Source organism: Marisediminitalea oceani (genome assembly GCF_003731635.1).
GTDB lineage: Bacteria > Pseudomonadota > Gammaproteobacteria > Enterobacterales > Alteromonadaceae > Alteromonas > Alteromonas oceani.
In genome coordinates this window covers 57,219-114,889 of the sequence record NZ_RCUA01000015.1, presented here as the reverse complement: position 1 = coordinate 114,889, position 57,671 = coordinate 57,219, and the positions used below count along the sequence as shown (strand labels likewise).

General features: G+C 50.0%; 56 protein-coding genes and 2 pseudogenes (2 of these 58 cut by a window edge). 38 read left to right on the top strand and 20 right to left on the bottom strand.

Annotation, left to right across the window (positions count from 1 at the left end):
- The 13 genes and pseudogenes from D9T21_RS05595 to D9T21_RS05535 all read right to left on the bottom strand — a co-directional run.
- Positions 1-550: the 5' portion of a LytR/AlgR family response regulator transcription factor gene (locus tag D9T21_RS05595; RefSeq protein ID WP_123324099.1), read on the bottom strand. Its footprint begins 167 nt before the window's first position; only the first 550 of its 717 coding nucleotides appear in the window; the start codon lies at positions 548-550; its stop codon lies off the left edge, out of view.
- Positions 541-1,572 carry a sensor histidine kinase gene (locus D9T21_RS05590; RefSeq protein WP_105933120.1) on the bottom strand — a complete coding sequence of 344 codons (1,032 nt, stop codon included), beginning with the start codon at positions 1,570-1,572 and terminating at the stop codon, positions 541-543. Before D9T21_RS05590 ends, D9T21_RS05595 begins: the two co-directional genes overlap by 10 nt.
- Position 1,573: 1 nt before the next feature.
- On the bottom strand, positions 1,574-2,941 hold the full coding sequence (locus tag D9T21_RS05585) for an alpha/beta hydrolase family protein (RefSeq protein WP_123324098.1): 1,368 nt from the start codon (positions 2,939-2,941) through the stop codon (positions 1,574-1,576).
- A 158-nt stretch (positions 2,942-3,099) separates the two neighbouring features.
- Positions 3,100-4,014 carry a sugar kinase gene (locus tag D9T21_RS05580; RefSeq protein WP_123324097.1) on the bottom strand — a complete coding sequence of 305 codons (915 nt, stop codon included), beginning with the start codon at positions 4,012-4,014 and terminating at the stop codon, positions 3,100-3,102.
- Complete coding sequence (eda, locus tag D9T21_RS05575; RefSeq protein WP_123324096.1) at positions 4,011-4,649, bottom strand: bifunctional 4-hydroxy-2-oxoglutarate aldolase/2-dehydro-3-deoxy-phosphogluconate aldolase; 639 nt, start codon at positions 4,647-4,649, stop codon at positions 4,011-4,013. The genes D9T21_RS05580 and eda overlap by 4 nt, the downstream gene beginning before the upstream one ends.
- Positions 4,649-6,112, bottom strand: coding sequence for a mannitol dehydrogenase family protein (locus D9T21_RS05570; RefSeq protein WP_123324095.1), 1,464 nt, complete (start codon positions 6,110-6,112; stop codon positions 4,649-4,651). Before D9T21_RS05570 ends, eda begins: the two co-directional genes overlap by 1 nt.
- Positions 6,113-6,114: 2 nt before the next feature.
- Positions 6,115-7,536 carry a glucuronate isomerase gene (uxaC, locus tag D9T21_RS05565; RefSeq protein WP_123324094.1) on the bottom strand — a complete coding sequence of 474 codons (1,422 nt, stop codon included), beginning with the start codon at positions 7,534-7,536 and terminating at the stop codon, positions 6,115-6,117.
- Positions 7,537-7,549: 13 nt separating this feature from the next.
- On the bottom strand, positions 7,550-9,037 hold the full coding sequence (locus D9T21_RS05560) for a UxaA family hydrolase (protein WP_123324093.1): 1,488 nt from the start codon (positions 9,035-9,037) through the stop codon (positions 7,550-7,552).
- Positions 9,038-9,145: 108 nt separating this feature from the next.
- Complete coding sequence (locus D9T21_RS05555; protein ID WP_105933113.1) at positions 9,146-10,171, bottom strand: LacI family DNA-binding transcriptional regulator; 1,026 nt, start codon at positions 10,169-10,171, stop codon at positions 9,146-9,148.
- Between the two features lie 120 nt (positions 10,172-10,291).
- A pseudogene (locus tag D9T21_RS05550) lies at positions 10,292-11,453 on the bottom strand (TRAP transporter large permease).
- A complete protein-coding gene (locus tag D9T21_RS05545; RefSeq protein ID WP_123324092.1) occupies positions 11,453-11,941 on the bottom strand; it encodes a TRAP transporter small permease in 489 nt (162 codons plus the stop codon). Before D9T21_RS05545 ends, D9T21_RS05550 begins: the two are co-directional and overlap by 1 nt.
- Position 11,942: 1 nt before the next feature.
- Positions 11,943-12,613: pseudogene (locus D9T21_RS05540) on the bottom strand (TRAP transporter substrate-binding protein); the annotation flags it as partial.
- A gap of 71 nt (positions 12,614-12,684) precedes the next feature.
- On the bottom strand, positions 12,685-13,167 hold the full coding sequence (locus tag D9T21_RS05535) for an FxsA family protein (RefSeq protein ID WP_105933111.1): 483 nt from the start codon (positions 13,165-13,167) through the stop codon (positions 12,685-12,687).
- A gap of 186 nt (positions 13,168-13,353) precedes the next feature.
- On the opposite strand from D9T21_RS05535, the gene cutA reads away from it, so the two are divergent.
- From cutA to D9T21_RS05455, 16 genes are all read left to right on the top strand, one after another.
- Positions 13,354-13,695 (top strand): divalent-cation tolerance protein CutA, encoded by a 342-nt coding sequence (gene cutA, locus D9T21_RS05530; RefSeq protein ID WP_105933110.1) that lies wholly within the window; start codon positions 13,354-13,356, stop codon positions 13,693-13,695.
- A 4-nt stretch (positions 13,696-13,699) separates the two neighbouring features.
- Positions 13,700-15,538, top strand: a complete 1,839-nt coding sequence (locus D9T21_RS05525; protein ID WP_123324090.1) for a protein-disulfide reductase DsbD — start codon at positions 13,700-13,702, stop codon at positions 15,536-15,538.
- Positions 15,539-15,731: 193 nt separating this feature from the next.
- Positions 15,732-16,886: a methyl-accepting chemotaxis protein gene (locus D9T21_RS05520; protein ID WP_123324089.1), complete on the top strand. Its 1,155-nt coding sequence runs from the start codon at positions 15,732-15,734 to the stop codon at positions 16,884-16,886.
- Positions 16,887-16,896: 10 nt separating this feature from the next.
- On the top strand, positions 16,897-17,181 hold the full coding sequence (locus tag D9T21_RS05515; protein ID WP_123324088.1) for an STAS domain-containing protein: 285 nt from the start codon (positions 16,897-16,899) through the stop codon (positions 17,179-17,181).
- A gap of 8 nt (positions 17,182-17,189) precedes the next feature.
- The gene (locus D9T21_RS05510; protein WP_123324087.1) at positions 17,190-18,869 is read left to right on the top strand and encodes an ATP-binding SpoIIE family protein phosphatase; all 1,680 of its coding nucleotides are present in this window, start codon (positions 17,190-17,192) and stop codon (positions 18,867-18,869) included.
- 7 nt (positions 18,870-18,876) lie between these two features.
- The gene (locus D9T21_RS05505; protein WP_105933105.1) at positions 18,877-19,242 is read left to right on the top strand and encodes a response regulator; all 366 of its coding nucleotides are present in this window, start codon (positions 18,877-18,879) and stop codon (positions 19,240-19,242) included.
- Positions 19,243-19,248: 6 nt separating this feature from the next.
- A complete protein-coding gene (locus D9T21_RS05500) occupies positions 19,249-21,261 on the top strand; it encodes a chemotaxis protein CheA (protein ID WP_123324086.1) in 2,013 nt (670 codons plus the stop codon).
- Positions 21,261-21,779, top strand: a complete 519-nt coding sequence (locus D9T21_RS05495) for a chemotaxis protein CheW (RefSeq protein WP_105933103.1) — start codon at positions 21,261-21,263, stop codon at positions 21,777-21,779. Before D9T21_RS05500 ends, D9T21_RS05495 begins: the two co-directional genes overlap by 1 nt.
- On the top strand, positions 21,776-23,944 hold the full coding sequence (locus tag D9T21_RS05490; protein WP_123324085.1) for a methyl-accepting chemotaxis protein: 2,169 nt from the start codon (positions 21,776-21,778) through the stop codon (positions 23,942-23,944). The genes D9T21_RS05495 and D9T21_RS05490 overlap by 4 nt, the downstream gene beginning before the upstream one ends.
- Positions 23,945-23,957: 13 nt before the next feature.
- Positions 23,958-24,773: a CheR family methyltransferase gene (locus tag D9T21_RS05485; RefSeq protein ID WP_123324084.1), complete on the top strand. Its 816-nt coding sequence runs from the start codon at positions 23,958-23,960 to the stop codon at positions 24,771-24,773.
- Entirely contained in the window at positions 24,770-25,378 is a 609-nt protein-coding gene (gene cheD / locus D9T21_RS05480; RefSeq protein WP_123324083.1) for a chemoreceptor glutamine deamidase CheD, read from the top strand. The genes D9T21_RS05485 and cheD overlap by 4 nt, the downstream gene beginning before the upstream one ends.
- Positions 25,379-25,387: 9 nt before the next feature.
- Positions 25,388-26,434, top strand: coding sequence for a protein-glutamate methylesterase/protein-glutamine glutaminase (locus tag D9T21_RS05475; RefSeq protein ID WP_123324082.1), 1,047 nt, complete (start codon positions 25,388-25,390; stop codon positions 26,432-26,434).
- A gap of 232 nt (positions 26,435-26,666) precedes the next feature.
- Complete coding sequence (aroQ, locus tag D9T21_RS05470) at positions 26,667-27,101, top strand: type II 3-dehydroquinate dehydratase (RefSeq protein WP_123324081.1); 435 nt, start codon at positions 26,667-26,669, stop codon at positions 27,099-27,101.
- 25 nt (positions 27,102-27,126) lie between these two features.
- Positions 27,127-27,579, top strand: a complete 453-nt coding sequence (gene accB, locus D9T21_RS05465) for an acetyl-CoA carboxylase biotin carboxyl carrier protein (protein ID WP_123324080.1) — start codon at positions 27,127-27,129, stop codon at positions 27,577-27,579.
- An 11-nt stretch (positions 27,580-27,590) separates the two neighbouring features.
- Positions 27,591-28,931, top strand: a complete 1,341-nt coding sequence (gene accC, locus D9T21_RS05460) for an acetyl-CoA carboxylase biotin carboxylase subunit (protein WP_123324079.1) — start codon at positions 27,591-27,593, stop codon at positions 28,929-28,931.
- 352 nt (positions 28,932-29,283) lie between these two features.
- Complete coding sequence (locus tag D9T21_RS05455; RefSeq protein WP_123324078.1) at positions 29,284-30,252, top strand: hypothetical protein; 969 nt, start codon at positions 29,284-29,286, stop codon at positions 30,250-30,252.
- 4 nt (positions 30,253-30,256) lie between these two features.
- Here the strand turns inward: D9T21_RS05455 and D9T21_RS05450 are convergent, their stop codons facing one another.
- Positions 30,257-30,820 (bottom strand): antibiotic biosynthesis monooxygenase, encoded by a 564-nt coding sequence (locus D9T21_RS05450; protein WP_123324077.1) that lies wholly within the window; start codon positions 30,818-30,820, stop codon positions 30,257-30,259.
- Between the two features lie 191 nt (positions 30,821-31,011).
- Complete coding sequence (locus D9T21_RS05445; RefSeq protein ID WP_123324076.1) at positions 31,012-32,727, bottom strand: sigma-54-dependent Fis family transcriptional regulator; 1,716 nt, start codon at positions 32,725-32,727, stop codon at positions 31,012-31,014.
- Positions 32,728-33,110: 383 nt separating this feature from the next.
- On the opposite strand from D9T21_RS05445, the gene D9T21_RS05440 reads away from it, so the two are divergent.
- From D9T21_RS05440 to D9T21_RS05400, 9 genes are read left to right on the top strand one after another with little or no spacing between them, the layout of a single operon-like run.
- A complete protein-coding gene (locus tag D9T21_RS05440) occupies positions 33,111-33,461 on the top strand; it encodes a 2Fe-2S iron-sulfur cluster-binding protein (RefSeq protein WP_123324075.1) in 351 nt (116 codons plus the stop codon).
- On the top strand, positions 33,458-34,381 hold the full coding sequence (locus D9T21_RS05435) for a catechol 2,3-dioxygenase (RefSeq protein WP_123324074.1): 924 nt from the start codon (positions 33,458-33,460) through the stop codon (positions 34,379-34,381). The genes D9T21_RS05440 and D9T21_RS05435 overlap by 4 nt, the downstream gene beginning before the upstream one ends.
- Positions 34,382-34,402: 21 nt before the next feature.
- Positions 34,403-35,863 carry a 2-hydroxymuconic semialdehyde dehydrogenase gene (locus D9T21_RS05430; RefSeq protein WP_123324073.1) on the top strand — a complete coding sequence of 487 codons (1,461 nt, stop codon included), beginning with the start codon at positions 34,403-34,405 and terminating at the stop codon, positions 35,861-35,863.
- Positions 35,864-35,871: 8 nt separating this feature from the next.
- Positions 35,872-36,735, top strand: coding sequence for an alpha/beta fold hydrolase (locus D9T21_RS05425; protein WP_123324072.1), 864 nt, complete (start codon positions 35,872-35,874; stop codon positions 36,733-36,735).
- A 3-nt stretch (positions 36,736-36,738) separates the two neighbouring features.
- Positions 36,739-37,524 carry a 2-oxopent-4-enoate hydratase gene (gene dmpE / locus D9T21_RS05420; protein WP_123324071.1) on the top strand — a complete coding sequence of 262 codons (786 nt, stop codon included), beginning with the start codon at positions 36,739-36,741 and terminating at the stop codon, positions 37,522-37,524.
- 14 nt (positions 37,525-37,538) lie between these two features.
- Positions 37,539-38,483, top strand: coding sequence for an acetaldehyde dehydrogenase (acetylating) (locus tag D9T21_RS05415; protein WP_123324070.1), 945 nt, complete (start codon positions 37,539-37,541; stop codon positions 38,481-38,483).
- Position 38,484: 1 nt separating this feature from the next.
- Positions 38,485-39,522, top strand: a complete 1,038-nt coding sequence (gene dmpG / locus D9T21_RS05410; RefSeq protein WP_123324069.1) for a 4-hydroxy-2-oxovalerate aldolase — start codon at positions 38,485-38,487, stop codon at positions 39,520-39,522.
- Positions 39,519-40,316 (top strand): 2-oxo-3-hexenedioate decarboxylase, encoded by a 798-nt coding sequence (gene dmpH / locus D9T21_RS05405; protein ID WP_241155633.1) that lies wholly within the window; start codon positions 39,519-39,521, stop codon positions 40,314-40,316. The genes dmpG and dmpH overlap by 4 nt, the downstream gene beginning before the upstream one ends.
- 9 nt (positions 40,317-40,325) lie before the next feature.
- Entirely contained in the window at positions 40,326-40,514 is a 189-nt protein-coding gene (locus D9T21_RS05400) for a 4-oxalocrotonate tautomerase (RefSeq protein ID WP_123324068.1), read from the top strand.
- Between the two features lie 65 nt (positions 40,515-40,579).
- On the opposite strand, the gene D9T21_RS05395 is transcribed toward D9T21_RS05400, so the two are convergent.
- The 3 genes from D9T21_RS05395 to D9T21_RS05385 form a co-directional block, all read right to left on the bottom strand.
- Positions 40,580-40,903, bottom strand: a complete 324-nt coding sequence (locus D9T21_RS05395; protein ID WP_123324067.1) for a DUF3718 domain-containing protein — start codon at positions 40,901-40,903, stop codon at positions 40,580-40,582.
- Positions 40,904-41,278: 375 nt separating this feature from the next.
- Complete coding sequence (locus D9T21_RS05390) at positions 41,279-43,414, bottom strand: exonuclease domain-containing protein (protein WP_123324066.1); 2,136 nt, start codon at positions 43,412-43,414, stop codon at positions 41,279-41,281.
- Between the two features lie 58 nt (positions 43,415-43,472).
- Positions 43,473-43,694, bottom strand: coding sequence for a hypothetical protein (locus tag D9T21_RS05385; protein WP_241155632.1), 222 nt, complete (start codon positions 43,692-43,694; stop codon positions 43,473-43,475).
- A gap of 166 nt (positions 43,695-43,860) precedes the next feature.
- On the opposite strand from D9T21_RS05385, the gene D9T21_RS05380 reads away from it, so the two are divergent.
- The 3 genes from D9T21_RS05380 to D9T21_RS05370 all read left to right on the top strand — a co-directional run bounded on the left by D9T21_RS05380 (position 43,861) and on the right by D9T21_RS05370 (position 45,156).
- Positions 43,861-44,052, top strand: a complete 192-nt coding sequence (locus tag D9T21_RS05380; protein ID WP_123324064.1) for a zinc ribbon domain-containing protein — start codon at positions 43,861-43,863, stop codon at positions 44,050-44,052.
- A 2-nt stretch (positions 44,053-44,054) separates the two neighbouring features.
- Positions 44,055-44,708, top strand: a complete 654-nt coding sequence (locus D9T21_RS05375; RefSeq protein WP_123324063.1) for a flavin reductase family protein — start codon at positions 44,055-44,057, stop codon at positions 44,706-44,708.
- Between the two features lie 154 nt (positions 44,709-44,862).
- Positions 44,863-45,156 carry a high-potential iron-sulfur protein gene (locus D9T21_RS05370; protein WP_105933079.1) on the top strand — a complete coding sequence of 98 codons (294 nt, stop codon included), beginning with the start codon at positions 44,863-44,865 and terminating at the stop codon, positions 45,154-45,156.
- 57 nt (positions 45,157-45,213) lie between these two features.
- On the opposite strand, the gene D9T21_RS05365 is transcribed toward D9T21_RS05370, so the two are convergent.
- The gene (locus tag D9T21_RS05365; protein WP_123324062.1) at positions 45,214-46,836 is read right to left on the bottom strand and encodes an amidase; all 1,623 of its coding nucleotides are present in this window, start codon (positions 46,834-46,836) and stop codon (positions 45,214-45,216) included.
- Between the two features lie 162 nt (positions 46,837-46,998).
- On the opposite strand from D9T21_RS05365, the gene prmA reads away from it, so the two are divergent.
- The 6 genes from prmA (at position 46,999) to purD (ending at position 53,435) form a co-directional block, all read left to right on the top strand.
- A complete protein-coding gene (gene prmA, locus D9T21_RS05360) occupies positions 46,999-47,880 on the top strand; it encodes a 50S ribosomal protein L11 methyltransferase (protein ID WP_123324138.1) in 882 nt (293 codons plus the stop codon).
- Between the two features lie 194 nt (positions 47,881-48,074).
- Complete coding sequence (gene dusB / locus D9T21_RS05355) at positions 48,075-49,076, top strand: tRNA dihydrouridine synthase DusB (RefSeq protein ID WP_123324061.1); 1,002 nt, start codon at positions 48,075-48,077, stop codon at positions 49,074-49,076.
- 30 nt (positions 49,077-49,106) lie between these two features.
- Entirely contained in the window at positions 49,107-49,400 is a 294-nt protein-coding gene (gene fis / locus D9T21_RS05350) for a DNA-binding transcriptional regulator Fis (protein WP_070175272.1), read from the top strand.
- A gap of 150 nt (positions 49,401-49,550) precedes the next feature.
- A complete protein-coding gene (gene purH / locus D9T21_RS05345) occupies positions 49,551-51,149 on the top strand; it encodes a bifunctional phosphoribosylaminoimidazolecarboxamide formyltransferase/IMP cyclohydrolase (protein WP_123324060.1) in 1,599 nt (532 codons plus the stop codon).
- 156 nt (positions 51,150-51,305) lie between these two features.
- The gene (locus D9T21_RS05340; protein ID WP_123324059.1) at positions 51,306-52,118 is read left to right on the top strand and encodes a class I SAM-dependent methyltransferase; all 813 of its coding nucleotides are present in this window, start codon (positions 51,306-51,308) and stop codon (positions 52,116-52,118) included.
- Positions 52,119-52,136: 18 nt separating this feature from the next.
- Positions 52,137-53,435, top strand: coding sequence for a phosphoribosylamine--glycine ligase (gene purD / locus D9T21_RS05335; protein ID WP_123324058.1), 1,299 nt, complete (start codon positions 52,137-52,139; stop codon positions 53,433-53,435).
- Positions 53,436-53,493: 58 nt separating this feature from the next.
- Here the strand turns inward: purD and D9T21_RS05330 are convergent, their stop codons facing one another.
- Complete coding sequence (locus D9T21_RS05330; RefSeq protein WP_123324057.1) at positions 53,494-53,745, bottom strand: superinfection immunity protein; 252 nt, start codon at positions 53,743-53,745, stop codon at positions 53,494-53,496.
- 173 nt (positions 53,746-53,918) lie between these two features.
- On the opposite strand from D9T21_RS05330, the gene D9T21_RS05325 reads away from it, so the two are divergent.
- From D9T21_RS05325 to ompR, 4 genes are all read left to right on the top strand, one after another.
- Positions 53,919-54,932, top strand: a complete 1,014-nt coding sequence (locus tag D9T21_RS05325) for an ion transporter (RefSeq protein WP_123324056.1) — start codon at positions 53,919-53,921, stop codon at positions 54,930-54,932.
- Positions 54,933-55,040: 108 nt separating this feature from the next.
- Positions 55,041-55,937: a phosphoribulokinase gene (locus D9T21_RS05320; protein WP_105933070.1), complete on the top strand. Its 897-nt coding sequence runs from the start codon at positions 55,041-55,043 to the stop codon at positions 55,935-55,937.
- 330 nt (positions 55,938-56,267) lie between these two features.
- On the top strand, positions 56,268-57,524 hold the full coding sequence (nhaD, locus tag D9T21_RS05315; protein ID WP_123324055.1) for a sodium:proton antiporter NhaD: 1,257 nt from the start codon (positions 56,268-56,270) through the stop codon (positions 57,522-57,524).
- A gap of 117 nt (positions 57,525-57,641) precedes the next feature.
- Positions 57,642-57,671, top strand: the beginning of a protein-coding gene (ompR, locus tag D9T21_RS05310) for an osmolarity response regulator transcription factor OmpR (RefSeq protein WP_123324054.1). The gene runs 696 nt beyond the window's last position; 30 of the gene's 726 nt are visible here — the first part of the coding sequence; the start codon lies at positions 57,642-57,644; its stop codon lies beyond the right edge, outside the window.

The following is a 57,671-nucleotide window of genomic DNA, read 5'->3' as shown; positions in this document are numbered from 1 at the left end:
CAGGCAAACGCGCCTCAATATGCGAAATGGCCTTATTCAACATCGGCTTATGCTGATCAAAATAAACCCTTGTGTAATTCCCAAGCGACTCAAACAGCTGTACCTGCTTAAGCCTGATCAGCCAGCATTGCTCGCCCTCTTTTAAAAACAACTGGCTGTCGCCATGCAGTCTGGACTCGGTGGTTACAGCCTCTTGCGCGGCAAGTTGCGCCTCAGCTTTGGCCAGGGCTTTGGTTAATCGCGGTAAGGTAATGGGTTTAAGCAAATAATCCAGCGCATCCACTTCAAAAGAGCGCACAGCAAATTCGTCAAAGGCAGTGGTAAACACCACTTTTGGCAATACCTCAAGTTGCTCTAGTAAGTCGAAGCCGGTGCCTCCGGGTAAGTCGATGTCCAGCAGAATCAGGTCGGGCTGCACTTCGTCGATAAGAGCAGTGGCACTTTCCACTGTATCGGCCTGCCCCACCAGAGTGACATTTGGCAGTTGCGACAACTGCTCACACAACTCCAGTCTCGCCAGTCGGCTGTCTTCCACTATGACTACCCGCATGGTTTGTCCTTATACGGTATTTGTACCCGTGCCACGACCTTGTCTTGCTGTTGGCTCAGCGTAAACGCCTGCTGCTCTGTATAAAGTATTGCCAGCCGCTGACGAATATTCTCAACGCCTATACCGCCCTGGCCGGCATTCAGTGAACCAGGGTTGGCCACTTCAATCAGCAGGCAATGCTCGGCAAGGCCGATAGACACGCTAACCACACCGCCCTCTACCTGCCTGGCGATACCATGCTTGATAGCGTTCTCCACCAGCAATTGCAGCATTAATCGCGGTACGGGGCAATCCTGGCTAACTTTATCGTCCACCGTCACCTGGTAGGCCAGACGGGATTCATACTGCATCTTCATCAGGCTCACGTAAGTCTCAACAATAGCCAGTTCGGCAGACAACGATGAGGTTTCCCCGGCATCACTTTGCAGATTATACCTTAGCATATCAGCCAGATTGGCCAGCATCTCTCTGGCCTTAGCCGCATCTTCTAATATCAGTGCACGAATATTATTAATGCAGTTAAACATAAAGTGCGGATTCAACTGACTCAGCAAGGCGTTTAACTGCGCCTGTTGCAGGTTTTGCTGGAGGTCTTCCTGAGTCGTCTCAAGCTCATCTACTTTACGTTGCCGGGTAATAAAAAAGTACAGGCCACTCCAGATAAGCAGAACGGCCCAAACCACCAGCAAATTGTTAATAAACAGCAAATCCAATGCGCCACTGGCCTGTTGGATAATCGGGTTTTTGATGACCACCAGGGTGCCGAGCATCAGACTCGTTGCGCCGCCGGCAGCAAGCAGGGATGCTGTTATGACGCCGGCAACGACTTTTAACAAGGGTAAGCGCTGCCAGCGGCGATACCAGATGCGCAAACAATGTGAAGCCGCCATAGCAAAGCCATAGAGGATAAAGACAGCGATAAATAACGGATAGCTGACTATGCCTGCAGCCACTTTTAACATTGAGTCAATGGCGTAGAATAGTCCCCAACCGGTAACCTGGAGCAGCCAGTATTGCTTCACACTATTCTCCCACCCGGCTGCTGATCCAGTCACTGATAATCAATAGCGCCTGTGGCGCAAACGTCTGATTAATCCTGCCATATTCGTCCGGCAGGCCGGATTCAGCCTGCTGAAAAAGGTGATTAAGATCCGGCAGTATTTTCAGCGTTACATCCTCGTTTTCCGAGCTTGCAAAAATGGCCTCCATACCTCCGATATTCGTGGCTGCAGCCACCTGCAAATCCTTCTCGCCATTTAATGCCAGTACCGGCATAGTCAGCTTTGGCAATACCTCTTCAGGCTGATAGGTTAAAAAACTTCGCCCCCACTCGTTAGCCACCACTTTAAGATACTGTTGGGCTGTGGCTTTGTCATAACCTTTGCTCAGTAAATCCTGCTCTATGGCCTGAGGGCTTTCCCCGGCAATCACCTGCTCAGCAAACACGCGCATCGCCTGATAAATAGCCTCGCCATTGGGCAATCCGTAGGCCACCGCCATATCCCGTTGTTGTTCTGCCCATAGTGTTGTGCCATCCACACCTAATCCTGCCAGCAACACAACAAATGCAACGTCTGGCTGACGGGCTGCAAACAGTGGTGCCGTGACACCGCCCTCACTGTGTCCGATTAGACCAATCTTTTGCTGGTTTATTTCATCCCGGGTGTTTAAGTACTCGAAAGCGGATGCCACGTCGGTGCTGAAATCATCAATGGTTGCTCCGGCAAAGGTACCGCCACTTTTAGCAGTACCGCGATCATCAAACCGTAATACCGCGATGCCGGCTTTAGTCAGATGGTCGGCAATCACCAGAAAAGGCTTATGACCCATCAGGGTCTCATCACGATCCTGCGGGCCCGAGCCGGACACCAGTATGGCAGCCGGGAAAGGGCCTTTGCCGTCAGGCAGAGTAAGCGTTGCGGCAAACTCAAAAGCCCCGGTAGTATGTGGGTAACTGACTTCTTCAACGGTATAGGGAAAAGGCGCTTCAGGGTGCTGAGGTCGTGCCGCGGCTTGTTTGGCTTTCTCTTTTCCTTCCTCGCTCTGGCGGGCCAGGGTCAGCGCAAAAGACTTGCCACTTTGAGTGAATGTCCCTGCCAGCTTGCCGTCTTCCAGCGCCGCCTCATAAGAAGCACCGATGGCAGCAAACTTCAACGTTACCTGCGTATCTGTCATTTTCTCGGCACTGCCCGGGATGCCGAATGCCCCCTGGTTCGGGCTATCCAGACTAACCTGCCAGTCGGGCTCACTGCCCGCAATATGCAGTACCAAAGGCAATGATACACCAGGCTGAATATTGAGTTCGCCGTGCCAATCACCCGCGGTTTCCATGGCCGCGCTGCTAGTTGCCAGGACTAATCCGGCAACCAAACCTGTTATCCATTTAAGCATGAAATGTCTCCTTAACGGTTGTGCTATGGAACACAGAATGCCTGATTAAATCAAGTCTGGTGGAATAAATGACTAACGGTGATAACGACGGGTAAATGGTAAATGGAGGGGGATGAGCGGTTAGCCAGCAGGGCAAAGTTACCCTGCTGAGATATTCCTTAAAGGGGTGTTACGGCCTTTCTTAACGTGTCGGCCGGAATAATAGCGCCGGGGTGCTGAATAACCGTACCGGCCACCATGGCACCAAAACTGGCGGATTCAGTCACATTTTTACCGGACAAACGCGCTGCCAGGTAGCCGCCGTTAAACGCATCGCCAGCGGCGGTGGTATCCACCACATTAGTTACCGTTTGCACCGGAACGATAAACTGACCTTGGTGATTGACAATATGCACGCCTACCGCGCCGTTTTTCATTACCACTTCGCCAATGCCAAACGGGGCAAGGTGCGCGAGCACATCATCAGCATTGGTATGCCCATATAACGCCAGGTGATCATCGCCACCAGGGAACGCGATGTCAGCAACCTGATAACTTTTATCCATCCACTCCTGAGCTTCCTGCTGATCACGCCACAGGTGCGAACGGTAGTTAGGATCAAAGACAATTCGGCATCCGCTGCTGTGTAAGGTATTGATCAGGTCAAACAGCTTCTCGCGCTGCTCAACGTCTAAAATAGCCACCGAAATACCCGAGAAATAAAACATCTCGATATTGTCCGGGGCCTGAGTCATCACATTGAGGGTTTGTGTGGCTGCCGAGCCATCCCGCCAGTAGGCAAAGGTACGCTCACCATACTTGTCGGTTCGTACCATATACAAACCCAGGTTACGCTTGCTACAGCGATATACATGGTCGGTATTTATTTGCTCATCACCCATGGCAAACAGCAGCTCATTACTTAAAAAGTCTTCGCCAATAGCGGTCAGGTAACTTACCGACAGACCCGGCGCATTGCGCTTTAAGTACACTGCGGTGTTGTAGGTGTCACCCGCAAAACTCTTCTTTAGTTCGGTGGCGCTGGTTGACACCAGTTCCACCATACATTCCCCAAAAATGACGACTCTTTTCACGCGGCATCCTTAGTAAATTGTTGTTGCGCCAGCGCACAGGCAGCGGTTACGCCCTGCCAGTCGCCGCTTGCTACACAGCTCTTTGGAATCATCCAGGAGCCGCCCACGGCGAACACGTTAGGCAGGCTGCTGTACTCATGCAAATTAGAATTGGAAATACCACCGGTTGGGCAGAGTGATACTTCCGGAAAAATAGCGCTGAAATTTTTCAGCATAGCGGCACCACCGCTTAAACTGGCCGGAAAGAATTTCACTTCCGACAAGCCGGCCTCAACGGCCAGTAATATGTCTGAGGGAGAAGCAGTACCAGGCAGATAGGGAATAGTGATATCGCTCAGCGCCGACAGCAGTTTTTCACTGATAGTCGGGGTAATTATAAACTGACTTCCGGCGTCTACCGCTTCCTGCACATGCTCCTGATTTAACACTGTGCCCATGCCCACCAATAGCTCCGGAAAAGCTTCGCGAATGGCGGTTACCGCAGCCGCAGCTACTGGTGTACGGCGCACAACTTCAATACTACGTAAACCACTGGCATGCACGGCGCCGGCAATATTAACGGCCTGCTCTACACTTTGTGGTTGCAGAATCGGTAGTAATGGCGTGCCTTCTATCAGGCTTTTAAAGTCGCTCATTACAGTGCTCCTAACACGTCAGCAGCATTGCTGCCGTTGATGGACGAAAGCACCTTAACGTATTCCAGCACGGTGTCTTTAAACCATGTGTTAGCCGTCAGTTCGGCAAACACCTGAGGCAGATTCAGCACAGCTGCACCGAGCGCTGCCAGGTCACCCTGGTGCTGGTTGGCTAAACCAATTAAGGTTTCTGCCAGCGGATCCACCAGCTCTTCCTGGTCGCTAGCACGTTTAGCAATAAATAGAATCCATGCTGCAATCGGTACGCACAGCAGTTTTGCCTGCTGACCAAGTTTTAAGTTGTCGCGCACGGTATTAAGCACGCGGAAAGGCAGCTTCTGCGAGCCATCCCAGGCGATTTGTGCCAACAAGTGGCGAATGTGGCGGTTCTTGTAGCGATTTAAAATATCTTCCGCGTAGGCCGGTAAATCCATTACGCCTTCGGCGTTAATCGACGGAATAATTTCATCACTCAGTAAGCGACGAATAAACGCTTCCAGGGCGGTATCGCTAATCGCTTCGTAAACGGTTTCTTTACCGAGCAGGATCCCGGTGTAAGCAAGCGTTGAGTGAGTACCATTTAAAATACGCAGTTTGGCATTTTCAAAGGCGGCGACATCATCGGTAAAGGTAACGCCAACCTTCTCCCAGGCCGGGCGCGGCCCGCTGAATTTATCCTCAACCACCCACTGGGTAAAGCCTTCGCGCTGAATAGGCCAGGCATCTTCAACACCCAGCTTATCGGCCGCCAGGCTAATCAGTGCTTCATCGGTGGCCGGCGTAATGCTATCAACCATGGTGCAGGGAAAGGCAATGTTCTTCTCAATCCACTGCGCCAGTTCCGGCTGGATTTTTTCGGCAAACTGCAATACGGCTTTGGCCAGTTTTTTGCCGTTATCAGCCAGGTTGTCGCAGCTGATGACAGTAATGTCGGCCTGTTGCTGTTCAAAGCGGTGCTTGAGCGCACTCACGATAAGCCCTACCGCCGATACCGGCTCATCAGGATTAGATAAATCGTGCATGATGTCGGCATGGGACGTATCGAGCTCACCATTACTGGCCAGGCAATACCCCTTCTCCGTAATCGTTAACGAGATAATGTGGGTATTGGCGTCGGTCAGCGCAGCCATAATGGCTTCACGGTCTTCATTTAATACCAGTACGCTGTCGAAAGCGCCGATTACCTGCACATAGGGCTCGTTGTCCAGTACTACCAGTGAATACAGATTGTCCTGACCGGCCAGCTTTTGTTTCAGTGTAGCGCTGCGCATCGACACACCGGTAATAAGCCAGTTACCGCCATAGGCCATCGCCATATCGGTATACACGGCCTGATGGGCACGGTGAAATGCGCCCGGCCCGATGTGCACAATACCGCGGCTGCGTTCAACGCGATCGTAGTCAGGTTTTTTAACCTCGGCTGGCAACGTTGCCAGCGTAGTATTATTTAACGACGCCGTCATGATTATGCCTGCCCCAGTTTGTAAGCTTTCTTCGCCAGATCGTAAGACAGCTGTTTAATCAGGCTGCCAGCTTCTTCTTCACTGATTCGATGTTCCACCACCATATTGGCCAGGAACCGGCAATCAATTCGGCGGGCTACGTCGTGGCGAGCCGGAATCGACAGGAAGGCGCGGGTGTCATCGTTAAAGCCAACGGTATTAAATAAACCGGCAGTTTCGGTTACCTGATGGCGATAACGCAGCATGCCTTCCGGGCTATCGTGGAACCACCAGGCCGGGCCCAGTTTGAGGCACGGATAATGACCAGCCAGCGGCGCCAGCTCACGGGAATAGACGGTTTCATCAAGCGTAAACAAAATGATGTTCAGGCGCGGATCGTTGCCATATTTATCCAGTAGCGGTTTTAAGGCGTTGACGTATTCGGTTTGCAGCGGAATGTCTGCGCCTTTGTCGCGGCCGAATTTGGTAAACACATCGTTATTGTGATTACGGAATGCGCCCGGATGGATTTGCATAACCATTCCATCTTCAATACTCATACCCGCTAATTCGGTAAGCATTTGAGCGCGGAATAACTCCTGATCAGCTTCGCTGGCTTTGCCGCTCAGGCATTTGCTGAATAAAGCCTGACAATCAGCCTTCGACAGATCTGCGGTACGGGCAGTTGGGTGGCCGTGATCGGTGGCTGTGGCACCGTGCTCGCGGAATACCGCGCGGCGCTGACGAATAGCGGCCAGGTAACCTTCCCAGTCGGTGGTATTCTCGCCGGTAATTTCACCGAGCAGTTCGATATTTTGAGCAAAGTTTTCAAGGGAAGCATCTACCACATCATCCGGGCGGAAAGATGTGATAACACGCTTATCCCAACCGGTGCCTTTTAATGCCCGGTGGTGCTCAAGGTTATCCAGCGCGCCTTCGGTGGTAGCAATCAGTTCTATATTAAAGCGGTCCATCAGAGCCCGTGGCTTGTAAACGTCTTTGCCCAGCTCTGCGGTAATAAAATGGTAATACTCCATGGCGTTTTCGCTGCACAGCATGTCGGTTAAACCAAATACGTTCTTAAATACCGTATCCAGCCACATTCTGGATGGCGTGCCGGCAAACAGATAATAATGGTCAGCAAAAATCTGCCAGATTTTCTGTGGGTCACCCTCGGTTGGACCACCATCCCAGCGACGAATGCCCAGATTTTCCAGCGAAACGCCCTGACTGTAGAGCATTCTGAACACATAATGATCGGGTAAAATAAACAGCTCGGTGGCATTGCCAAAATTTTCATCATAAGCAAACCAGCGCGGATCGGTGTGGCCGTGGGGGCTGATAATAGGCAAGTCTTTGACTGTTTGATACAGCGAGCGAGCGACAGAGCGTGTTGCTTCGTCGGCCGGAAACAGTCTGTCTTCGTGTAATAGTATTGGTTTCATATCAGTCTCTTTGTTACAGGGTTACGCCACGTTTCCAGATCGCTATCTCGTGACTGCCATTTTTCTCGTTGCAGGTTTTCTCGCCCGAAGCAATATTCAGGCATTGCTGATACAGCTGAGCAGCACAGTCATCAATACTGGTGCCCTGCAATATCTGGCCTGCATTAAAATCTATCCAGTGTGGCTTCTTATGAGCTATTTCACTGTTAGATGAGATTTTCACTGTGGGTACAGGAAAGCCGAGCGGGGTACCCCGGCCGGTGGTGAATGAAATAATGTGCGCGCCGCTGGCGGCAAGTGCGGTGGAACTTACCGCATCATTGCCCGGTGCCTGGAGTAGATTGAGGCCTTTCTTGAACAAAGGTTCGCCGTACTGCAATACGCCGTTAACCGGTGCCTGACCGCCTTTTTGCACCGCGCCCAGCGACTTCTCTTCCAGCGTGGTAAGCCCGCCGGCCTTATTACCCGGCGACGGATTTTCATAAATAGGCTGGTTGTTATCAATAAAGTACTGTTTAAATTCGTTTACCAGTTCAACAATTTCACAAAATACAGCCTGACTGGTCGCCCGGTTCATGAGTAACTGCTCGGCACCGAACATTTCCGGGGTTTCCGTTTGCAGCACACTGCCGTTCTGTTTAACCAGTAAATCGGTCATGCGACCCACCAGCGGGTTGGCGGTAATGCCACTAAACGCATCACTCCCGCCACACTTCACTCCCAGTACCAACTCGCTGCCATCAATAGGTTCCCGGGTACACTTGCCAACATCTGCCAGCATTTCATGAATAAGGCGGATGCCTTCCTCAATTTCGTCTCCCACCTGCTGGGAATTAAAATAGCGGATTTGCGAGGCCGGGCGGTCGACTTTTTCCAGCAAATTAGACAGCTGATTGTTTTCACAACCGAGCCCGACAATTAGCACCGCGCCCGCATTGGGGTGCGACGCCAATGAGGCAAGTATGGTTTGGGTATCATGCAGATCATCGCCCAGCTGGGAGCAGCCAAACGGATGGGTGAATGAACGAAAACCATCGCATTCACCAAAGAAACGGCGATCGCACTCTGCGGCGATGCGCTCAGCAGTGCGGTTTACACAGCCTACGGTATTGATGATCCAGACTTCGTTGCGGATCCCAACCTTACCATTTGCCCGGCGATAGCCCATAAAGCTGGCCTGAGATGGCTTGGTAACCGGTTGGCGCACAGCAACCGGTTCATACTGATAATTTTCCTGACCACTTAATGCCGTTTTTAAATTATGGCTGTGAACATGATCACCACGTTTGATATCAGCCTGCGCAATGCCGATGGCAAAACCATATTTCACCACTTTTTCGCCGGCGGCAATGTCACTCAGGGCAACTTTATGGCCCGCAGGAGTATCGCTGGCAAGAGTCACCGATAAAGCGTCTACGATCGTGCCGGCAGACAGCGCCATGGTCGACACAGCTACGTTATCGTTTGGATGCACTTGTATAAGCTTGGTTTGATCGGCCATAAAATCTCTAAACGTTTATTCCAGTTGTTGATTAAATTACCACACTTTTAACATTAATGCCACCGGTGGCAAATTACGTTAAAGCAGATTTTCTTTATTTTTTATCTGCTATGGTTTGGTTGCTTTGCGTGTTGACTCACGAATAATAAGGTGTGGCTTAATAGTGTATTCTTCCACACCTTCAGCCGGCTTATTCTCTATCAGCGCGACAATCTTTTTCGCGGCAATACCTGCCATGGCAACCACCGGACGCTGCACTGTAGTGAGTGATGGGATCACCCGCGACGCCAGTAAGTTATCATCAAAGCCGGCAACCGATAACTCGCCGGGGACATCGATACCCAGTTCATGCGCCACTTTGAGTACACCAGCGGCCATTTCATCGTTATTGGCCACAATCACCTGCGGCCGCGGCGTTTGGATCAGTAATGCCCGGGCACACTCAATACCGCTCTCATAACTGTTTTTGCCTTCAATAATCCGTTCTGCAGGAATGTTTAAGCCCAGTTCCTGAAGTGTGTTAGTAATCCCTTCCAGACGCTCTACGGTAGAATAGTAATGGTTTGGACCACTAATAATCGCGATGTCCTTGTGCCCTAACGACACCAGGTAGCGCGCCATATCACTCAACGCCGCACGGTCGTCTGACACCACAATATTGGCTTTATCGTCGATATCCACCGACGTCAGCCTGACATAGTTAATGCCATGATTTTCCAGCGCTGTGGCCAGTTCGTTTGATTCCGACACCGGCGGCAGCACTATCACGCCGTCAATGTTTGAGCGTCGGACGAAGCCAACACAATTACTGATAAAATCATCACTGCGATAATTACAGGGATGAACAACCAGCTCGTAGCCTTTTTTCGAACAAACATCGAGTACACCACGTTGTACCTGGTCGATATAGAGTGCATCCGGGTTATCGTAAATCAAACCAATCAGATAAGAACGGCTGGCAGCCAGGCCCCGGGCCTGTTTATCCGGCGAAAAGCCCAGCTCATCCACCACCTGTTGAATTTTTTCCCGGGTAGCGGCGCCAACATTTGAGGCCCCATTGATAACCCGGGAGACGGTGCGCTTGGACACCCCGGCTATACGTGCCACATCATTGATGGTTGGCTTCTTATCCATGCAGAGTACTCTTTATTTTTGTTTTTTATTCATCAGTCTGAGTTTACCGTTAACCGGTTTGTTAGGCTACTCTCAGCACTTTCGGGTTATTCGTTGATTTCCAAACCAGCAGCCGGGGTTTTATACCCCGAACAGTGGTGCCGGTAATGCCTCACTAAACCAGGCCACATAGGTTATCAGCATCAGCACCACAAACATCGCAACATAGAGTGGCAGCAACGGCCGGATAATTTTATCCAGGCGTGTTTTGGCAATGGCACAGGTAATAAACAGCACAGCCCCAACAGGCGGTGAGCACAAACCAATCGACAGGTTTAATACAATCATAATACCAAACTGCAGCGGTGACATGCCCAGTTCCGCCGCCACCGGCAGGAATGTTGGCGTATTACAGCATACAAGACATTGCCGTAGAAGCACCGATAAGCAGCATGACAATAGCGGTAGTTTCGGCCGATTTCAGCAGTATATCCGGCAGTTGTTTGGGTTTTACTTCGCGGTAAACACCCACCGCCAGGATCAGTGAATAAACCACCGCGATGGCGCCGGCTTCAGTGGCGGTAAAGATACCACCCACAATTCCGCCAATAACCAGAAAGATTAAAAACAAGCTGGGTATTGCAGCGGCAACCTGCTGCACCACCAGTATCATTGGCAGGCGATCAGCCGTTGCATAACCTTTGCGCTTGGCATGAACAAAGCACACCATCATCAGCGCCAGCCCTACCATCACGCCTGGTAGATAACCGGCCATAAACAGCGCCGCGATAGATACACCGCCGCTGGCAATGGCATAAACAATCAGAATGTTACTGGGTGGGATCAGCATACCTGTAGTCGAGGCAGCAGCGGTAACCGCCGCGCTGAAGTTCTCGTCGTAACCCTGCTTTTTCATTTCCGGCAGCATAAAGCTACCAATGGCAGACGTAGTGGCCACGGCTGAGCCTGAAATAGCCCCAAACAGCATGCAGGACACAACGTTAACCAACGCCAGACCACCAGGCAGCGATCCTATCAGCGCCAGCGCGCAGTTTATAAGGCGCTTGGCTATACCACCACGCCCCATAATCATCCCGGATAATATAAAGAACGGAATGGCCAGCAAGGCAAAGCTGTCCAGTCCACCAGCCATTCGCTGAGCAATGGTAGTGACTGCCGGCGTAAAATCTATGCTCATCAACATGGCAGCCATGGTGGCAATCCCGATGCTGAATGAAATGGGTACGTTAAGGACCAGCAGTAAAAAGAAAGTGACTGCCAGCACTAGTGCGGTGTAATCCATTATAGCGCTCCTTCTTCGTCGGCCAGCCACAGGTTATGGATATTAATTAGCCCGTAGCAAATGAGCAGGATCCCGGACAGCGGCAACACCACATACACATACCCCATCCGAATACCCAGGGCTGCGGAGATTTGCTCCAGTTCCAGCGTTAGTGATACCAACTGGCTGCCGCCAAATAACAGGGTGGCAGCACAAAAAATGATAACCAGCAATTCAACCAGAGTGAGTATGTACTTACGAGCATGCTCAGACTGTTTCTTTACAACCAGATTAAAACCCAGATGGACTTTTTGCCGGTAGGCAAATGCTGCACCGAGCAGGCCAATACAAATCAGCAGAAAACGGGATAATTCTTCGGTTACTGAAGCCGGATCCTGCATGATGTAACGGGAGATAACCTGCCAAACCACGGTCAGCAAAATGAGCGCCATTGCCAGCATCAGGGTGCCGGCCACGAGTTGATCAATGAGTCGTATAACCTTGCGCATACTACATGGCCTTAATTTGAGAAATGAGATCGCCGACGGGAGTGCCGCGCAGACTATCGTGAAAGGGTTTTACCGCTTCAACGAAAGGCTTTTTATCCGGATAGATCACTTCCACACCATCAGCTTTGACCTTTGCCAGTGAATCAAGCGTAGATTCCTGCCAGGCCTGGCGCTGAAAAATTACTGAGTCCTGCATAGCCTTATCCACCCATTCCTGTTGCTGGTCGGTGAGGTTTTCCATACCCGCAATGACATCAGCATCACGTCGGGCACTGACGTGTGCTCATCCAGCGAGTAGTAACGGGCAATTTCATAATGACGAGACAGGTAGTAACTGGGCGGGTTGTTTTTTGCGCCATCCACCACGCCTTGTTGTAACGCAGTGTAGAGCTCGCCCCAGGCTACCGGCGTAGCAGCACCGCCCAGCTCACGAACAGTACGTACTGCAGTAGGGCTGTTAAGTACTCGAATTTTCATACCGGCTAAGTCAGCCGGTGTTCTGACCGGCTTGTTATTGGTGTAAAAACTGCGACTGCCAGCGTCATAATAGGCCAGACCTTTAAGTCTGAATGGCTCAACACCAGCCAGCAGCCCTTGCCCGACCTCGCTGTTAAGCACTTTCCAGAAATGGTCGTTGTCGCGAAAAATGTAGGGAATACTGAAGATGTTCATGGAAGCCAAACTGGCGACTCTTGAAGCATCACCTAAGCAAAAGTGTTAACCGGAAAGCACAGCGTCTGAGGTTATTTCAGGCGCTTATCCGGATCGTTTTCAGACTTATCAGTATACTCACCCTCGATAGTATCGCCATCATCGTGAGCCGAAGGGCGGCTGCTGTACTGATAAGTTGACTGCTGCGAAGCATTAAACGTACGCACCGTAAGATGACTGGCCGCTCTGCTGGCAATAAATTTGCGGGAAAATGGCAGCGCAAAAGCAAAACCGACGATATCGGTAATAAAACCCGGAGTAACTAACAGTACGCCGGCAATCACCAGCAACATACCTTCCATCATTTCTTTGCCCGGCACCTGATTCTGCGCCAGTTTCGCTTGTGCGGTCTGTAATGTTGAGATGCCTTCCTGACGAACCAGATAAGCTCCCACAAAAGCGGTGACTACGATTAGCCCAACCGTATTCCAGCCACCGATTAAGTCACCCACCTGCAGCAACAGCGAAATTTCAGCGATTGGCATGACAATGAAAAGTAATAATAAAAAGCGCAAAGTACGTTTCCTGTTGCATTCTTAAGTTTCAGTTAATTAAGATGGGGCACAATTATATAAACCCAAGTCATCGTATCGTAAGTTTATCGCGTACTAACGATGATTGACTTGTCATAGACCCGATTTGCTCGGTAAAGTGCCGGCAAGTCGGACAAGTTGAATAATAATTGGGATAAACCCGGTCCTATGAAAACTATGACAGACCTTTGCATCGTATATTGCACTACGGATTCGCGGCAAAACGCAGAAACCATTGCCAATCAGTTGCTGGAGCAAAATCTTGCTGCTTGCGTGCAGATAATGCCGGGGATGACCTCGGTTTATCGCTGGGATAATCAGGTGACGCAGGAACAGGAATACCAGATCCTCATTAAAACCCACCAGCACAAGATTGCACAAGCAGAGCAACTGGTGAAAGCACTTCACAACTACGACGTGCCGCAGTGGGTTGCCGTGCCGGCTTGTGCAGCGAGCGAGGCTTATAACTCCTGGGTAGAACAGGAATTAAACATTAATAAGAGGAAGTAATTCGGTGAATCAGTCCCGGCTAGCAGTAATCACCCTGACATTTTTTGCCCTGTTATTCACAACGGTGGCTTCGGCCCAGTTAAGTAACAATAACATGGACGATCTGTTCAGTGACGAACCGTCATTTCTCCCGGTAGAAGAAGCCTTTGTTTTTGACTTTTCACAAAAAGGCGACTCCCTGGTAGTACGCTTTGATATCGCAGACGGCTATTACCTGTACAAAAAGCAATTTAAGGTGTCGACCAAAAATGCCACACTGGGCGAACCGGCCTTCCCCCCGGCTGAACAGATTGAAGATGAATTCTTTGGCATTTCCGACGTGTTTTATAACACGGTGTCGTTCAGTTACCCCATTACCGAAACCGTGCAGGATGGCGTGGTTAAACTGCGCTACCAGGGCTGCGCCAGCGCCGGATTATGCTATCCACCCACCACCAAAGTGATTTACCTCAACGAAATTCAGGGTGCCAGCGTCACCGGTGAGTTAAGCGGTGGCGAAAAGCAAGCCTCTCAGAGCTCTGAGCAAACAGTCAGCGAGCAATACGATCTGGCTAACCTGCTGCAATCCGATGAAAACCTGCCTCTTACTCTGCTGCTGTTTTTAGCGCTGGGGATAGGACTGGCGTTTACGCCCTGTGTGTTCCCCATGTATCCCATCGTGTCGGGCATCGTTATTGGCCAGGGCAAAGACATTAAAATGTCCCGCGCGTTCACGCTCGCGTTTGTGTATGTGCAGGGCATGGCCATCATGTACTCATTGCTGGGCCTGGTGGTTGCCTCTGCCGGCGTGCAGTTTCAGGCATCGCTCCAGAGTCCGTATATCCTCGGCACCTTTATTGTGGTTTTTGTAGCGTTGGCCGCCGCCATGTTTGGTGCTTACGAGATTCAGTTACCCAGTAAGTGGCAGGAAAAAGTCAGTGGCATGAGCAACGCTCAGCAACGTGGCAGTCTTGTGGGTGTATTTGTAATGGGGATTTTGTCTGGCTTAATCGCCTCACCCTGCACGACTGCGCCACTCACCGGTGTGCTGATATTTATCGCTCAGAGCGGCGACATGACACTGGGCTTCCTTGCTCTTTACGCGCTGAGTCTGGGGATGGGAATTCCGCTGATTATCTTTGCCATGACCGGCGGTAAGTTACTGCCGAAAGCCGGTAACTGGATGAACATTATTAAAACCACCTTTGGCTTTATGTTGCTGGCCGTCGCAATTGTGTTTGTTGAACGACTGTGGAATTCAGACTACAGCATGCTGCTATGGTCGGCGCTTGGTCTGGGGGCTTTCAGCTACTATCAGGTGGTTAATCAGCCAAGCGCTGCTACCTTTGCCAAAGGCGTGCGAACACTAGTGATTTTCCTGGGTCTGTTTGTATCCGCGATGCTGGGCTATAACGCTTTGTTTGGCCAGAGCAGTGGGCACTACGAAACCGCCGGAACATCCGCCGGAGCAACCTCGCAGCCAGCTTCTCATCCAACCTTTATGGTAGTGAAAGACCTTGAGGATTTTGAACAAAAGCTTGCCGCCGCCAACGCAGAGGGTAAGTCAGTTATGGTTGATCTTTACGCGGACTGGTGTGTGGCCTGTAAAGAGTTTGAAAAATACACCTTTGTTGATCCGGCCGTTATTGACGCACTGAGTAACACCGTGTGGATGCAGATAGATTTAACCGACAACACGCCAACCAACCTGGCTTTTCAGGATGCCTTTGACGTGTTGGGATTACCCACTATTTTACTGTTCGACGAAGCTGGCAATGAGCTAACCAAAGCCCGGGTAACGGGTTTTATGAAGGCGGACCCCTTTGCGCAACATGTAACAAAGGCATTAAATAAAAATCAATAACTTAACATTCAAATTTATGTTTAAGCAATTTAGATTAAACGTGATTTACCTTAATCTATATTAGAAAAACCTATTAATCATCAATTAGTTGCAACTACTCACAAAGGTAGTTGCAACACTTTCAATACTTCCCTACAGTAGCACCATATATGTACTACAATTCATAGCGTTAGCCTGTGGATTAGAGAAAGTCATGAATAAATATTTTGTTGTAGGGATAGCAACAGTCGTTGCTCTGATTCTCGCTCATTTTGTTTCCGGCGTAGTTGGAGTGCTCATTCTTGCCGCGGCGGTATTCGCATACGAGTATCTGGCGCCAGCCTCACCAGCAAGTAGTGATAATGCACCACAAACCGCGTCATCTGCGCCAGCTACCACCGCAAGTCCGCTTGCGGCAGAGCCCGCACTAAACAGTGTTGCACAAACATCAACGGAAGTGCTGGCCGATTGTGAGTCGAGCCTGGCCAATATCATTTCCACCCACAACGACGCAGTGGATACGCTTAGCACCAGCTTTATTGGCCTGCGTGGCCTGGTGGATCAGCAAAGCAATACCATTTTGCAGTTAATCAAAGCCGACGACGAAAGCGATGAATTGTACAGCGATCGAATGCGCAGTTTTGCAGAGCGAACCGGCGTAACCCTTGACCGCTTTATCCAGAGTACCGTGGATATGTCGGCCGGGATCATGGAAATCCTCGAGCAAATTACCGCCATTAACGACACCGTACCGTCGGTTATTCAGGCGCTGAAAGATATCGACAGTATTGCAGCACAAACTAATTTGCTGGCGCTGAACGCGGCTATTGAGGCTGCCCGTGCAGGAGAACATGGTCGTGGTTTTGCCGTAGTGGCAGATGAAGTACGCAGCTTATCCAATCGCTCCGCTCAGTTTAGCGAATCGATTCAAACCCAGATTAACAGCATCAATGACAAAATTTCCTCATTGAGCGACCGAATCGGCGTACTGGCTGCCTATGATGTAAGTTATGTTATTGAAGCCAAAAAAGATATTAATCAGGCGCTGGAGCGGATAATTGTTAAGGCCGAACATGATCAAAATATCACGTCTGGCCTCCATGACCTGTCGATTCAGTTAAACTCAGCGCTGGATAATGCCACCCGCAGTCTGCAATTCGGCGACATTAACCGTCAGTATATTGAATACACCATCGGCACCGTTACTCTGCTTAACATGAACCTTGCCGATCTGATGGACGATACTCACCGCCAGGCGTTTTTAAATGACCCGGAACAATTCCAGCAAAAAGTAAAATCAGAGTGGGCGGCACTGCATAACCCCGTATCATCTTCTTCTGTAGAAGCAGGTGAGATTGAATTGTTTTAACGGAGCATTAATGAATTCAACAATTTCAGTCCCGGAACGCTTTGACTTTAGTTTTCATAAGTCTTTTACCGAGCAATACAACCAGATTCTGGAAAACAACAAAGGCGGTCTGATTACTCTGGACTTTTCCAAAGTGCTTTATCTGGATAGTGCGGCACTTGGCATGGTGGTACTGCTGAAGAAGCGCGCTAAAGCCAATGGCTGCGATGTCGAGATCGCCAGCGCTAAAGGCACCGCTTTGGAAGTACTCGAAATAGCTAACTTCGATAAAATGGTTACCATCCGCAAAGGGTAAACGCCGCCATGAACTCACAAGAATTACCCAAACCAACAGAATCGGTACTGGTTGTCGACGACGATCCGATATTTTGTGAGTTGTTAGTTTCCGATTTAATGCTCAGGGGCGTAAAGGTTATCTCAGCCTTTTCACTTAAGGATGCCCGGGAAGTGCTTAAGAAGCACCACTTTGACGTGGTGATCCTTGATAATCACCTGCCTGATGGGCAGGGCACTGATTTATTATCCGCTTTTCAACAAATGGAACCGCCCCCCTATGTGATCATGGTATCCATTGACGACCAGCTGAATAGTATCAGTGACAGCTTCAGTCAGGGTGTGCACGACTACATTGTGAAGCCAGTCAGCATTGAATTGTTATGGGAAAAGATCCGTAACCTGCTGACGTTTAAACGTACCAGCCTGGATCTGGCCAATAAGTATCAGCTGTTACAGAAGTTACTCAGTGAAAAGGCGCAGGAAGAAAGCCTGGCCCAACACGTTTATCAGAACATGGCCAACAGCCAGTGTGACTTGCCGGATTTCGTTGCAGTGCGTAGCCGGCCAATGACGAACTTCAGCGGTGACACTATTTTTTCGCCACCCAATCCCTCCGGCAAGATCCAGGTTATTCTGGCAGATGCCATGGGACATGGCCTGGCAGCGGCGATTTGTATTATCCCCATCGTCACAACCGCTAAAGCCATGGCGAATAAAGGTAAAACTATCGATGAGATTTTTCACGAAATCAATCGTAAGCTGTATACCGAGATCCCGGATGACCGATTTGTTGCATTACTGGGTATTGAGATTTGCCCTTATTCCTCCACGGTAACTATCGTTAACGCCGGCCTGCCGGACGTTTTATGCTGTTGTAAGCAAGGTGAAGTAAAGCGATTCCGCTCGAAAGCCATGCCACTGGGTATCATGGAGCCCAATGAGTTCAGTATTCAACCTGAGCAAATCCCGCTGGAGGAAATTCAGCAACTGGCACTCTATACCGACGGTGTGATTGAACAAACCAACCCGGCCGGTGAAGCCTACTCATCAGCCAGATTAATCTCACAAGCCGAGCAACTGGCGGGAAATGACGAAAGTCTGATCCACATTATGGATGATTGCCTGCAGTTTGCTGAGGGCAATGCCATCGAAGATGACATTACGCTGTGCGTGATTAATGGCGAAGCACTGCGCAGTCAGCTACAAACACGCACCGAAGAAGAGCCAGTGAGTTTTGGTGAGATAGATTATCAGTTTTGCATTCGTGGCAAAGTCATCGCCAGTCTTGATGTGCTTAATCAGGCCATGAATATCATGCAAAATTCAGGGTTGCCCAGAGATCTGTGCCAAAAAGCGTTTACCGTGCTGGCCGAACTTATCAATAACGCCCTTGATCATGGCATCCTCCATTTAGACTCTAAGCTCAAAAATGACTTTGAAGGATTTGCTACCTACCTGGCATTGCGTGAAGAGCGTTTGAGCAGCCTGACAAATAATGACCAGTTAACCATACAAATTTACACAAATTCGACTACGTTTATAAAGATATCAGTGGAAGACTCCGGTTCGGGTTTTGCGCTGTCTGACAACTCTGCCGATCAGCAAGGTCTTAGCGGGCGAGGCCTCGGACTTGTTGAAGCAATCTGTCAGACAGTCGAGCGGAATGCCAAAGGCAATCGAACTACCATTTCCATAGCAAGGAATTAATACAGATATGAGCAAGAAAATACTAATTGTTGACGACTCTATGTCAATTCGTCAAATGGTAGAGGTTACCCTGCGAGGGGCCGGCTACAATGTGGATTCAGCCGAAGACGGGCAGGCCGCGCTGGATAAGTGTCAAACCACCCGTTATGACTTTGTGCTTACCGATCAGAATATGCCACGTATGGATGGTATTACGCTGATTAAGTCCCTGCGAGGCATGATGAGCTATCGTACCGTGCCCATCGTGGTGCTGACGACTGAAGCCGGCGATACACTGAAAAGCCAGGGCAAAGCGGCCGGCGCCACAGGATGGATGGTTAAACCCTTTGACCCGTCCAAATTACTGGCCATTGCTAAAAAACTGCTTGGGTAGTCGCACATGTCTGTCGATATGAACCAATTCCACACCGTGTTTTTTGAAGAGAGCCAGGAGCACCTTCAGACCATGGAGGAATTGTTGTTAAACATTTCTACAGACGACCCCGATGCGGAAGAGCTCAACAGCATATTTCGCGCCGCACATTCTATTAAAGGTGGCAGCGGTATTTTTGGCTTCGACGCCTTAACCGGCCTCACCCATGTGATGGAAACCATCCTGGATAAGGCCCGTAACCATGAGTTGGATTTAACCACCGACATTGTTGATGTGTTGCTGGCCACCACCGATACCCTCGGCGATATTCTGCAGGCATACCAGGACGAAAGTGAAATCAACTGGCAGCAGATAGAAGAAGGTAAGGCTGCGCTTGAAAGCATTTTGTCTGCAGAAGGCGATGAAAGTACAGACGCAGAACTGCCAGTTGCAGCTGACACCACAGAAGAAGATGACAGCTTCGGTTTCTTTGATGACGCACCCGGTCAGCCCGAAGCCGAAATGGCCGAAGAAGACGATGACGGCTTTGGCTTCTTTGACGACGCACCCGGTCAGCCTCAACAAGCCACAGACAGTGATGAGGAGGACGACGGTTTCGGCTTTTTCGACGATGCGCCAGGCCAACCAGAAGCAGAGGCAGCCGCAGCAGAAACCGGGCATGACGACAACGACGGCAGCTTTGGATTTTTCACCGAGCCCAAACCCGCTCAGCCAATTAAAGACGAAGACGCCTATGGTTTCTTCGAGCAGGAGAAATCCTCAGCAACACCAGCGGCTAAAGCGCCGGCAAAAGCAGCTAAATCACCGGCAAAACCGCCAGCCAAAGCTGCTACAAAGAACGATGCCGGCTCCATAAGGGTCGAGACCACAAAAATAGATACGGTGGTAAACCTGGTCGGCGAAATGGTGATTACTCAGTCCATTTTGTCGATGATCGGCGAAGATGTAGAAGGCAATACCGGCGAAAAACTGAATGGCGCCATTGGCGAATTGTCGCGCAACATTCGCGAAATTCAGGAAGCTGTCATGTCGATGCGAATGATCCCGGTGTCGTTTGTCTTTAACCGCTTTCCAAGACTGGTTAGGGATTTAGCGAAAACCCTGGATAAAAAAATTGACCTGATTATTGAAGGCGGCGAGACCGAGGTCGATAAGAGTATGATCGAGAAGCTCGCCGACCCGCTCACTCATTTGGTACGCAATAGTCTGGATCACGGCATAGAGCCGCTGGAGAAACGCCTGGCAGCAGGTAAACCAGAAACCGGCACGGTAGTGCTTAAAGCAGAGCAACGGGGCGGCAATATTCTGATTAGCATTCAGGATGATGGTGGCGGCCTGAATCGGGATAAGATTCTGGAAAAAGCCCTGTCTAACGGCCTCGATGTAGATCCTAAAATGCCAGATGAAGAAGTCTGGCAGTTGATTTTTGCGCCGGGCTTTTCCACTGCCGATGCGGTCACCGATGTGTCAGGCCGTGGTGTTGGCATGGATGTAGTGCGTAAAAATATTGAAGCGATTCAAGGCGGTATCGACATCGTATCGGTTGCCGGACAAGGCTCTACCTTTACCATAAAATTACCGCTTACGCTGGCGATTATTGATGGTATGTGTGTATCTGTGGGCAGTGAAACGTACATTATCCCGCTGCTGAATATCATTGAGTCGTTGCAACCGAAGCCAGAGCAAATTAAAACCCTGGCTAACGACACTATGTTATGGAGCCGCGATCAGTACTGGCCGCTCATATCATTGCGCGAGCAAATGCAAATAGACGAACCGGGTAAGCCAATTGAGAACTCAATTATTGTGCTGGTTGAGATCGGTAAGAAGCGCTACGGCATTATTGTCGATCAGTTGCTAGGCAAACAACAGGTGGTAATTAAGAGCCTGGAACGCCATTACAAGAAAGTAGAAGGCATATCCGGTGCAACCATCATGGGCGACGGCAAAGTGGCCATGATTATCGATGTTGACAACCTGATGAAAAATGAACAAATCAATCAAGTGGGGTTAGCCTGATGAATACCGTATCATCTCAGGACGCTGCCATCGCAGCAACTGGTGGTGCAAGCAAGGAATATCTGACATTCATGTTGGGTGAAGAGCAATACGGCCTGGCCATTATTCAGGTTAAGGAAATTCGTGGCTACGAACCGGTGACGAAAATTGCCAATGCCCCTGACTTTATCAAAGGCGTTATTAACCTGCGCGGCGATATTGTGCCTATCATCGATCTCCGCGTGAAGTTTAATGTCAGTGAAGCCACTTATAACGAATTTACCATTGTCATCATGCTTAACGTGCAGGACCGCATTGTAGGCATTGTGGTAGACAGCGTGTCAGACGTTATCAATGTCACCGAAGACGAAATTCACCCGCCTCCGGAGTTCGGCGTCGCTTTCGACAGCCGCTACCTGGACGGCCTGGCCAGCGTGGATGACGGACTTGTCATTCTGGTCAACATAGAACGACTGATTACCAGCAGGGAAATCGGCATTTTTGACAGCATGAATCAGCAAAACGAGGGCTCAGTATGAACTTGCGTAACCTTTTTGGGGGCCAGCCAGAACCACAAACGCCGGCATATTATGAAATTGCACTCAATGCCATTTCATCGGGTGTCATGGTGGCCGACAAAGATCGAAATATCATTTATGCAAACCCGGCGGTTTATAACCTGCTTAAAAGATATGAAGCTGATATTCGCACTGTGCTGCCACACTTCTCTGCTGACAACTTAGTGGGGCAGAACATTGACCAGTTCCACAAAGATCCAGGCCACCAACGCCGCATCCTGGCTGACTTACGGGCACCAATGTCCTCATCGATTGTAGTTGGCGATGTCAACTTTGATCTAAAGCTTACGCCGCTTCTCGACGCTCAGGGTAATCCCAACGGGGCGATGGTGGAGTGGGTAGATAAAACCGAATATAACCTCACATCAAATAAGCTCGGCGCACTGGACAGAAGTCAGGGTGTTATCGAGTTTCGTCCCAACGGCGAAATTCTTACAGCTAACGAGAACTTCCTGAACCTGATGGGTTACGACGAGCGCGAAATCGTTGGTAAGCACCATCGGATTTTCGTTGATAAAGAATATGCCAACTCTTCCGAATACAAAGAGCTGTGGGCAAAATTAAACCGTGGCGAATATGAGTCAGGGGAATTCTTGCGTTTCAACAGCCGCGGTGAAGAAGTATGGATTCAGGCATCCTACAATCCAGTACTCACCAGTAATGGTAAGGTTACACGAGTAATAAAATACGCCACTGATATTACCGAAGAAAAACGCAAAAACGCCTATTTTTCTGGTCAGATTAAAGCGATTAATCAGTCCCAGGCAGTTATTGAATTTGATCCAACCGGTAAAATCCTCGAAGCCAACGACAACTTCCTCAACACAATGGGTTACACCCTGGGCGAAATACAAGGCAAGCATCACAGCATGTTTGTTGATCCTTCGCTTCGTTCCAGTAACGAGTACCGCTTGTTCTGGGAACAGCTGGCAGATGGTCAGTTCCAAACTGGTGAATACAACCGCATTGGCAATGGCGGAAAGGACGTTTGGATCCAGGCCACTTACAGCCCCATCATTGATGACAACGGTAAAGTCTTCAGGGTAGTCAAATACGCCACAGACATCACTGGCAGAAAAATGGCTGTTAATGATATCTGTGAAGTTATGCTCGCGCTTTCCAAGGGTAGTCTCACCAGCCGCCTTGAACGGGAATATGAAGGTGAATTTGAACAGCTGGCGCAGTCGGTTAACGATTTTGTCGCCAATCTGTCGAGCATTATTCATGAGATTCGCTCAGGCTCTGAGACCATTAATAACGCCTCGGCCGAAATTGCCAAAGGGAATGCTGACCTGTCTTCCCGTACCGAGCAACAGGCATCCAGCCTGGAAGAAACGGCCTCCAGCATGGAAGAAATTACCAGTACGGTGCAGCTTAATGCCGACAATGCCAAGCAGGCCAACGGCCTGGCATCTGAGGCTTCACGTGTTGCCATTGACGGCGGCAAACTGATTGAGCAGGTGGTTGACACCATGGCGGACATCAACCAGTCTGCGAAGAAAATTGAAGACATCATTGGTGTTATCGATGGTATTGCCTTCCAGACCAACATATTAGCGCTTAACGCAGCAGTAGAAGCAGCACGTGCTGGCGAACAGGGTCGAGGCTTTGCCGTAGTGGCCTCAGAAGTTCGCACGCTGGCGCAGCGCTCGGCTAATGCAGCGAAGGATATTAAAGGTCTTATCTCTGACTCAGTAACGAAAGTGGAAAGCGGTAATGAACTGGTTAATCAGTCTGGTGCAACCATGAGTGAAATCGTCACCGCAATCCAGCGCGTTAACGACATTATGTCAGAGATTGCCTCGGCCTCCGCCGAACAAGCCAGCGGTATCGACGAAATCAATAAAGCCGTGGTACAGATGGACGAGATGACACAGCAAAATGCCGCCCTGGTTGAAGAAGCAGCCGCAGCAGCCGAGAGTATGAGCTCGCAGGCGTCACAACTTATATCAAGGGTTAACTTCTTCGATATTGGCGACAGTAGCGAGCATGCACCTGCGCCTGTAGCAGCCCAGGTACCAACTGCAAAGTCCAAACCCAGGGTTCCAGCAAAATCAATTGCCCCTCGAGCTCAACAATTTAGTGCCGCAGCACCAAATGATGATGATGAATGGGAAAGTTTTTAGTAAGGCGAATTGAATGGAAAAGCCATTCGCATTTAGCAACCGGGAGTTTAATGCTGTTCGTCAGAAAATTCGTTCGCTTACCGGTATCAATCTGGCGGACAGTAAGGACAACATGGTTTACAGCCGCCTCTCCAGGCGGTTGAGAGCGTTAAAGTTGACTACCTTTCAGGCTTATCTGGATTATCTGGATTATCATCAGGGCGAAACGGAACACTTTATTAATTCGCTGACCACAAATTTGACGTCGTTTTTTCGTGAAGCACACCATTTTGAGCAACTTGCCGAGTACTTACACGTCCACCCGGAACCATTACGAATATGGTGTACAGCAAGCAGTAGCGGTGAGGAGCCCTATTCCATCGCCATGACCTGCGCAGAAGCGAGGGGATCGCTGAATACTAATGTAAAGATTTATGCCTCTGATATCGATAGCCGAATGCTGGAACGAGCCAAAGCAGGTATTTACCCCATTGACCAGGTCGAGAAACTTAGTCTGGCTAGACGCAAACGTTTTTTCCACCGGGGCACAGGCAGCAATGCTGGTAAAGCACGGGTCGTAGACGAGTTACGAAATTCGATTTATTTCTTTCAGCAAAATCTATTGGCTCCTCAATATAGCCTGGAGCCCGGCCTTGATATCGTTTTCTGTCGCAATGTAATGATTTATTTTGATAAACCAACCCAGGAAATTATCCTTAATCGAATCGTGAAACTCATTAAGCCGAACGGTTGGTACGTAGCCGGACATTCTGAAAACTTTAATCACTTAACTGCCATAATGAGAGCCCGGGGCAGAACCATCTACCAGATAAACGAGAAGCAGATATGAGTGCTGTATTGGATAACAGTGCGCCCAACCGGTATTTTGACCGCCACTTTAACCGCGATGCGGTTAAGATTTTGCCCGGAGAATACTACGCAACCCGCGACAACACAATGATCGTCACCGTGCTGGGGTCGTGTGTCTCGGTTTGTTTGCGTGATCCGATTACCAAAATCGGCGGAATGAACCACTTTTTACTGCCCAATGACGAATTCGTGACGAGCGGAGAAATGAACAGTTCGGCACGCTATGGCACATATGCTATGGAGCTTCTGATCAATGAGCTATTAAAAATGGGCGCCGCCAGAAACCGACTGGAAGCAAAGGTTTTTGGCGGTGGTAATGTTCTGCAGGGGCTGACTGTACACAATGTGGGTGAACGAAACTCAGAGTTTGTGCTGGATTATCTTCAACTTGAACGCATCCCGGTGCTCGCCCGTGACTTGCTCGGTCCTTACCCTCGAAAGGTTTACTTTTTTGTTGAAACCGGTGAAGTAAAAGTGCGCAAAATTAAAACCATGCATAATACCACCATCCTTGATCGTGAAAGCGAGTACCGCATGCGGATTAAAGAAGCCCCCGTATCCGGTGATATCGATTTATTTGATTAGAGTTTATTAATGTCCATTTCTGTATTGGTTGTCGATGATTCGGCTTTGATCCGCTCATTGATGACGCAAATTATTGCCAATCATCCCGACCTCAATCTGGTGGGCACGGCACCGGATGCTTATGTCGCAAAAGACATGGTAAAGCGTTTCAGCCCCGACGTTATTACGCTGGATATTGAAATGCCCAAGGTTGACGGCCTGACTTTCTTAGATCGCCTGATGAAAGCCAAGCCGACCCCGGTAGTGATGATTTCAACCCTGACCGAAAAAGGCGCAGATGCCACCATGCTGGCGCTGGAACTGGGTGCGGTAGATTTTATTCCGAAGCCAAAAATTGACGTTCAGGCCAAGTTCCTGGCTTTTCAGCAACTGGTTACCAACAAGATAATTGCGGCCGCCGGGGCCCGGGTCAAAAAACGGGTCGCCAATGAAACGGTGACCAAAACCCAGTTATCCTATTCCGGCACCGAGCTGATTGTGGGTATCGGTGCCAGCACCGGCGGAACCGAAGCCATAAAAGATTTACTGGTCAGGCTACCGGCATCCTTTCCGGCCGTGGTGATGACCCAACATATGCCACCAGGCTTTACCACGTCATTCGCCAAACGCCTTAACGGTCAGTGCGCATTGACCGTTAAAGAGGCACAGCATAATGAACGCCTGTTGCCGGGTCACGTTTACCTGGCGCCGGGCGATCAGCATTTAAGCGTCATAAAATACGGCTCGGATTACCGCACCCAACTCAGTGACGAGGGCCGGGTTAGCGGTCATAAACCCTCAGTAGACGTCTTGTTTGATAGCCTTGCAGAACACGTTGGCCACAATGCCTTTGGCGTAATCCTCACCGGTATGGGCCGGGATGGCGCCCAGGGGATGCGCGCAATGCACGATAAAGGCGCCACAACTTTTGCGCAGGATGAAGCCACCTGCGTTGTGTATGGTATGCCCAAAGAAGCGGTTAAACGCGGTGGCGTAGACAAATCTCTGCCAATCCCAGAGATTGCCAAACAGCTTACGGAAGCCATTCGCAGTAAAGCCAGGGGTAACCGCCTGTAACCTTACCCTCCTGCAGCCGCAATATTTATTCGAGCCTATCTCAACATCGAGAAGTTGCGGCTAAATCCCCTGATAAGACCAGTATTTTGCTGCGATATCTTAATTATTAACTATAATTGTCGATTAAGCTTATTTTAGTATTAATTCAACGTGGTTTTTGTGTTAAATATTCATCAACTTATGTATAACTGGTGTTTATGCCGAACTTAGCCGCAAGATAGCTACAAGATTAATGAAAATACTTCTACTGAACGGCCCTAACCTGAATATGTTAGGCAAACGTGAGCCAGAAAAATATGGTCACGCTACACTCAACGACATCGTCGAAGGTCTGTCAAAACAGGCCGAAGGCATGGCTATAGAGTTAGAACACTTGCAGTCCAACTCGGAAGCGGTGCTTATCGATCGTATCCATGCTGCCATGGGTAACGTTGATGGCATTATCATCAACCCCGCCGCCTTTACGCATACCAGCGTGGCGTTGCGGGATGCGCTGTTGAGTGTATCCATCCCGTTTATCGAAGTGCATTTGTCGAATGTTCACGCCCGTGAAGCATTTCGACATCATTCCTATTTTTCCGATATCGCTGCTGGCGTGATAGTAGGCTTTGGCGCTAAAGGCTACTCGCTCGCCCTGGACGCAGCAGCAGATATTTTTACCCACTAATTGATAAGACAAACAGAGACAGATTATGGATATTAGAAAGATAAAAAAACTGATTGAGCTGGTCGAAGAATCAGGCATTGCCGAATTAGAAATCACCGAAGGTGAAGAATCTGTACGTATTCACCGTGGCAGTTCACAAGCTGCTGCACCTGTTCATTATGCCGCTCCGGCGCCAATCGCTGCACCGGCAGCACCAGCGCCAGCCGCACCTGCTGCCGCGCCGGCTGAGCCAGAAGCGCCTGCAGGCCATACTGTTAAATCTCCGATGGTAGGTACTTTCTACCGCGCGTCTTCGCCTACAGCCAAAGAATTCGTTGAAGTAGGTCAGAGCGTTAATGTTGGCGATACCCTGTGTATCGTAGAAGCCATGAAGATGATGAACCAAATCGAGTCTGATAAAGCCGGCGTTGTTAAAGCTATTCTGGTAGAAAACCAGGAAGCGGTAGAATTCGACCAGCCTCTGTTCATCATCGAATAAACGGTAATCTCATGGATAAAGTACTCATAGCTAACCGCGGTGAAATTGCACTGCGGATCCTGCGAGCGTGCAAAGAGCTTGGGATTAAAACGGTAGCGGTGCACTCCACTGCCGACCGTAATCTTAAACATGTATTGCTTGCTGACGAATCAATTTGTATCGGTAATGCATCCGCTACTGAAAGTTATCTGAACATTCCGCGCATTATTGCGGCGGCAGAAGTCACTAACTCAATCGCCATTCACCCGGGTTACGGCTTCTTAGCCGAAAATGCGGACTTTGCGGATGCGGTAGAAAAAAGCGGCTTTATTTTCATCGGTCCGAAAGCAGACACCATCAACCTGATGGGCGACAAAGTGTCTGCGATTAATGCCATGAAAAAAGCCGGTGTACCTTGCGTGCCCGGTTCTGACGGCCCGTTAACCGACGACGCAGAGCGCAATAAAGCCATCGCAAAGCGCATTGGCTATCCGATCATTGTTAAAGCTGCCGGTGGCGGTGGTGGTCGTGGTATGCGAGTGGTACGCAGCGAAGCCGAACTGATTAAGTCCATCGAAACTACGCAGGCAGAAGCGGGCGCCGCTTTTGGTAATAGCGTTGTTTATATGGAAAAATTCCTCGAAAACCCACGCCACGTAGAAATTCAGGTACTGGCTGATGGCCAGGGCAATGCTATCCACCTGGGTGAACGTGACTGCTCGATGCAGCGTCGTCACCAGAAAGTAGTAGAAGAAGCGCCGGCACCAGGTATTTCTGAGCAAATGCGCAATAAAATCGGCGATCGTTGCCGCAAAGCCTGTATCGAAATTGGCTATCGCGGTGCCGGCACCTTTGAGTTTCTGTACGAAAACGGTGAGTTCTATTTCATTGAAATGAACACCCGTATTCAGGTAGAACACCCGGTATCAGAGATGATCACTGGTGTCGATTTGGTGAAAGAGCAGCTGCGCATTGCAGCAGGCCAACCGCTGTCTATCGACCAGTCGCAAATCCAAATCCGTGGCCATGCCATCGAATGTCGGATTAACGCCGAAGATCCTAACTCGTTTATCCCAAGCCCGGGCAAAATCGAGATGTTCCATCCACCAGGTGGCTTAGGGGTTCGCTGGGATTCGCATATTTATGCCGGTTATACCGTGCCGCCTTACTACGACTCAATGATTGGCAAGCTTATCACTTACGGTGAAAGCCGGGATGAAGCAATTGCCCGTATGCGTCACGCGCTGGACGAACTGGTGGTTGACGGCATTAAAACCAACATTCCATTGCAGCAACGCATTATGGCCGATGAGAACTTCTACGCAGGTGGTACTAACATCCACTACCTCGAGAAAAAGTTAGGCCTGAGCTAAGCTGTTTTCGATCAGAGCAAAATCAGACAAAAGGTATTCTTCGGAATGCCTTTTTTATTGGTTGTTCTATTTTGTCGATTAACTGAATCGTTTTTTTTGATTACTAATATTCACCGACTCCATTTATATTTATTTTTAGATTAGACTTTAGTTTAATTTACGCCGACTGTTATGGTATTGACCCATCGTAGTTGTTGGTGACCTTTGTTAAAGGTACTTCTCCACTTGTTAGCCGGCGACTTGCCGGCTTTTTTCTTTTTTCTTCCCTGATCGATAGCGCTAATATTTACTGGTTGTAAAAGCTATACTTGCGCTACACTGCGTTTTTTAGCTGTGAGTTTTTATCTATCCAATGGCATATCTGAGCACCGGGCTGACCTGCTTTATCGGATGTCTCATCCTCTTTTTCACACCGCCTGGTAAGGCAAGCGAACCGGTTGGTGAACCAATCGATGAACCGGTCGGTGAACCGGCTGGCTTTTATCAGCAAAAACTCGACGTACAAGTTCGCTACGACAATCGTTCAGACCGAAGTAATCGCTCACAATTTCGGCTGCGTTTTTATCCTCAGTTGAATCTCAGTGAGCAATGGAGCCTGCACAGTTTTGTCGTAACAGGCGATGACTTTAGTTCCAGTCACAACACCTTTGGCGATGAAGACAGTGACCAGATTGCGGTCAGGCGTCTTTATCTGCGTCGCACTCATGCACTGGGTAAAACCGAGTTTGGCGTTATTCCTACCTACAAAGGCCGTATCTCGGCCACCGGGATGTCGAAAGACGGCTGGTTTCAGGGGCTTCGTCATGTCTACGAGGCAAAGCCGGGCCACAAGTTGGAGTTAGTAGCAGGCGCTATTAACAGTACCGATCCGAATAAGGCGCTATCTCTTGCCGATGATTTTAACCTCTTTGAGTTTGAGTACAGCGCTACCATCAATGAACAATTCAGTATGGAATTTGGTGTCGAGCGCATTATTGAAGGTAATTACCTGCGCAGTGAAGTACGTTTTCACCAGTCTGATCGAGTGTGGTTTGCTGAATTTGTCAGGCGTGTTGACGACGCAGAGAACAAACTGGTGCTGGGTCTCGACAGTAAATTTTCCCTTGGTAAGTACCCTGTTGAGATGTATGCCTATTATGCTTATGTCAGTGCTGACTTCGGCCAGCGCGCCGAGCTGACCGAAGACTATCTGGGTACCGGCCACGGTGGTTCGGTGGAAGTCTCAGGTGCCTTACCGATAGCGCAGCTTGACTGGTTTTCCAGAATCGATATGGTGGATAGCACCCGGCGGATTCTGCTTGGTATTAAACGTTCCTTCTGATGACTCAGGAATGTTGCCTGCCAAATAGCCAGAAAGCAAAACGCTTAGTCATAAACGGCATCAGTACATAAGACATCAATATCATTAGCGCCGCCGTAACCAGCAGAGTGCGCAGCAGCAGCGGTAGTGCCGCAAGCCATGGCCCGAACAGCCAGAAAATCAGGGTAGCGGCCGGGTAGAGCGCCAGCCAGCTAACTATAGTCATTTTATATCTTGGTGGCGGCTTAACCGGATTTTGTGAGGGTAAACTAAACCAGGTCACCAGGCCGGAAACCTTTTCCCGTTCCGTCGGCGAAATCAGCAGTGCTTCGAGCTTTTCCAGCATCTCGGCCCGTTCGGCTGAGTTTTCCCATACCGCCAGACTGGCTTCATCGGCAAATTTAAAAATCATCCGGTATTCCGGATCTTCAGGGCTCACCGGACGAAACAGGGTAGCCCCCATATAACCGTCGAACTCACTTGCCCGGCGCGACATCTCATCACTTAAGGATTCAAACGCGGTAACAGCTTCGGGTTTTACCCGTCTGGACACAATTACGGTAACGGGCTGTTGGGATGGGGTATTCAAAAGGCACCTCGGATGACATTAAACGACTCACACTATCTGTCACCGCAGCATAAATAGTACCGACTCTCATAAAAGCACGATAAATTATGATTTACCGCATACTTTCAGTAAGTTAAAAATAAAACCCAGTACTCACTATTGCCCGGCACCACGCAGATTAACTGCCAGAATGGGCAGGTTTGATCATTTGATCACTTCAGATTTGTCGAGTCATGCTCACTGAGCTTTTTAAGCCGGTAGGCCAGTGCCGGGCGGGTAAGGTTTAGTAGCCGGGCCGCTGCAGAGACATTGTCGTTGGTCATAGCCATGGCCCGGTTTATCAGTTGCTCTTCAATAGAATCCAGGCCGATTTGCTGTTCAATCAACGTATCCACCCAACCTACCGTAGTTTTTATATTGCTCGGCTTCACCACCTGGCCGTCTGAATACACATGGGTATCGTCGGCATTTCCCGCTTCGGGGCCAACACTGGCAAACAGCGATTCCAGCGAAATGGTTTCGTGATTATCAGTCAGGATAACGCCGCGCTCAATCACGTTCTCAAGCTCGCGGATATTACCCGGCCACGAATAATTTTTAATAAACCGCCAGGACTTATCCGATAGACCCAGCGTGCGTTTTGAGTAATCGTTGTGAAACTTAGCCAGGAAGTGTTCCACCAGCAACGGCAGGTCATCCAGTCGATCGCGTAGCGGCGGGATCTGCACAGGAAACACGTTTAACCGGTAAAACAAATCGGCCCGGAATTTACCGTCTTTCACCGCCTGCTCCAGGCTTTCATTGGTCGCGGCAATCACCCGTACATTCACTTTACGGGTATTCACACCTCCTACCCGCTCAACCTCACCTTCCTGTAGTACGCGGAGCAAGGAGGCTTGTGCCCGTGGGGTTAGCTCCACAACTTCATCGAGGAAAATCGTACCGCCGTCAGCCCGCTCAAAGCGCCCGGCACGTGACTGATTAGCGCTAGTGAACGCGCCTTTTTCTACCCCAAATAGCTCGGCTTCAATAAGCTCCTGAGGAATGGCCGCACAGTTAACGGCAACAAACGCTTTTTCGGCGCGATCGCTGCGTAAATGCACGCTACGGGCGATCACTTCCTTACCTACGCCGGTTTCCCCTAATAACAGCACCGACACTTTACTCTGCGCAGCTTTGTCGATTTTCTTGCAGGCATTTTTATAGTCCGGCGAATCGCCAATGCCGTAATACTGCCCCTGATGACGGGCCAGGCTGCTACGTAGCGACTTCACCTGGGATTGCAGGCTGTAAAGCTCTTCAATAATGGGCTCGGCGGTAAAATACCTGGAGAATTCGGCGGCATCGTCCCATTCACTGGCCGGTTTGCCCACTATCAGACAACGTTCATCACCGGAGCCACGGCAGCTCACCTCACGAAAGATAATTTCCTGGCCCATAATGGCCGAAGTATAAGCGCAGGCGTAACCCAGTAACGACCAGCACGCCGGTTCGTCGATTTGGCCAAGCTCGGTTTGTACAATCTCCACTTCCCAGGAGTCCACCCACTCCAACTCGCCATAAAAATGGCCGCTTTCTTTATCGATTTCTATTTTGATCGGACGGTTTTTCACCATTCCACGCAGTGAATGTAGTTGCGGACCAGTCCAGAACAGCGCCATATCGTCGCTATCCGGGCGTAAACGCCTGGCCAGCTCCGCATCTCGTAAACCGCCCTGATAACCCAGGCGCATAAAGAACCCTTTGGCTCTTTCAACGCCAATACTATTGACCAATTCTCGCCGAAAGGCTGCCAGAGCAGGGAGCTGCATAAACAAAATCCGCTGTTCACCAAACCAGATCTTGCCTTCGGTGCTCTCAAACTGAATCAGTGATGTGAGATCCTGAATATCTACATGATTAAGCTTTGGTTCGAATTCAATGGTCATGGTTTTCCCCTGCAAACAGCTGTCGAACACCAACAGCCTGGTCAGATGTAAACCATATGTAAAACCTTAAATGGCAAGAAATCAACTAAATGATCATATTTTAAAATGCCGCAAGCATTCCGGATTTAATCAAATGATTAAAAATTAGAAGCTATTTAATCATTTGATTAAATTTTATTGGTTAACAGAGGTGTATGGGAGTGAATGTGCACGTTTTCGGTGCCCGAATGCTTTATATAAACTACTCCTCAATCAACAAGTTAACAACATATTTAAACATTTTATTAACCTATGGCACAGCCGTTGCTCTGGTCACCGCACTGCATCAAAAAATTTTTTCTTTGGTGCCGGAGACTTAAGCATTTAACGCGGAGCAACAGTGCATGTCTGACTATGTGATCACCGAGCAACACAGCCAACAAAGCTTTACCTGTAAGCAGGACGAGTTTGTGCTCAAAGCCATGGAGAACCATGGGCTTCATGCCATCGCAGTTGGGTGCCGGGGCGGCGGCTGTGGTGTATGCCGGGTCAAAGTGATTGCTGGCAGCTACGAATGCGCACGCATGAGTAAAGCGCAGGTCTCCACAGAACAACAACAACAGGGGTACGCATTGGCCTGTCGGCTTAAGCCCACCAGCGATTTGATCATTGAATGCAGCCCCTCACCACTGGCTATAACTGGCCTTACCGGCGTAGCCAAGGCAAAACCAAAACACACCGAGGTAATAAAATGAGAAAAGGCGTATTACGTCCAGGGCACATTCAGTTGCGCGTACTGGATCTTGAAGCATCAGTCGAACATTACGTTGAGTTGTTAGGCTTACACGAAACCGACCGTGACGAACAAGGCCGGGTGTATTTGAAAGCCTGGAGCGAGGTCGATAAGTTCTCGCTGGTTTTGCGGGAAGCCAATGAACCCGGCATGGACTTTATGGCCTTTAAGGTGGTCGACGATGCCACCCTTGAAACCCTGACCGCAGACATTGAGGCCTTTGGCCTGGAAGTCACTCACAAAGCCGCCGGTGACTTAAAGGATTGCGGCCGCCGCATTCAGTTTACTGCGCCTTCCGGCCACGTGTTTGAGTTATACGCAGAAAAAACCTATACCGGCAAATGGGGGGTTGAAGAAACCAATCCGGAAGCCTGGCCCAGAGCCCTTCGCGGTATGAAGGCCGTGCGTTTTGATCACTGCCTGCTGTATGGCGATGAACTGGCCAAAACTTTTGATCTGTTTGTGGACGTACTGGGCTTTTATCTGGCCGAACAGGTAATCGATCCTGACGGCAACCGGATTGCTCAGTTTCTGACGCTGTCGATGAAGGCCCATGACATTGCTTTTATTCAGCACGAAGAAAAAGCCAAATTTCACCATGCGTCGTTCTTTCTTGAAACCTGGGAAGACATCCTCCGTGCCGCAGACCTTATCAGTATGACCGACACCTCGCTGGATATTGGCCCTACGCGGCACGGTATTACCCACGGTAAAACCATCTATTTCTTCGATCCGTCCGGTAACCGCAACGAAGTCTTTGCCGGCGGCGATTATATGTACCCCGACCATAATCCCATCACCTGGAAAGCTGAGGATTTGGGCAAAGCCATTTTCTATCACGACCGTGTGCTCAACGAGCGCTTTCTTACGGTTTTAACTTAACTCATCAATACAGGACTCGCTGTGAAAGAAGTTAAACATTATATCAACGGCCAGTATGTTGGCTCTGCCAGTGGCAGGATGTTCGATAACATCAACCCGGCAACGGGTGAGGTGATAAGCCAGGTGCATGAAGCCGGGGAAGCCGAAGTAGACGCCGCGGTGCAAGCCGCCCGCGCCGCCTTAAATGGCCCCTGGAGCAAAATGACCCTCGACGAGCGCAGTAAAATTCTGCACGCCGTGGCCGATGGCATAAACGCCCGTTTCGATGAGTTTTTAGAAGCGGAGTGTGCCGATACCGGCAAGCCCAAATCGCTGGCCAGTCACATTGATATACCTCGTGGCGCCGCCAACTTTAAGGTGTTTGCCGATATGGTGAAAAACGTCGCTACCGAGGCCTTTGAAATGGCCACGCCCGACGGCACCGGCGCGCTCAATTATGCTGTGCGTCGCCCCAAAGGCGTCATTGGGGTTATCAGCCCGTGGAATCTGCCGCTGCTGCTGATGACCTGGAAAGTTGGCCCGGCACTGGCCTGCGGCAACACCGTTGTAGTAAAGCCATCCGAAGAAACGCCCACCACCACTGCACTACTTGGCGAAGTCATGAAAGAGGCGGGTGTACCCGATGGCGTTTATAACGTGGTGCAGGGTTATGGCGGCGACTCCGCCGGCGCTTTCCTTACCGCTCACCCGGATGTGGATGGCTACACCTTTACCGGCGAAACCCGCACCGGCGAACTGATTATGCAGAACGCCGCCAAAGGCGTGCGCGACATTTCACTGGAACTGGGTGGCAAAAACGCCGGTATCGTCTTTGCCGACTGCGACATGGACAAAGCGATTGAAGGCACCATGCGCTCAGCATTTGCTAACTGTGGCCAGGTTTGTCTGGGCACCGAGCGAGTCTATGTCGAGCGCTCAATTTTCGATGAGTTTGTTAGTCGGTTAAAAGCTGAGGCGGAAAAACTGGTCATCGGCCCGCCGGATGACGCTACCGCCAATCTTGGCCCGCTGATCAGCCAGAAACAGCGTGACAAGGTGCTGTCTTACTACCAGCAAGCAGTTAACGATGGTGCAACGGTTGTTACCGGTGGCGGCATTCCGGATATGCCTGATGCGTTGAAAAATGGCAGCTGGATCCAGCCGACCATCTGGACCGGTTTAAATAACGACTCCGCCGTTATCAACGAAGAGATCTTTGGCCCCTGCTGCCATATTCAGCCTTTCGATACCGAAGAGGAAGCCATTGAACAGGCCAACCGCTTGCCCTATGGCCTGGCCAGCGCCATCTGGACTGAAAACCTCAGCCGTGCAGCGCGGGTGGCCGGACAGGTAGAAGCCGGCATCGTCTGGGTTAACAGCTGGTTCCTGCGTGACTTACGCACTGCCTTTGGCGGTAGCAAGCAATCAGGCATTGGTCGTGAGGGTGGTGAGCACTCACTGGAGTTTTACACCGAACTCAAAAATATCTGTCTGAAGTTGTAGGAACAAAGATGACAGCACCCGGCAGTAACACCAGAGCGGAAATAGGCCAAACCATTCAGGCTGCAGGTTGGCAAACCAATCTTCACGATAAAGGCGAGGGGTTTCCGGTTATGCTGATCCATGGCTCGGGCCCCGGCGTTACCGCCTGGGCAAATTGGCGTCTCATTATCCCTGAGCTTGCCAGACAGCGCCGGGTGATCGCACCGGATATGCTCGGCTTTGGTTACAGTGAACGCCCGGCCGATGGTCAGTACCACAAAAGCCGCTGGGTCGAGCATGCCATTGGTGTGCTCGATGCGCTGGACATTGAACAGGCCGATATCATTGGCAATTCATTTGGTGGCGGGCTGGCTTTAGCACTGGCTATCGCGCATCCCAAGCGGGTGCGCCGCATCGTGCTGATGGGCAGTGCTGGCGCAAGTTTCCCGTTAACACCTGGTCTGGATGCCGTGTGGGGCTACGAGCCCTCGCTGGACAACATGCGCAAGCTACTCAACATCTTTGCTTATGATCGCTCAAGGGTCACTGATGAACTGGCGCAACTGCGCTATGAAGCGAGTATCCAGCCTGGCTTTCAGGAGGCCTTTGCCGCCATGTTTCCGGCCCCGCGCCAACGCTGGATAGAAATGCTGGCAAGCCCCCTGGGCGCGCTGGCCAGTCTGCCTCACCAAACACTTCTGGTGCATGGCCGCGACGACCAGGTGATCCCACTAGCTGCCTCACAAACTCTACTAGCACTGCTACCTGACGCTCAGTTGCACGTGTTCAACAAATGCGGTCACTGGACCCAGATTGAACAGGCCGACCGCTTTGTGCAACTGGTCACTAATTTTCTTAATGAGGCGAATATTGCCTCCCAAACCGGAACCTGATTTATGGACGCAAAGTTAATCAAACAGTATGGCGATGAACTTTACCACGCCATGCAAAGCAAACAGGCCGTCGCACCGCTGACGGCCCGGGAAAGTGATATCAGCATTGAAGATGCTTATCACATTTCACTGCAAATGCTGAACCGGCGTATCGACGCCGGCGCGAAAGTGATAGGCAAAAAGATCGGCGTAACCAGCAAAGCCGTGCAAAGCATGCTCAATGTTCACCAGCCGGACTTTGGCTATCTCACCGACGATATGGTGTTTAACCAGGGTGAGGTGATGCCCATCAGCGAACGGCTTATCGCGCCCAAAGCAGAAGGGGAAATTGCGTTTATTCTCAAAAAAGACCTGATGGGGCCAGGCATCTCCAATGCCGACGTGCTGGCCGCAACCGAATGCGTGATCCCATGTTTTGAAGTGGTCGACTCCCGTATTGAAAACTGGCAAATCGCTATTCAGGACACCATTGCCGATAACGCTTCCTGCGGCCTGTTTGTGCTCGGCGATAAGGCCGTTTCTCCTCATAAGGTCGATCTGGTGACCTGCGGAATGGTGGTTGAAAAGAACGGCAAAATCCTTTCTACCGGTGCCGGTGCTGCAGCGCTCGGCTCACCGGTGAATTGCGTCACCTGGCTGGCCAATACGCTGGGCAAATTCGGCATTGGGCTAAAAGCAGGTGAAGTGATTTTATCGGGCTCTCTGGTGCCGCTTGAACCGGTTAAGGCCGGAGACTTTATGCGCGTTGAAATTGGCGGCATTGGCTCCGCCAGTGTGTATTTCACCTGACAGGAGCAACCGCTATGAGCAATAAACTGAATGTGGCAATTATCGGCTCCGGTAACATTGGTACCGATTTAATGATTAAGGTGTTACGGACCTCCACCAATCTGAAGATGAGCGTGATGGTGGGCATAGACCCGCAGTCAGACGGCCTTGCCCGCGCCCAGCGGATGGGTGTTGCCACCACCCATGAAGGTGTTGATGGACTGATCAATATGCCGGAATTTAAGGATATCGGCATTGTGTTTGATGCCACCTCTGCCGGTGCTCACCTTATCAACGATAAAAAGTTAAAAGCCGCCAAACCAGGTATTCGTTTGGTGGATCTCACTCCGGCAGCCATTGGCCCCTATTGCGTGCCAGTGGTTAACCTCGAAGATCATATCGAGCAGCCCAATGTGAATATGGTGACCTGCGGTGGCCAGGCCACCATTCCTATGGTGGCCGCGGTTAAACAGGTTGCCAAAGTGCATTACGCCGAGATTGTGGCCAGCGTATCAAGCAAATCCGCCGGCCCCGGCACCCGGGCGAATATTGATGAATTTACCCAAACCACCGCCCGCGCTATTGAGCAAGTGGGCGGTGCCGAAAAGGGCAAAGCTATCATTATTCTTAATCCGGCCGAGCCGCCCATGATCATGCGCGATACGGTGTATGTGCTTTCTGAACAGGTCGACAAAGCCAAAGTCGCCGCGTCGGTAGAAGAAATGGCTAAAGCGGTACAAAGCTATGTGCCGGGTTACCGGCTTAAGCAAAAAGTACAGTTTGACGATATTCCTGCTGATGCACCGCTGCATATACCGGGGCTGGGTAATTTCAGCGGTCTGAAGACTTCCGTATTTCTGGAAGTGGAAGGCGCGGCGCATTACCTGCCGGCCTATGCCGGTAATCTCGACATTATGACCTCAGCGGCCATGGCAACGGCCGAACGCATGGCCAAATCAATGCTCACAGGAGGCGCATAATATGAGCTTTAACCCTGGTAAAAAACTATATATCTCTGATGTGACCTTACGCGACGGCAGTCATGCCATTCGCCATCAGTACTCCATTCAAAACGTGCAGGATATCGCTCGTGCTCTGGACGCGGCCAGGGTAGACAGTATTGAAGTCGCCCATGGCGACGGGCTACAAGGCTCCAGCTTTAACTATGGTTTTGGCGCCCATACCGATCTGGCCTGGATAGAAGCGGCTGCCGATGTCCTTACCCATACCCAGATTGCCACGTTACTCCTGCCCGGCATAGGCACCATTGAGGATCTCGACGACGCTTATGCCGCTGGCGCGCGGATTGTACGGGTGGCAACCCACTGCACTGAAGCCGATGTGTCTAAACAGCATATTGAACATGCCCGCAAACTGGGTATGGATACCGTGGGCTTTTTGATGATGAGCCATATGCAAACGCCCGGTGGCTTGGCTGAGCAGGCGAAGCTGATGGAGTCTTACGGGGCAACCTGTATTTATGTGGTGGATTCTGGCGGTGCCATGGGCATGCAGGATATTCGCGACCGTTTCCGCGCAGTTAAGGATGTGCTGGACCCGGCTACCCAAACTGGCATTCACGCCCATCACAATCTCAGTTTAGGCGTTGCCAACTCTATTGTAGCCGTGGAAGAAGGCTGTGACCGCATTGATGCCAGCCTGGCTGGCATGGGAGCGGGCGCAGGCAACGCGCCCCTTGAAGTGTTTATTGCTAACGCCGACAAGCTGGGCTGGGAACACGGAACCGACCTATACGCGCTGATGGATGCGGCCGACGATATCGTTCGCCCCTTGCAGGATCGCCCGGTGCGGGTAGACCGGGAAACCCTGGCACTCGGTTATGCCGGCGTGTATTCGAGTTTCTTGCGCCACTCAGAAGTAGCTGCACAAAAGTACGGCCTCAAAACCGTGGATATTTTAGTTGAGCTTGGTCGCCGCCGCATGGTGGGTGGCCAGGAAGATATGATTGTAGACGTTGCCCTGGATTTACTGGCACAACAGGAAGGAGGTGCTAAGTGAGCACTCGCACATTAACAAAAGATCAGATGCTTTCTCTGGCAGAGCACATTGAAAATGCCGAATTAGACGTTCATGACATCACCAAGGTCACCAACGACTTTCCCGACATGACCTTCGACGACGCCTACGATATTCAGTGGGAAATTCGCCGTCGCAAAGAAGCCCGCGGCAATAAAGTAGTTGGCATGAAAATGGGCCTCACCTCCTGGGCTAAGATGGCCCAGATGGGCGTAGAAACGCCGGTTTATGGCTTTTTAGCCGACTATTTCTCGGTGCCTGATGGCGGTGACATTGATACTTCAGAACTTATTCACCCAAAAATTGAGGCGGAAGTGGCCTTTGTAACCAAAGCACCGCTTAAAGGGCCCGGTTGTCACATTGGTGATGTGCTGGCGGCCACTGACTTTATTATTCCGGCGGTGGAGGTGATTGACTCGCGCTACGAGAATTTTAAGTTTGATCTTATCAGCGTAGTAGCCGATAACGCCTCATCCACCCGGTTTATTACCGGTGGTCGCATGGCAAAAGTAGCGGATGTGGATCTTAAAACCCTTGGCGTGGTAATGGAAATTAACGGCGAGGTAGTTGAACTCGGCGCCGGTGCAGCCGTGCTTGGCCATCCGGCCTCAAGCGTTGCCATGCTGGCGAATATGCTGGGCGAGCGCGGCGAAGAGATCCCTGCAGGTACGTTTATCATGACCGGCGGTATCACCGCAGCCGTGGCCGTTAAAAAAGGCGATAACATCACGGTTCGTTATCAGGATCTGGGTTCAGTCTCAGCGAAGTTTGTTTAAGGGAGCACTATGCCTATTGCCCATCTTGAAATCCTGGAAGGCCGCACTGCAGAGCAGCGAGCAAAACTGATAAGCGAAGTGACGGATGCGATCTCACGTTCTATCGATGCCCCAAAAGAAAGGGTAAGAGTGATCATCACAGAAGTTCCCAAGGCAAACTGGGGGATTGGCGGCGTGCCTGCCAGTGAGGTCAGATAAACCTGTCTGAGATAAAAACAAAAGCCCCGCGATTTATCGAGGGGCTTTTTTGCCAACAAACCATATTAGTTTGCGCGGCTGATCAGCGTACCAGTGTAATCACCAGCGGTGATGTAACGGTTAATTTTCGCTACGTTATCACCATACTGCTCAACAAAGTCAACAATTGGCAGTTCGTTACAGGTAACATTGTCTTCTACGAAACCGCGGGTTAAGCCTGCTTCCTTAATCGCTTTGTGTAACTTCATTTTGTTACCTTTTGCGGCTATTACACAGATTTCAGAGGTAATCGCATCGTCTGCAGCAACAAATTGAGAATTTGCCTGAGCTGTAGCCATTGCACCGAAAGTTAAGCCTGCAACCATTACTATTTTAGTGAAAGTTTTCATCGTTATTTCCTTTTTACCATTAACGGGAGAGAGTTGCTTAAGGTAGAGCAACGACGATGCCAACTTTTTATTTCATTTATTATCAACAACTTAAACAAAAACCCTGCGCTTGGTCATTTTTAAACAAAAAGCTAAAACTACATTTTGGTTAATTTGACCAAAATTTAGCATGGTGAATACAAGAGTGAATTGAAAGAGGTGAGTTAGTGGTACGAGCATAAAAAAAAGCCCACAAAAAGTGGGCTAAACAGCAAGAACGCATACACACTTAGAAAGTGTAATTACTAGTATGGGCTTTGTTTAAAAACAGATCAAAAATTTTACTAAAATTTATGTAAGCCTTTAGTATATTTATTTTAACCTATTCTCCGTGACTTAATTGTTCATATCGTTTTTACTTTGAATTAAACGTAAAAGTTCAGCTGCAGCCTGCGCATCATCCAACGCCCGGTGGTGGTTTTCCAGGTGGATATCGAAGTGGGCAGACAGTGCTCCCAGCCCATAGGACTTAAGTCCCGGAAAGGCTTTTCGCATTCGTGCACAGGTACAAAATTTCGGCCGTTTAAAGTCCAGATCGAGACGCGCAAACTCTTGTTTGATAAAGCCATAGTCAAAATTGACGTTGTGAGCAACAAACACGCTGTCTTTTGTAAAAGCCTCGATGTCTTCGGCGACTTCGGCGAATACCGGCGCCCCGGCCACCATGTCGTCGCTGATACCGGTTAATTGGGTAATTCTTGAGGGAATATGGCGCTGCGGATTAATCAGACTCTGCCAACGGGCCACTTCTTCACCGCCAATCAGCTTCACCATGCCCACTTCGGTTATCCGATGATAGGCAGATTGTCCGCCCGTTGTTTCGATATCCACCACAACGTAAGGTTGCATAGGGTCGTGATACCAGTTTACCTGGGTGATCCCCACTTCAAACCCGCATTGCCGTAAACGTTGTATGGTGATCAGCTGATTGCGTCGCAACTGATCGCCCGGCGCTTTTATTTCCTCAAACCGCAGGGTGTTATTATCAACTACCAGAATATCCGGAAAGCCATCACGCAGGCTGGCGTAGTCTTTACACATAAGCACCAGAAACTGGCGCAGGTTATCCATGCACGTGTACTCAAGCAGTATTTTAAGGCTCTCCGGTAAGCCCTGCCGCCACATAAAAATACTGTTTACTTTACTATAGTGAGCACTGGCTTGTTTAAGCAGATAACAGTGCAGCGTATCGGCACTTACGCAATACTTATTGAGATGTTGTTCAATATCGCTGCCAAAGCGGTCGTAAAAATCATTGTAGCGAAGTACCTGCGGGCGCCGGTCGAACTCACTCACCAGCCCCCATTCACCATACAGCCAGTCCCAGAACAATAAGCCGAACAGCATCCGCCATGGCTGATTTTCAGCGCGGTAAGCGGCTAGCCCCTGACGACGGTAGTAGCTGATAACCCCCTGTTCTACCGATTGGTTATGAATGTCATCCAGTTGCACTACATGGGTAGCATCACGCAGCATATCAGTGAGAGTAGAGGTTCTTTTACGATCAAACTTACGGGCATAAAAGTCTTCTGCGAAGGCCAGTAACGTATCCGAGGCAGGGTCATCAATAATGGCTTCGAGCGCTTGTTGTACCGCGTCTTTGTGACCAAGTTTATAACTCTCGCGCAACCACTTTTCCTGAGCCTGGTCGCTGCCGGCCTGCTGCAAATACGCCAGGGCTTTGGGGGCGTCTTTAGCCAGCCAGTAACTTCCCACCTGGAATAACACCCGATCGCGATAATCCTGGCCAATTGGGCAATGCACGGTTACATCAGTATCCAGACTAAAATGCGCTTTTTCTTCTTCGTTCAGTTGCTTAAAAGCGGTTAACTGGCGCGCGTAATAAAATGCACCACGCGCAGCATCCTGCCCTTCAAATCTTGCCAGCTGTTGGCTGACATCCTGCCGCGTACGCATGACGCCAAGGTCACGCATGGAAAATTGATTGAGGCGGCCCCGGGTATGACCAAAGTACAAAAACAATAAATAACTGAGCGGCGCATCATAAGCGCGCAGCAAATACTGCTCATTAAGCTCATCCATTACCGCCAACGGCTGACGGGCCATGACACCTGCCAGTTCATCAATTAACGCCTGTTTAGCTAAGGTTGAACTTGCCTGACAGCCATTGTCTTTGAGTAGCATCAGTAGATCGGATTTTGTCATCGCCTGGCCCAGCGAATAACTGTCGCCCTGGCTGATACTGGTAAACCAGCCCGCCTCACGCAACCGGGTTAGCCGCTCTAATGGCTCGTTAATTTCTGCGTAGTCAAAAGTTTTGCTAACCACTACCGGATACTTGCGGTTAGCGGCACGCACTATCAAACACTGATCGTCTTTATCCAGAGCATGAAAAGCCTCAATAAAAGCCGCGGTTTTGGTATCAACTAATGGTCGGTTAGCCCCCTCGAAGAATTGCAAAAATTCATAAAAATGATCGAGATAATACCGTTCTGGGAGAGTTTTTCGCATTGCAGATCCTGAACCTATAACATGTATAAATATACAGCATTTAATAGGAATTACTACCTCATACCAATCCGCCAGGTTTAATTTTTTGCCGCGCCACCCAGGCAAAATACTCGCTTAACCGGGGATCGGCTTTAAGACTCTCCAGCGTTGAAAAGGTTTTACCCAGGGTCATTTCGTCATAAAAGCGATGAATACCATTATGACACTGGCGACACACCATAATGCCTTGTGCCAGCTCAGTTTTGCTGTAGCGCTTTTTAAAGTAGTTGCGCCGATGCATTTTACGCGGAATCAAATGATGAAAGGTCAGCCAATGGACTCTCCCGCAACAACAACAGCGCCCATTGTTTATGCGCTTGGCCAACTATCTGCTCTCCTGTTCAATCCAGCTTTGCCGGTTATACGTATAGCCTAACAAGAAAGAACAACGACCAAGGCAAAGCACTATGAGTTTAACCAAGGCCAGCACCTTTGAGTGCCCCTACTGCATGACCATCAACGATATCGAAGTTGACGAAATTAACGATATCGGACAGAGCCAGGTGGTGGATTGCCAGATTTGTTGTCAGCCTATTCTGGTATCCATATACGATAGCAATGGCGAACTCGATATCCGCGCTGAAATGGAGAACGAATAAGTATGGAAACCATTGATGCAGCCTGCATTGATGCCATGGCTCAGCGTTACCGCGCTAATTTTATAAATAGCCTGTCAGGTTACAAAAGCGCCAATCTGGTTGGCACCTGTAACGAGCAGCAGCAAACCAACCTGGCAATCATCAGCTCGGTGGTTCATATTGGTGCTAACCCGCCGCTAATGGGCATGATTATGCGTCCGCACACGGTCACCCGCGACACCCTGGGCAACATTAAACAAACGGGTTTGTTCACTATCAATGCGTTGCCGGTTAGCCACTATGCTAATGGCCATCAAACCTCCGCGCGCTACGCCCCGGAGATCAGCGAATTTGACGAAGCAGGCTTTACTCCGCTCTGGGAAAACGATTTTGCTGCCCCGTTTGTAGCCGAGAGTCCATTGCGTATTGCCCTGAGACTGGAAGACATCCTGCCGATTCAGGCTAACAATACCGAGTTGGTCATTGGCCGAATCGAGCTGGTGCAGGTTGACCCAGCTGTTATTACTGAGGACGGCACTGTGGAGATAGCTTCGCTCGACCTGGCTGCCATTACCGGGCTGGATACCTATCATCAGGCCAGCCCGATAGCCAAAATGGCTTATGCCAAAGCGGATAATCCGCCAACACCATTACAGCTTTTTAATGCAGATCAATAGAATGGGTAATTACAGTTGGTAGATCCATTTTTAACCTGTATAAGTAGAAACTAATAAATATGTGCGATTCCAAAAAACCTGCTTCGGCAGGTTTTTGCATTTTGGGACCAAGTTAAAAAAGAATCATTCTCGTTAACTTTTTTGGAGTAATATTATGAAATCAGTCAATCGTCGTGATTTTCTGAAACTTTCCGGAACCACGCTAATTGGCATGACATTAGGCGGTGTAGCCCTGCGTGCGAATGCTCAGGAACAACTAAGCGAAGACGACGCAACCGCTAAAGCACTTAAGTACGTACACAAATCTACGACAGAAGGCTCAAGTTGCTCAAATTGTATGTACATCCAGGGCGAAGCGGGTCAGGAATGGCGCCCTTGCGCGATCTTCCCCGGCAAACTGGTTAACAGCAAAGGCTGGTGTAGTGCGTGGGTGAAAAAGCCTGGCTAAACGCAGAACAAAAGTTTTAAGAAGGCGACGTTACCCATGGTGACGTCGCCTTTTTCATTATTGAGCCGGTTTCTGGTAAGGAGACTGAATGCCGTTAACCGATTCAGCCTGCAACCGGTTAGGTAAAAACGCCGGTGTCGCAATAAACTGATTGGCTCGTTCAAATGCCAGACCAGTGTTAAGCACCTGTGCATCCTGCCACTGTCCGCCAATCACACTTAATCCCACCGGTAACTCCTTCACTGTTGTTAGCGGTACCGTAATATGCGGGTAACCGGCAATGGCTGCCAGGTAGCCAACTCCAACATAACCTTCCGGCGCATTATCGCCGTATACGGCGTCGATTAAAAAAGCCGGATTGTTAGACGGCCCAACCAGCACGTCCACATCGTATTCGTTTAATAACTTGTCGATCCCCTGCTCGCGGGTAGCGCTGCGCACAAGTGCCAGTGCCTGTTGGTAGTCTTCACCAGCCATGCCTTCGGTGGCGGCGGATTTCTCAAAGATTGACTGATCAAATAACTGCATTTCCCGTTTAGAGGTGCGATTAAAACCAATCAGCTCGTCAAGATTGGCCACCGGTAAATCAGCAGGTGATGACAACAGATAGTCATTCAGCGTGGTTTTAAATTCAGCAAGCAAGACCAGATAAGATTTAGCCCAAAAATCCTCCGGCTGTTCAAGGTTCTCGATTTCCACTACCTGTGCGCCGAGGGCTGTTAGTTTTTCCACGGCCTCGTCGACCGCCGCAATAATAGCCGGATTGTTGCCCTGCCGATAACGCATAACGCCAATCTTAAGACCCTGAATATTACCGTTAACCGCCGCAAGCGCACTGGCTTCTGGTCGAGCTTCTGCCTGAGTGGCATCATCCTGTTCGTCCTGCCCGGCCATCACTGAGGCCATCAGCGCCGCATCAGCTACTGAGCGAGCCATGGGGCCAGCGGTATCCTGGGTCACGGAAATGGGCACAATATGCGTGCGTGGGATCAAACCTACTGTGGGTTTAAACCCTACAATACCGTTCATTGAAGACGGACAAATAATTGAGCCGTTGGTTTCGGTACCGACTGCAAGGGATGCCAGACCAGCCGCAACAGCCGCACCTGATCCTGAAGAAGAACCACAAGCGGTGCGGGAAAGCACGTGTGGATTGCGAGTGAGCCCGCCAACCGCACTCCAGCCGCTGATAGATCCCTCTGAACGAAAGTTAGCCCATTCCGACAAATTGGTTTTGCCCAGAATAATCGCCCCGGCGTCACGCAAACTGGCCACCAGCGGCGAATCTCGCCGGGTATCATTATTAAGTAGTGCCAGTGAGCCTGCTGTGGTGGGCATATCCCGGGTTTCAATATTATCTTTGAGTAATACCGGAATGCCGTGCAGCGGGCCGGTTGCCTCACCGCTGGCAAGCGCCGCATCTTTTGCTTTGGCTTCTGCCAGCGCATTCCGGTTAACCAGTAAAATACTGTTTATCGTCGGGCCGCTTTTATCGATGGATTCTATGCGGGCCAGATAGCCAGCCACCAGCACTTCGGCAGTTAACTCACCGCGCTTCATTGCTGCTACCTGCTGAGCCACCGGTGCATCCAGCCATTTATTGTCGACCACGGGCTGAGTTTGCGTGGCACAGGATACAACGAAACAGACGAGCAGAATGCTAAGCAGTCTTTGTCTCATATATTCTCTCCGGGCGGATTGTTCCGCTTTGTTATTCTTAATACAACGTTTTTATTAACCATAAATGAAAAGCGCCACGATCGCTATGCTGTACAATCGCCGATACCAATTATTGCCATCCCTGTTAAAATTGCGGTTTTCTGTGCTACCGCTGAGGATCCCATGCCCTGGTTACAATTACGAATCGATACATCTGCCGAATTAGCTGAACAAGTAGGCGGTATGATGAGTGCTAATGGCGCTCAGGCTGTTACCTTTGTGGATGCTAAAGACACCCCGATGTACGAACCCAAACCAGGTGAAGTGATGTTATGGCCGGAAACCCAGGTAGTCGGATTATTTGATGCCGCAGACGACATGCCAGCCATTATTAAACGCCTGGAAAAAGCCAGAGTGCTTGGCAAGGATTTTAAATATCGCTTAGAGCCGCTGGAAGACAAAGACTGGGAGCGGGAGTGGATGGACAACTTCCACCCGATGAAGTTTGGTAACCGTCTTTGGATATGCCCGAGCTGGCGCGATGTGCCGGAGCCCGATGCAGTGAATGTAATGCTCGATCCGGGCCTGGCATTTGGTACCGGCACGCATCCTACCACCGCCCTGTGTTTACGCTGGCTCGACGGGATCGATGTAGCAGGAAAAACCGTGGTCGACTTTGGTTGCGGCTCGGGAATTCTGGCTATCGCGGCCTTAAAACTCGGCGCTAAAGAAGTGATTGGTATCGATATCGATCCGCAGGCTTTGCAGGCCTCCATGGACAATGCCCAGCGCAATCAGGTAGCCGACCGCTTAACGGTCTTTTTGCCGGCCGACCAACCCTCGCTGCAAGCCGATATCGTGATGGCAAATATTTTGTCTGGTCCGTTACTGGAACTGCAGGATGTGATTACCGGCTATTGTAAAACAGGTGGCTTACTGGTGCTTTCTGGCATTCTCGCCGAACAGGTAGAACGAATCGAGCAGGCTTACGCCCGCGATATCTTCCTCGATACCAGTGTTATAGATGAAGAATGGGCACGCGTTTCAGGCCGTCGGCACGGTTAATTATCGACAAAACTGGTTGACCTGTCTTAATTGTCAGTGTCACCGCTCTGACATAAAAACGAAATCTCTTTGTCAAGAGTGAACAGGCAAATTTTGTGTAATTTTTAGCCTTTTCAAGATTGCGGAAAACACGTACACTTAGCGCCCCGTTTCAGACAGGTGGTTATTTTCTACGCAAAGTTAGGTTGTTTTTTATGCGAATTGGAACTTATACACTTGATAACAACCTAATGTTAGCACCTATGGCTGGTGTAACAGACAGGCCCTTCAGACAACTCTGTCGTCGTCTTGGAGCAGGTTTGGTTGTGTCGGAAATGCTGAGCAGTAATCCAAGGGTATGGAATACAGCGAAATCCATGCAGCGCATGGATCACAGCGGGGAGTCAGGAATTCGTTCTGTGCAAATAGCCGGAGCCGATCCCGACTTAATGGCAGAAGCAGCAAAATTTAATGTTGCCAACGGCGCCCAGATTATTGATATCAATATGGGTTGCCCTGCCAAGAAAGTAAATAAAAAGCTGGCAGGTTCAGCACTACTGCAATATCCGGATTTAGTGGAATCTATTGTTCGGTCGGTAGTAGACGCTGTGTCAGTTCCCGTTACCCTGAAGATCCGTACAGGGTGGGACACGGACAACCGCAATGGGGTAGAGATTGCCCGCATTGCACAGGAAAATGGCATCCAGTCACTGGCCGTTCATGGTCGAACCCGTGCCTGTATGTACAAAGGTTTTGCCGAGTACGACACTATCCGCAGTATTAAGCAGGCGGTGTCGATTCCGGTAGTTGCCAATGGTGATATAACTTCACCAGAAAAAGCCAGGGAAGTGCTTGAGTATACTGAAGCTGATGCATTAATGATTGGCCGCGGTGCCCAGGGCAATCCGTGGATATTCAGAGAAGTCTCCCACTTTCTGAATACCGGCGAACGGCTGGCCCCACCATCATTAATGGAACAACATTCGGTGCTTAAAGAACACGTAACAGCGGTTCACGCCTTTTATGGCGCACAAAACGGTGTTCGTATTGCCCGCAAACATGTGGGTTGGTATTTGATGGAGCATGATAAGGATCGTCAGTTCCGTAAAGTGTTTAATGCGCTGGAGTATGCCGAAGAGCAACTGCAGGCCATTGACCACTACTTTAACAACGTGCTGCCTGATGGCGAGGCCCGACAGATCTCACCGGCAGCTTAAGACTGATTAACAAAAGAGCAAGAAAGTATTATGTTCGATCAAAATGTAACTTCTCCTTTTACAACTACTGTAACTACTCCGTCACAAACTCAGGCACAAAAACCACTGCGTGACTCTGTTAAGCAAGCAGTCAACAAGTACCTGAAACAGCTGGACAACACCAACATCGACAACCTGTACGAAATGGTACTGGCCGAAGTTGAAGCGCCTTTACTGGAAGAAGTTATGACTTTCACTCGCGGCAACCAAACCCGCGCAGCAATCATGATGGGCATCAACCGTGGCACACTGCGTAAAAAATTAAAGCAGTATGGCATGAACTAAGCCCTGCGGGCCTGGCCCACATAAGAGCACCTTTCGGTGCTCTTTTTGTTTTAACCGCCCTGTCTGGTTCCGGAGGCAACGGCGGATAAAATAGAGACACTCCGGACACCCACACCATTGTTATTAACCTCATCGAAGCAAAATACCACTATGGAAACACCAAAACCTATCAAACGAGCCCTGTTAAGCGTTTCAGACAAAACCGGCATTGTTGAGTTCGCGACTGCACTACACGAAGCAGGCGTTGAGCTGCTGTCGACAGGTGGCACCGCCAAGCTACTCGCTGACAAGGGGCTGCCCGTTATTGAAGTGTCAAACTACACAGGACACCCAGAGATTATGGACGGCCGGGTGAAAACCTTACACCCTAAAATTCATGGTGGCATCTTAGCCCGTCGTGGTACCGACGAAGCGGTGATGGCAGAAAATAACATTGGCCCTATCGATTTAGTTGCGGTTAACCTGTATCCGTTTGCGGCCACTGTGGCAAAAGAAGACTGCACCTTAGAAGACGCTATCGAAAATATCGATATCGGCGGACCAACTATGGTGCGTGCTGCAGCGAAAAACCACAAAGATGTCACTATCGTGGTGAATGCGGCTGATTACCCACGCGTACTTAGCGAAATGCAGGGCAACGAAGGATCACTGACCTACAACACCCGCTTCGATTTAGCCATCAAGGCATTCGAGCACACGGCCGAATACGACGGTATGATTGCTAACTACTTCGGCGCACGTCTGGATTCTACCGACTGTGCTGACGACTGCGAGCACGAGCACAGCGAATTCCCGCGGACCTACAATATTCAGGTCAGCAAAAAGCAGGATCTGCGCTACGGCGAAAACAGCCACCAGTCTGCGGCCTTTTATGTTGAAAACAATATTCAGGAAGCCTCGGTTGCTACCGCTACGCAATTAAATGGTAAAGAGCTGTCGTTCAACAACATCGCCGATACCGACGCCGCTTTAGAATGTGTGAAAGAGTTCGACGAACCCGCCTGCGTTATCGTTAAGCACGCGAACCCTTGTGGTGTGGCACTGGGTGAAAATATTCTTGAAGCCTACGACCGCGCTTTTAAAACCGACCCAACCTCTGCGTTTGGCGGCATTATCGCGTTTAACCGCGAGCTGGATGCTACCACCGCACAGGCCATTATCGACCGTCAGTTTGTTGAAGTGATCATCGCGCCATCGGTATCGCAAGCCGCGACCGACATTGTAGCCACCAAGAAAAACGTACGCCTGCTGGTTTGCGGTGACTGGGCTGGCCAGTTAACTGAAGGTTACGACTTTAAACGGGTTAACGGCGGCCTGCTGATCCAGGAACGTGACTTTGGCATGGTTGATATGGAAGACCTGAAAGTGGTGTCTAAAGTACAACCCACCGAAGCACAACTGCGTGACCTGATGTTCTGCTGGAAAGTGGCCAAGTACGTTAAATCCAACGCCATTGTTTACTGCAAAGACAGCATGACCATTGGTGTGGGCGCTGGCCAGATGAGCCGTGTGTATTCAGCCAAGATTGCCGGCATTAAAGCGGCCGATGAAGATCTGGAAGTGGCTGGATCAGTTATGGCCTCTGACGCGTTCTTCCCGTTCCGCGACGGCATTGATGCTGCCGCAGCGGCTGGCATTAAAGCCGTTATCCAACCGGGTGGCTCTATGCGTGACGATGAAGTTATCGCCGCGGCAGACGAGCACGGCATTGCCATGGTGTTTACCGGCATGCGTCACTTCCGTCACTAATTCAGCATACGCTGTGTAACGTGTTTTTGCGTTGGCCTGACATCACGAATGTAAAAATTTTGTGTTAGGCTAGCGCAATAGTCATTGCTCATTAAACGATCTGATGAGTAATGCAGTATAAACAACACGTTGTTAATGACAGAAGGGAAATACCAAATGCGTAAATCTGCGGTTCTTTTACTTGCCAGCTTACTGGTGACACCGGCTTTTACAGCCAATGCCGATGCCATTGCTGATGCAGTAGCCAGCGATACACGTTCAAGCCAGGAGCGTTTGCGTGACGAATACCGTCACCCTCAGCAAACCCTGCGCTTTTTTGATGTTCAGCCTGACATGACCGTGGTGGAAATTCTGCCTGGCGGTGGCTGGTACTCAAACATCCTCGCGCCTTTATTGGAAGAAGACGGTAAACTGGTTGCCGCGCACTTTAATGTGAAAGCAGACTCACCCAGTTACTACAACCGCCTGTTAGCCAACTTTAAAGAGAAAATGGCTAGCGATGGGCCGTTTAATGCAGTAGAGCTAACCGCTTTTGATCCGCTTGAACAACTCGATGTTGCCAAAGCTGGCAGTGCCGATCGCGTACTGACATTCCGCAATGTGCATAACTGGTATATGGCCGATAAAAAGGACGGCGTGGCAAATGCCATGAGAACCTTTTTTAAAGCACTGAAACCAGGCGGTATTCTGGGTGTTGTTGATCACCGTTTACCGGAGTCTGATGCCGACGCTAAGATGGAATCTTCCGGCTACATGAAGCAATCCTACGTGATTGAGATGGCAGAAAAAGCCGGCTTTAAACTGGTAGCAAGCAGCGAGATTAACGCAAACGCAATGGATACTGCAGATCATCCACGGGGTGTCTGGACACTGCCACCGAGCCTGCGCCTGGGCGACGAAAAACGCGCTCACTATCTGGCCATTGGTGAAAGTGACCGAATGACCCTAAAATTTATGAAACCTGAATAACTTTACGGAACACTCTTAATGAAGGTACTTGTAATTGGCGGTGGTGGCCGCGAACACGCGCTGGCCTGGAAAGCGTCACAATCCATTGGCGTAACCGACGTTTTTGTTGCACCGGGTAATGCCGGTACAGCCACCGAAGCGGGCTTAACTAATGTTGATATTTCAGCGACTGACGTAGAAGCATTGGTGGCATTTGCCAAAGATAACGCTATCGGACTCACCATAGTTGGTCCGGAAGCGCCATTGGTAATAGGTGTGGTAGATGCGTTTGAGGCTGAAGGTCTTAAAATCTTCGGGCCAAGCAAAGGCGCTGCACAGCTGGAAGGCTCTAAAGCCTTCACCAAGGATTTCCTGGCCCGCCACAAGATCCCAACCGCCGATTACCAGAACTTCACCGAGATTGAACCAGCGCTGGCTTACGTTCGTGAAAAAGGCGCGCCTATCGTAGTGAAGGCCGACGGCCTTGCAGCGGGTAAAGGTGTTATTGTTGCCATGACCCTGGAAGAAGCCGAAGACGCCATTAAAGACATGTTGGCTGGTAACGCCTTTGGTGAAGCCGGTAGCCGTGTGGTTATTGAGGAATTCCTCGACGGTGAAGAAGCGTCTTTCATTGTCATGGTCGATGGCAAAAACGTTTCGGCGTTTGCCACCAGCCAGGATCACAAGCGTATGGGTGACGGTGATACCGGCCCTAACACTGGCGGTATGGGCGCTTACTCACCGGCACCGGTTGTAACGCCAGACATCCACCAGCGAATTATGGACGAAGTGATTTATCCCACTGTTAATGGCATGGCAGAAGAAGGGTATCCGTACACCGGCTTTTTGTATGCCGGCCTGATGATTATGGCCGACGGCACGCCTAAAGTGATTGAGTATAACTGCCGCTTCGGCGACCCGGAAACCCAGCCTATCATGCTACGTCTACAGTCAGACCTGGTGGCACTGTGCCTGAAGGCCTGTGATGGCGAGCTGGAAGGTATTGAGATCGACTTCGACTCCCGCGCTGCCGTTGGTGTAGTGCTGGCAGCCGGTGGCTATCCTGCCGATTATGCCAAAGGCGATGCGATCTCAGGCTTAGACGACGCTGCGAAGCTGGACGGTAAAGTATTTCACGCAGGCACTGCGCTGAAAGACGGCGCGGTCGTCACCAGCGGTGGTCGCGTGCTTTGTGCCACGGCGCTGGGTAACAGTGTTACTGAAGCTCAACAACAAGCTTATCAGCTGGTCAAAGCCATTGACTGGAAAGATGTTTACTTCCGCAATGATATTGCCTACCGGGCAATGGCGCGGGAACAGGCTGGACTAGCCAAATAGAGTAAGAAAATAACAAGCCGCTCACCAGAGCGGCTTTTTTCTACCTGAAACACTACTATTACTCCTGGGTTGCCGGCTTCTTATTAAACCGGTTAACCATGTTACCTGTGAATGCCCATACCATTACGCCGCCCCAGGCGATCAGAGAAAATCCGGCAGGTATACACGCCAGGGCAATTAACTTTACCTTTTTACGGTTAAACATCATTGCCACCATGGCCGGTAAAAACCACACAAATAGTACCGATGCACCCACAACGGCAAACTGGGCGGGTGAAGTATTGTCGAAAAGCTGCGTTAAAAATTCCATATCATATATCCTGTAAGTGAGAGGGTTCTACAGGTAGTCTTCCATAGCGCAGATAAATTACACCGTTTCGCTAAATACCCAAAAATTGTGATAGCTCAAGCCTTTTCCACGGCCAGACTTGCTCAACATAATTGCTAGCGGGTAGAGTAAAACAGGAGTACTGAGGAGTATCCATGAGCTACCAGCCAATTCGCAACCGTATCTATCATATTCTTGAGCCCCATCGTAAAGGCGATCACCTTAGCCGGGCATTCGACCTGTTCCTGATTGTCCTTATCCTGCTCAATACTGTGGCGGTTATGGCATCAACGGTCGAGTCACTGCACCGGCAATGGCACCCTCAACTGTATGCATTTGAGATCTTTTCGGTTGTGGTGTTTACCCTGGAGTATTTAGCCCGGGTATGGAGCGCCACCAGTGCTCCGCAAACCGTCAGCTATCGCCAGGCGCCATACCGCAAATCCTGGCAGCAACGTTTACGCTATATGTTTACGCCCATGGCACTGGTGGATCTAGCTGCGATACTGCCCTTTTACCTTAGCATGTTCATTGCCTTTGATTTGCGTATTTTACGGTTATTGCGGCTTACCCGGCTGATAAAACTTGGTCGTTACTCCCGTTCAGTTAATCTGCTGTACACCGTTATTCGCAAAGAGCTACGTGTACTGGCAGCCGCGGTATCGGTTTTGGTTATCGTAATGGTGCTCGCCGCCACCGGTATGTACTACATAGAACAACGCGCCCAACCAGAAGCCTTTGGCAGCATTCCGGCCGCACTCTGGTGGGCAATCAATACGCTGACCACTGTAGGCTACGGCGACGTAACGCCCATTACGCCACTGGGTAAGATATTCAGCGGTGCGATAACTATTTTAGGGGTTGGGATATTTGCTTTACCAGCCGGTATTCTGGCTTCCCGTTTATCCGAGCAATTACGCCTGCGGCGCGATACCTTTCGTAAGCATGTAATGGAAGTCATCGCCGATGGCAGCCTGTCGCCACATGAATTATCACGATTGAATCAGTTGCGGGAAACCCTCGGGCTCGACGACGATCAGGCTAATTTATTGATCGACATTGCACAGGAATATAATCAGCAAAATCAACACGCAAGCCCCTATCAGTACTGCCCTCACTGCGGAAAATCACTCCCTTCCGGGCAGTCCACCGATTCGCATCAGGGTTGATTATTGGCGCTCACAAGCTTATAAATAGGGATTATCTTATTGAGTATCTGACACAGACCAACTAAGAGTCTGACATTTCGGATCTCCTTCAGCCCAAAAAGAGTGCGCATGTCGGTAAAACATCCCATTATTGCTATTACCGGTTCATCTGGTTCTGGCACCACAACCACCACCAATGCGATTCGGCATATCTTTCGTAATCTCAAAATCGATGCGGCGTATGTTGGCGGTGACAGCTTTCACCGTTTTACCCGTCCGGAAATGGAAGTAGAAATTCGAAAAGCACAGGAGCAGGGGCGCCACATCAGCTACTTCGGGCCGAAAGCCAATGATTTCTCGTTGCTCGAAACCTTATTCAGCCAGTATGCAGAAGATGGTACAGGCCGGTTTCGTCAGTATTTGCATACCTTCGATGATGCCGTGCCATTTAATCAGATGCCAGGCACCTTTACACCCTGGCAGGAATTACCTAACGATACGGATTTATTGTTTTACGAAGGGTTACATGGCGGCGTAAAAACCGAAGACATCGACGTGTCTCAGTATGTAGATTTACTGGTCGGCATGGTGCCTATTGTTAACCTGGAGTGGATTCAAAAGATCGTGCGCGATACCACTGACCGGGGCCATTCCCGGGAAGCAGTGATGAGCAGCATTGTGCGTGGTCTGGACGATTACTTCCATTATATTACGCCACAGTTTTCCCGTACCCATATTAACTTTCAGCGTGTGCCAACGGTAGATACCTCAAACCCGTTCAGCGCCCGTGAAATACCCACTCAGGATGAAAGCTTCGTGGTGGTGCGTTTCCGCCGTGAAATGAAAAACGTCGACTTTCCTTATCTGCTGCAAATGATCGACGGCTCCTTTATGTCACGCATCAACACACTGGTGGTGCCGGGCGGTAAGATGGGCCTGGCCATGGAGCTTATTCTGACGCCACTAATTGAAGATCTGATGAAGCGCAAGAAAAGCCGCGGCTATCAAATGGACTGGGTGCAATAACCTGGAAGCGGCGAAACAGTCTGTTTCGTCCCAAGCAATTAACCCGATGATTGTAAACCAGAGCCCGCTCACCCTTCAGGGCGGGAGTATAATTGGCGAATTCAAACGCTATATCCTTCTGAGCGTAGATGCCCTCATAGCGTCCAACCATTTGCCATTGGAGTAATTAATGGTGTAATTACCTCGCGCTTTAGTTGTAAGACCAAAGTATTTTATAACCAAAATGAATACTAACTATTAACGCCTGACACCGCTGATTCACCGCTTAGCCCTTTACTGGCGAGGGCTTCGCCGTAAAATACGGCCACTGAAATTGCGGAATCCCCCCTCATGATAGATACCATTCTTATTACCTTGGCCGCCCTGGCCTTGCTTGGCGTGATGTTCGAAGAAGTCCTGCATATCAACAAGGCAAAGATCACCCTGTTTTTTGGCACGCTGGCCTGGATGATCCTGTTTATCTCTGCCGACAGCCCAGCCTCTACCGACGCGGTTAACGAAGGCTTACTGCATAACATTACTGAGATCTCCACCCTCTGGTTATTCCTGGTGGCCGCCATGACCTTTGTGGCTTACCTCAACCGTAAGGGACTCATTGCCAATATGCTGAACCTGGTGATGCCAACCAACATTTCACTCAAAAAACTGATGTTGATAACCGCGCTGTTCAGTTTTTGCTTCTCCTCGCTGGCAGATAACATTACCGCTACGCTGGTGTCTATCGCCATGGTGCTATCACTGGGACTGCCGTTTAATCAAACCATGCGCTTTGCGGTACTGGTAGTTTTCGCGGTCAATTCCGGCGGCGTATCGCTGATTACCGGTGATGTCACCACTTTGATGATCTTTATGCAGAAGAAAGTCACCATTACCCAGTTATTCTGGCTGCTGGTGCCATCGTTCCTGGCCGTAATGGTACTCACCGGATTACTAAGCATCGGCATGACCGGTAAGGTAAAAATTCGTAAAACGACCTATGCCACCAACACTATCGACTACGTGATCGCCGGTATTTTCTTAACCACCATTATCTCAACGCTGATCCTTAACGTGTTGTATGCCATTCCACCAATGCTGACCTTTCTCGCAGGTATGGCAATTATGTTTCTGGTAGCCAACCACATGGGCGAAGATGACGATCAGGACCCCATTATGGATTACATCCGCTACATAGAGTTTGATACCTTGCTGTTCTTCCTGGGTGTGCTGCTGTTAGTGGGTATGCTGGAACATATCGAAGCCTTACACTCGCTTCTTTACCTGTACCAGGTCTTCCCGCCGCTGATTGCAAATTATGTGATGGGCGCAACCTCGGCCTTAATCGATAACGTACCGCTAACGGCGGCTCTGCTTAAGGCCAATATTGGCATGTCAGTGAGTGAATGGATGTTACTGACTTATGCTGTAGGCGTAGGCGGTTCACTGCTCATCATTGGCTCGGCAGCCGGCATCGTGACCATGAGTAAGGTTAAAGGCCTGAGTTTTGCCCGTTACGGCAAGTACTTTTTGCTGTTGCTTATTGCCTATTCCGTGGGCTACGCGCTGGTTTATGGAGTGGCCACGCATATCATGCCCGGCGTTGCCTGAATTACACGCCTGACACGCTTTGTAACAATCCGTGCCGGTTCGAAACATTTGAGCACTTTTGTCCGGTATCACTTAGGGTTATAGTGATACCGGAACGCGGTTGTCAGTGAGGCAGAAATGGGTCAGGAAACATCAAAAATATTAGTC

Coding starts and splice junctions, on each gene's coding strand:
- D9T21_RS05585 (WP_123324098.1), bottom strand. CDS start 2,941: ATGCTTAAATGGATAACAGGTTTGGTTGCCGGATTAGTCCTGGCAACT.
- eda (WP_123324096.1), bottom strand. CDS start 4,649: ATGAGCGACTTTAAAAGCCTGATAGAAGGCACGCCATTACTACCGATT.
- D9T21_RS05570 (WP_123324095.1), bottom strand. CDS start 6,112: ATGACGGCGTCGTTAAATAATACTACGCTGGCAACGTTGCCAGCCGAG.
- uxaC (WP_123324094.1), bottom strand. CDS start 7,536: ATGAAACCAATACTATTACACGAAGACAGACTGTTTCCGGCCGACGAA.
- D9T21_RS05560 (WP_123324093.1), bottom strand. CDS start 9,037: ATGGCCGATCAAACCAAGCTTATACAAGTGCATCCAAACGATAACGTA.
- D9T21_RS05555 (WP_105933113.1), bottom strand. CDS start 10,171: ATGGATAAGAAGCCAACCATCAATGATGTGGCACGTATAGCCGGGGTG.
- D9T21_RS05545 (WP_123324092.1), bottom strand. CDS start 11,941: ATGCGCAAGGTTATACGACTCATTGATCAACTCGTGGCCGGCACCCTG.
- cutA (WP_105933110.1), top strand. CDS start 13,354: ATGAAAACTATGACAGACCTTTGCATCGTATATTGCACTACGGATTCG.
- D9T21_RS05520 (WP_123324089.1), top strand. CDS start 15,732: ATGAATAAATATTTTGTTGTAGGGATAGCAACAGTCGTTGCTCTGATT.
- D9T21_RS05515 (WP_123324088.1), top strand. CDS start 16,897: ATGAATTCAACAATTTCAGTCCCGGAACGCTTTGACTTTAGTTTTCAT.
- D9T21_RS05510 (WP_123324087.1), top strand. CDS start 17,190: ATGAACTCACAAGAATTACCCAAACCAACAGAATCGGTACTGGTTGTC.
- D9T21_RS05505 (WP_105933105.1), top strand. CDS start 18,877: ATGAGCAAGAAAATACTAATTGTTGACGACTCTATGTCAATTCGTCAA.
- D9T21_RS05500 (WP_123324086.1), top strand. CDS start 19,249: ATGTCTGTCGATATGAACCAATTCCACACCGTGTTTTTTGAAGAGAGC.
- D9T21_RS05495 (WP_105933103.1), top strand. CDS start 21,261: ATGAATACCGTATCATCTCAGGACGCTGCCATCGCAGCAACTGGTGGT.
- D9T21_RS05490 (WP_123324085.1), top strand. CDS start 21,776: ATGAACTTGCGTAACCTTTTTGGGGGCCAGCCAGAACCACAAACGCCG.
- D9T21_RS05485 (WP_123324084.1), top strand. CDS start 23,958: ATGGAAAAGCCATTCGCATTTAGCAACCGGGAGTTTAATGCTGTTCGT.
- cheD (WP_123324083.1), top strand. CDS start 24,770: ATGAGTGCTGTATTGGATAACAGTGCGCCCAACCGGTATTTTGACCGC.
- D9T21_RS05475 (WP_123324082.1), top strand. CDS start 25,388: ATGTCCATTTCTGTATTGGTTGTCGATGATTCGGCTTTGATCCGCTCA.
- aroQ (WP_123324081.1), top strand. CDS start 26,667: ATGAAAATACTTCTACTGAACGGCCCTAACCTGAATATGTTAGGCAAA.
- accB (WP_123324080.1), top strand. CDS start 27,127: ATGGATATTAGAAAGATAAAAAAACTGATTGAGCTGGTCGAAGAATCA.
- accC (WP_123324079.1), top strand. CDS start 27,591: ATGGATAAAGTACTCATAGCTAACCGCGGTGAAATTGCACTGCGGATC.
- D9T21_RS05455 (WP_123324078.1), top strand. CDS start 29,284: ATGGCATATCTGAGCACCGGGCTGACCTGCTTTATCGGATGTCTCATC.
- D9T21_RS05445 (WP_123324076.1), bottom strand. CDS start 32,727: ATGACCATTGAATTCGAACCAAAGCTTAATCATGTAGATATTCAGGAT.
- D9T21_RS05440 (WP_123324075.1), top strand. CDS start 33,111: ATGTCTGACTATGTGATCACCGAGCAACACAGCCAACAAAGCTTTACC.
- D9T21_RS05435 (WP_123324074.1), top strand. CDS start 33,458: ATGAGAAAAGGCGTATTACGTCCAGGGCACATTCAGTTGCGCGTACTG.
- D9T21_RS05425 (WP_123324072.1), top strand. CDS start 35,872: ATGACAGCACCCGGCAGTAACACCAGAGCGGAAATAGGCCAAACCATT.
- dmpE (WP_123324071.1), top strand. CDS start 36,739: ATGGACGCAAAGTTAATCAAACAGTATGGCGATGAACTTTACCACGCC.
- D9T21_RS05415 (WP_123324070.1), top strand. CDS start 37,539: ATGAGCAATAAACTGAATGTGGCAATTATCGGCTCCGGTAACATTGGT.
- dmpG (WP_123324069.1), top strand. CDS start 38,485: ATGAGCTTTAACCCTGGTAAAAAACTATATATCTCTGATGTGACCTTA.
- D9T21_RS05400 (WP_123324068.1), top strand. CDS start 40,326: ATGCCTATTGCCCATCTTGAAATCCTGGAAGGCCGCACTGCAGAGCAG.
- D9T21_RS05395 (WP_123324067.1), bottom strand. CDS start 40,903: ATGAAAACTTTCACTAAAATAGTAATGGTTGCAGGCTTAACTTTCGGT.
- D9T21_RS05390 (WP_123324066.1), bottom strand. CDS start 43,414: ATGCGAAAAACTCTCCCAGAACGGTATTATCTCGATCATTTTTATGAA.
- D9T21_RS05385 (WP_241155632.1), bottom strand. CDS start 43,694: ATGCATCGGCGCAACTACTTTAAAAAGCGCTACAGCAAAACTGAGCTG.
- D9T21_RS05380 (WP_123324064.1), top strand. CDS start 43,861: ATGAGTTTAACCAAGGCCAGCACCTTTGAGTGCCCCTACTGCATGACC.
- D9T21_RS05375 (WP_123324063.1), top strand. CDS start 44,055: ATGGAAACCATTGATGCAGCCTGCATTGATGCCATGGCTCAGCGTTAC.
- D9T21_RS05370 (WP_105933079.1), top strand. CDS start 44,863: ATGAAATCAGTCAATCGTCGTGATTTTCTGAAACTTTCCGGAACCACG.
- D9T21_RS05365 (WP_123324062.1), bottom strand. CDS start 46,836: ATGAGACAAAGACTGCTTAGCATTCTGCTCGTCTGTTTCGTTGTATCC.
- prmA (WP_123324138.1), top strand. CDS start 46,999: ATGCCCTGGTTACAATTACGAATCGATACATCTGCCGAATTAGCTGAA.
- dusB (WP_123324061.1), top strand. CDS start 48,075: ATGCGAATTGGAACTTATACACTTGATAACAACCTAATGTTAGCACCT.
- fis (WP_070175272.1), top strand. CDS start 49,107: ATGTTCGATCAAAATGTAACTTCTCCTTTTACAACTACTGTAACTACT.
- purH (WP_123324060.1), top strand. CDS start 49,551: ATGGAAACACCAAAACCTATCAAACGAGCCCTGTTAAGCGTTTCAGAC.
- D9T21_RS05340 (WP_123324059.1), top strand. CDS start 51,306: ATGCGTAAATCTGCGGTTCTTTTACTTGCCAGCTTACTGGTGACACCG.
- purD (WP_123324058.1), top strand. CDS start 52,137: ATGAAGGTACTTGTAATTGGCGGTGGTGGCCGCGAACACGCGCTGGCC.
- D9T21_RS05330 (WP_123324057.1), bottom strand. CDS start 53,745: ATGGAATTTTTAACGCAGCTTTTCGACAATACTTCACCCGCCCAGTTT.
- D9T21_RS05325 (WP_123324056.1), top strand. CDS start 53,919: ATGAGCTACCAGCCAATTCGCAACCGTATCTATCATATTCTTGAGCCC.
- D9T21_RS05320 (WP_105933070.1), top strand. CDS start 55,041: ATGTCGGTAAAACATCCCATTATTGCTATTACCGGTTCATCTGGTTCT.
- nhaD (WP_123324055.1), top strand. CDS start 56,268: ATGATAGATACCATTCTTATTACCTTGGCCGCCCTGGCCTTGCTTGGC.